Raw genomic sequence first — 57,671 nt, 5'->3', positions numbered from 1 at the left:
GGAATGCCACAGCAGGAATATCTGCAAATGAACCGTTGAAATTTGGTCTTCTGAAAACGGCACTATTTGGAGAGGGGTGGCTTAAGAGACAAACCGTTCCAACCAGAGGAACTATCCTCTGCGCCGGCATAGCTGGGGACAAAAGTTGCATCACGGGGCGTCCGGGGCCAGAAACAGGTAAGGTTCGTCAGGAAAGAGGGAGACGCTTCGTGACCCAGACAGGTGTGAAACTGGACGAAAACTGGCGCGTGGCGTTGCAGAAGGAGTTCGATGCTTCCTACATGAAGGATCTGAAAGCCTTTCTTTTGAAAGAGAAAGAGGCAGGAAAGATGATCTTCCCGCGCGGACCTGAATGGTTTCGCGCCCTGAACCTGACACCGCTCGGTTCCGTACGCGTGGTTATTCTCGGACAGGACCCCTATCATGGCGCTGGTCAGGCGCATGGTCTGTGTTTCAGTGTCCGTCGCGGCGTGCGGATTCCGCCTTCACTGGTCAATATCTACAAGGAGATGCAAAGCGATCTCGGTATTCCCCCTGCGCGTCATGGAAATCTGACGCACTGGGCGAAACAGGGCGTTCTGCTTCTCAACAGCGTGCTGACCGTGGAGCAGGGACAGGCGGCCTCGCATCAGCGACAGGGCTGGGAGCGGTTCACTGATGCCGTGATTGCCTGCGTCAATGAACAGAAAACACCGGTCGTTTTCATATTGTGGGGCAGCTATGCTCAGAAAAAAGCGGCTTTTGTGGACGCTTCGCGTCATCTGGTCCTGAAAGGGCCGCACCCATCACCGCTTTCCGCCCATAACGGTTTTTTCGGTGGGCATTATTTTTCCAAGGCCAATGCGTTTCTGGAAGAACATGGCTTGAAGCCTATCGACTGGAGACTGCCGGAAGAACCGGAAGACGAATGAAAAAATTTCCTCTCGCAGACATCAGTTTCCGCGAGAGGAGATAATCTTTTTCGTCATGACTTCCGCATCAGAGCCGTCGGCATAATAGCGTTTCCGTATGCCCGCCGCGCTGAACCCTGTCGCGGCATACAGGCAGCGTGCCGGCTTGTTATCCACGGAAACTTCTAGAAAAATCCGGGAGATTCCTTTTTCGGAAAAATCGGAAAGCAGCGTTTCAATCAGAAGGCGCGCCACATTCTTCCGTCGCCAGTCGGGCGCTACGGACAGAGTAAGGATTTCAGCTTCATCCGCAACGGAGCGGGCCATGATGAACCCGGCGGGTTCATTATTCATGGAGGCAAGAAACGCCAGAACACCCGGCGTTGCAAAGAGATCTGCAAAAGCCTTGCTGCTCCAGCGGAATTCAGGGACGAAAGCACTTTCATGCAGCCGGGCGAGAACCTCGGAGAAAGCGGTCCCGACCTCTGTGACAACGGGAAAAGTTTTTTCTTCCGGCGTCATTCGGGGCGCGCGCGAAGACCAGCCGCCGGCAATTTCGCTTCCGGTGGATCGACATACAGCGGCAACGGCGGTCGCGCGGCCAGTCTTCCCTGATGACGCAGCAGACCGACATGGGCGATATCTTCCGGAGAGGCTTCACCAGTAACGGTCACGAGGAAGAGGCGGTCCGGCGCGCAGGCCACAGCCTGTTCAGCACCATCGCCCGCCACGATCCATGATCCGGTAGGCGGTTCCCATTCGGCGCTTTTCACCGCGATAACCGGCCCGAGGGTGGTCGGATCAGGCGCTGGGCTTTCCACAAACCAGCGTCCCCGTCGGGCTGTCGTCACGCAGAGCCAGCCGGTCCGCTCTTCCTGCCGGACAAGCGTGTCGAGAACAGGCGAAAGCGCTTCACCCCGTGTCACGCCCACCACAGGACAGCCGAACCCGAACGCCAGTCCGGCCGCCAGAGAGCATGAGGTGCGCAGCCCTGTGAAGGAACCGGGGCCGACGACGACGACGACCAGATCGGGGGCCTGCCACTCGGATTCCGCGAGGCACTCTTCCAGCATGGAAGGCATGATGCCGATGCCATCGTGACCCGGCGCATGGCGAAGCGACAGGCTCTTTCCGTCATGCTCATCAAGGAGAACTGCCGCGACACGGGCCTCCACTGCTGCCGGTGCGGCATCCAGAACCATCACGCGGCAGGGCACGCTGGTCCCGGTCACAGGATGCGACAGGCTTCGTCAAAAGCCAGTCGGGCAGCGCGTGGCGTTTCAACCGGTTCTCCGTAGCCAAGACCGATGAGGAAGTTGGCCCGCCAGCCTTCGCCCGTCAGGAATGTGTCCTCGACGATGGCCGCATCGAAGCCTGACATCGGCAAGGCATCCAGTCCCAGCGCCCGCGCGGCCATGATCAGGTAAGCGCCTTCCAGCGTCCCATTGCGGAAAGCGGTCTCTTCCGCCAGCCCGACATCGGCCGCGAACCATGAGCGCAGATCGGGATCGGCGCCCAGACGCGAGAAATATTCGAAGAACAGGGGATCGTGACCCACGATGACCACGACTGGAGCCGTCATGACCTTTTCCACATTGCCCGCCGAGAGCGCGTCCCGAAGGCGCTCCTTTGCGTCCTGAGAGGAGAGAAACACGAACCGCGCCGGAGAGCCGTTGCCCGATGTCGGTCCGAGTTTCACCAGATCGTACAGCGCCCGCACCGTTTCTTCCGGCACGGGACGATCGGTCCATTTCTCCGGCGTCCGCGCCTTTTGAAACAGGCAATCCAGCGCATTCTCATCCAGCGACATGACAGCAATCCTCACCACTTCCGGTTTGTGAATACCGCCGCCGCCGCCCGCTTGCCAGTGCGGATGTTCCTGCCGAGGGGAGAGGCCCCCATCCCGCGCCGGAAAGACCGCCGGATTCAGGGGACATGCGCGGACGCATACAGGGTGTCGATCCCCTCATCGGTCAGCACGCTTCCCACGGCTCCGCAGTCCACAAGCCTGCCTTGACGCATCAGCAGGGCGACGTCGAAAATCTCGCGGGCGCGCAGGGGATCATGGGTCGTGCAGAGGATCGTGTAGCCCTGCTCCGCAAGGTCTCGCAACTGCGCCCACAGGCGTTTCTGCTGACCGAAATCCAGCGCCGAGGCTGGCTCATCGAGCAGTAGCGTCCTGCCCCCCTGAGCTAGTGCGCGGGCGATCAGCACGGCCTGCTGCTCCCCGCCCGAAAGCTGTGTGTAGGCGCGGTCTGCAAGGTGGGAAATATTGAGCCGGGCCAGTGCCCCGGTGACCGCGTCCTTGTCGTCCGCGGGCGTTATCAGCCCGAAACGGGCGTGCGACAGACGTCCCATCGCGACCATGTCCGCCACCGTATAGGCGAAGGCGACAGTGTTTGTCTGGGGAACATAGGCGATCCTACGGGCGACCTCGCGGCGGGTGAGCGTGGACAGATCCGCTCCGTTCAGCAGGATGCGGCCGTCTGCTTTTTCAAGCCCCAGAATGACCCGCAAGAGGGTCGTTTTCCCCGCGCCGTTCGGGCCGAGAAGGGCTGTCATCGTGCCGTCGGGCAGGCTGAAGGAGATGTCGTCCAGCACCAGCCGCCCGTCCCGCCGACAGGAGATATCCTCGGCGACGAGAGTCATCGCCAGCTTCCTTTCAGGCTGGACCGGACACGCGGCAGCAGGATCAGGAACAGGATGACGCCGGAGAGTTCGGTCATGATACCGATGGGGATTTCCGCAGAGGAGAGGCAGCGTGCGAGATCGTCGGCGAACAGGAGGAAGATGGCCCCGATCAGGGCGCTCATGGGCAGCACGAGCCTGTTTCCCGGCCCTACGATCAGCCGTGCGATGTGCGGAACCACCAGCCCCACCCAGCCGATGATGCCCGCCATCGCCACCGTCAACGCCGAAAGCAGCGTGGCGAGGATCACGACGACACTGCGCACCGCCACGACCGGCACGCCAAGGCTGCGGGCTTCGTCATCGCCGAGCGTGAGCGCATCGAGAAGTCGTCCGGTGAGGCAGAGCAGCACGATACTCACCAGCATCGGCAGGGAGACGAGCGAGAGCGTTTCGGGCGTCACGCGGGCCAGCGTGCCGAGCAGCCAGAAGACGATATCGGGAAGCTGGTCGTCGGGGTCGGCGAGATATTTGAGGATCGATAGCAGCGAGGTGAAGAGGGCGTTGCTGACCAGTCCGCCGAAGATCAGCATCAGGATCGAGCGGTCGCCGGACAGGCGCGCTATCCCCACGCCTGCCAGAACGGCAACGACAGATCCGGTGAAGGCCGAGACGCTTACCATCCATGCGGGATAGTTCAGGACGATGGCGACGGCTGCCCCGAACCCGGCTCCGCTCAGTGCTCCGAGGATGCCGGGAGAGACTAGTGGATTGCGGAAAACGGCCTGATAGGACGCGCCCGAAACAGACAGTGCCGCTCCCGCCAGCATCGCGGCTTCCAGTCGGGGAAGTCGGAGCTGGAGCAGGATGGAACGGGTGACGGAGGGTGTCGGGGAGGCGTGAAAAAACGAGAAAAGAAACTGGAGGCAGTCGTGAAGGGGAATGGGGTAGCGCCCCACGCAGAGCGAGGCGACCGCCACGATCACGAGAACGATGAAGGCGCAGGCAAGAGACGCAATGCCTTTCATGCAGGAGGCTGCGCCGCCAGAATGCGCCGGGCGTCCTCATCGGTCAGGTCATAGGCAAAGAAGCGGCGATAAAAGGCTTGTGTGACTTCGGCCATGCTGACGTCACGGAACAGGTCCGGATGCAGGATGGTCGCGGCCCAGCGAAGCTGAAGCGCGAATTCCGTTCCATAACGATCCCACGGAAACACACCGACGGGGTTGCGATAGACTCTCCCCGTCCTGACGGCGGCGAGCGAGGACCACACCGCGCCTGCGGTGGACGCCTCCGGCGTTCCGCTCATGCCTCCCAGAATGATGATGTCGGGATTCCATGCGGCAATCTGCTCGAATGAGACCGGCCGTTTCGATCCCTGGATTTCTCCGGCGGCGTTGCGGCCACCTGCGAGCCTGATCCACTCGTCGATCATCGTGCCCGCGCCATCGACTTTCAGGGGCGAGAGCGAAAGGATGTGCAGCACGCGGGGGCGGGATGCGTCCGGAAAATCGCCCAGACGGGAGGACAGCAGGTTCAGCGTCTCGTCGAGATAGGCGCGATAGTCTTTCACGACGTCCTGCGCATGGGCGGTTCCCAGCACGTCCGCCGTCAGGTCGAGGCAGCGGAGCAGCCCCGCCGCGTCATGGAAATCGACCGCGACCGCAGGAATACCGGCGCGACGGTAGGAATCGAGTCCCGACAGTGCGGGTGTTGCAAAGACGAGGTCGATCTGGCTGGCCAGAAGCGTTTCGGCGGTAGGGGTCGTACCCGGAAGCTGGACGGCCTTGTTCAGGGCGGGCGCGAGCCGGTACATCCAGGGCGACATGGTCTGTCGTTCGACCGTCATGGCGATGGCAGGTGCTCCGCCGAGCATGACGACCAGTTCGTTATGGGCGAACCACAGATCCGCAATACGGGCAGGGGGTGAGGGCACCTCGCTCCGAATGCCTGTCATGTCGGTGACGGTTTTTGTTCCGGCTGCGTTCAGCGGTGTGGCAAAAGCTGTAGAGGCCAGAATGGCCAGAGAGGCCGCCCCCTTCAGAAATCGTCCCATTATCCCCCCGTTCTTTCGGGAAATTCGCCTTTTTCACCAAGGACTGGTTCCCACTGACTATAGACTAACAGGATGCGGCGGAACGTCGAGGGGCGAGCGGAACAGCGGCTTTATCCATTATGTAAAAGCAACTCTGTCCTGCCTTCTCGCGTAATAAAGGCTTTGGTCCTTTAAACGTCACATTCCGATGATACCGCTGACTGGAATAGGCGGGAACGATCTGTTCCCGTTAAGGATGAATTGTCGGAATTGAGGAGGCGTTGGCATGTGTAATAGTCGGTCCGTACTGGTCCACGGCATGGATCGCCTGATCTCATGCGTCTGACCCTTCACACGGATTATGCTCTGAGAGCGCTTATCTTTCTCGCCTGCACGCCGGACCGGCTTGTTTCAATTCGGGAAATTGCCAGGACCTACGGCATTTCCGAAAACCATCTGGTCAAGATCATCCACAAGATGGGGCGCGCCGGCTTTATCGAAACCAGCCGGGGCAGGAACGGTGGCCTGCGGCTGGCCCGTGCGCCGGAAAAAATATGCATCGGCGCTGTCGTGCGTCTCACGGAAGGGGAACCGGGCGTCATTGCCTGCATGAAACATGGCATGGACGGGTGTAGCGATGAGGAGAGCGTGTGTCTCCTTATGCCCGAATGTCAGATGCGGCTGGTTTTTGTCCGCGCTTTCGCGGCGTTCTTCGATGTTTTCGACGCGATATCGCTTGCCGACGTGGTGACGAACCGGGAGCGGTATGCGCTGGGGTTTTTTGCGCCGGATGAGCAGAAAAACCGTGTGTTACCCGATCAGGCGGCCGACGCCTGATCGGGTAACAGGCATTCAGCCCCGACGGATGTCCGGGGCCTTCGCTTCTTCAGACAGCCGGATCACTGCCTCGTCGAGGGTCAGCATTTCCTGATCCGCCCCGCCGAGACGCCGCATGGCGACGGTTCCTGCTTCCGCTTCCTTGCGGCCGACCACAAGGATCACCGGCACCCGGGCCACGCTGTGCTCACGGATCTTGGCGTTGATCTTGTCCGCACGCGTGTCCGCCTCGACCGTGAGACCGGCCTTGCGCAGACGGGCGACAACCTCCCCGGCGTAAGGCGCGGCATCACTGACGATGCTGGCGACAACGACCTGCACGGGCGCGAGCCACAGCGGGAACTTGCCCGCATGCTGCTCGATCAGAATGCCGATGAAGCGCTCGAACGAGCCGAGGATCGCACGGTGCAGCATGACCGGACGGTGACGGGCGCTGTCCTCGCCGATGTAGCTGGCGTCCAGACGCTCCGGCAGCACGAGATCGACCTGCAAGGTGCCGCACTGCCAGTCACGACCGATGGCGTCACGCAGCACGAACTCCAGCTTCGGACCGTAGAACGCGCCCTCACCCGGATTATATTCATACTCCACGCCCGCGATCTCACAGGCCTGCTTGAGCGCGGCCTCGGCCTTATCCCAGACCTCGTCCGAACCGGAACGCTGCTCAGGACGGTCCGAGAACTTGATGCGGAAATGCTCGAAGCCGAGATCCTTGTAGACCTCTGAAAGCATCGCCACGAACAGGACAGTCTCCTGAGCGATCTGGTCCTCGGTGCAGAAGATATGGGCATCGTCCTGCGTGAAGCCACGCACGCGCATGATGCCGTGCAGCGAACCGGACGGCTCATAGCGGTGGCACGCGCCGAATTCGGCCATGCGCAAGGGCAGTTCACGATAGGACCGCAGGCCGTGGCGGAAGATCTGCACATGACACGGGCAGTTCATCGGCTTGAGAGCGAGGGTCTTGTCCTCGTCCTCGACGGTCGCGACGAACATGTGGTGGCGATATTTGTCCCAGTGGCCGGAGGCTTCCCACAGCGCACGGTCCACAAGCTGCGGCGTGCGGACTTCTTCATAGTCGGCGCGGGTCTGGGCGCGGCGCATATAGTCCTGCAACGCCGTGTAGAGCCGCCAGCCCTTGGCGTGCCAGAACACCTGACCGACGGCCTCTTCCTGAATGTGGAAGAGATCCATTTCCTTGCCGATGCGGCGGTGGTCGCGGCGCTCCGCTTCCTCAAGCTGGTGCAGATGCGCTTCCAACTCCTTCTTGTCCCGCCATGCAGTGCCGTAGATGCGGGTCAGCATCGGGTTGCGATGATCGCCGCGCCAGTAAGCGCCCGCGACCTTCATCAGCTTGAAGGCGTTGCCGACATCGCCGGTGGTGCGCAGATGCGGGCCTCGGCAGAGATCCAGCCACTCACCCTGACGGTAGATCGAGATTTCCTCATCGCCGGGGAGGTCGCGGATCAGTTCGGCCTTGAAGCGCTCGCCACGGTCTTCGAAGAACCGGATCGCCTCATCGCGCGGCCATGCCTCGCGGGTGAAGGGCGCGTTCGCTTTGACGATCTCGTGCATCCGCTGCTCAATGGCCGTGAAATCTTCCGGCTTGAACGGCTCGTTGCGGTAGAAATCGTAATAGAAGCCGTTTTCGATCGACGGGCCGATGGTGACCTGCGTGCCGGGAAACAGCGACTGCACCGCCTCCGCCAGCACATGGGCGGCATCGTGGCGGATCATCTCCAGCGCTTCCCCGTCCTTGCGGGTGACGAAGCGGATTGAGGCATCCTGCTCGACCGGAAGGCTGATGTCGCGAAGCTTGCCGTCCACTTCGATGGCCAGCGCCGCCTTGGCTAGCCCCGGACCGATGGAGGCCGCGATATCCGTGCCCGTCACCGGCCCGTCAAACTGGCGAACGGAACCGTCTGGCAGGGTGATGGCAGGCATGGACAGGTGCTCCAGGCATTGAATATGACGGACGACCGGGATGGACGTCCTGTTGCAGCAAGCCGACTTTAATGGCGTCAGCCGAGGGCAGAAACAACCCTGTCCACGGAAAGAGTTGCAATATCGTTGACCCGCAGCACGCTGACCTGCTCCGGCCGTCGTCCCAGTGGAGCCGTCAGGGCCGGATCGCTTTCCGAAGAGAACAGCACGAGGCAGCGACATCCCACGGCGGCTGCGAGATGCATCGGGCCGGTATCGTTGCCCACCGCCAGCCGGGCGCGGGCGCACAGACCGCCAAGGTCGATGAGAGAAGTCTTCCCGGTGAGATCCAGCGCGTCCGGACAGGCAGCGCGGATGGTGGTGGCCAGTTCACCGTCCGTTGGGCCGCCGATGAGGACCGGTAACAACCCCTTGCCGAGAAGATGCTGCGCGAGAGCCCCGTAACGCTGGGCAGGCCAGCGTTTGCCCGGGCGGTGTGGTGCTGCGCCCGGTACCAGCACCGCATAGGGAACGGGGAGTATCGGCCCCCCTGCTGTCAGCCACCCGAGGTCCGGCTCCGGAACGTCCGGGATGCCCGCCATGCGCAACTGGTCCCGCTGCCGCGTCCGCGTGTGCATCTCATCCCGCCAGGGGTTGGCGTGCGGCAGCGAGGCCCCTCGCGCGATGCCTGACCACGCGGCGGCTCCGGCGAAACGGTGATACCAGCTTGAGCGGCTGGAGGTTTGAAGGTCATAGATCCGGTCGAAGCCGCTCAACTGGGTTTTTAGCCGTTTTATGCCCGCACGGTCGGTGATTTTGGGCCGTGTGTCGGTCTCGATACTGTCGAACCACGGGCTGGCGGTGGCGAGGTCACGGAACGGCGTGGTCGTCAGGAGGGTGATGGCGGCATCCGGATGATGGGCGCGGATGGCGGCAAAGGCCGGAAAGCTTTGTACGAAATCGCCGAGCGCCCCAAGGCGGATGACAAGGATGCGTGTCATGGGCGGGAGACTGCCCTGTCACGTCGTTTCATGCCAGAGGCAGGAGGATTTTGGCGTTCTGTCTGTTCACACGGCATGAGAGGGAAAGGCGTCGGATCAACGGATGCCGGGCTGATCCGATGACGTTTTTTGAGGCAAACTGTGTGCTCAGTGCGACGAGGATGTCTGGATGGTCACGTCGCTGGGAGGCAGGGCGTCCGGGTCGGAGGCGAGCAGGTCGAGATCCTGTCGTGCGAGGTCTGCCTCGTGAGAGTCCGGTGCGAGCGCGATCACCTGCTCCCAGTCCGAGCGTGCGCCCGCTGGATTGTTCAGGCGCTGGCGAACGATGCCGCGTTCCAGAAGAGCTCCCGGATCGTCAGGCGTTCTGGACAATGTGAAGGCGATATCCTGTTCCGCCGCAGTGAACTTGCCCGTCTGGATTTCGGCCTTGGCTTTCAGGCGATGGATGTCCGTTTCGAGAACCGGATTGGAGTCCAGTTCGGTCAGGTCGCGCAGAGCATCGTCGGGGTGATCCGTCTGCAGCAGGGCGCGATCCCGCAGGAGCCGGAGCGCAATGGAATCCGGTGTCAGGGTAAGGCCATATCCGGCAGAGTTTTCCGCCCGGGTGGGCGCTCCGGCGGCGAACCATGCGCGTGCCGCGTCGGCAGCGACATCGGCCCGCTCTTCAGGGGAATCATCGTCCGTTTCCGGCATGTGGGCGGCGGCTGTGTGGGCCAGCCCGTCAAGCTCCTCGGCGCTCGTTGCGGCGTTTCCCATCAGTGCATCGGCAATGGCGCGGCAGTGCCGGACGGCGCGCGTGCTGCCGATCACATCATGCGCCGAGACATAATCATCCACGTCACCCGGATCGTCATCGAGGGTGGCCAGACAGTCGGAGAGAACAAAAGGGGGCTGCGAGGACGGTGCTACCGCCCGGGCGTGATGCACAGGTAGGGTCAGTGCGGCAAGAAGAGCGACTGTCAGAGCGGCGGGTGTGGATACGATGATCCGGCTGTGCCCCGGTCCTTTGAAGCGGGGAGACGGGCGGATGGAGGCTGGACAGTCGGGATGAGCCGTGACGATCATGGTTGCATTGACGGTCCTGAAAGCCGCCGGGTCAAGTACGAACGAAAAATGAGACAGGTGGTGCGGGACAGGGCCGTCCATGCTATCGGCGAAAGTTATGAATACGTTAACCAATCGGCCCGTTATTCTTCAGGTCCTCCCCGCTCTTGATGCAGGCGGGGTCGAGCGCGGGACGATCGAGATGGTGCAGGCCATCGCAGAGGCGGGCGGCATGCCGCTCGTGGCCAGTGCGGACGGGCGTCTGGTCCCGAAAGTGGCCTATTACGGCGGAAAGCACATTTCCCTCGAACTCGGACGGAAATCCCCCGCCGCCATCCTTCGGAACGCCATGCGCCTGCGGTCGGTCATCGCTTCGGAGGGCGTCAGTCTGGTTCATGCGCGCTCTCGCGCCCCTGCATGGGCAGCAAGGCTGGCCTGCCGTCGGACGCAAACCCCGTTCGTCACCACATGGCACGGTGTCCACAAGGAAAGCTTTCCGGGCAAGAAAACCTATAATGCCGTTCTTGCCGCCGGTGACCGCGTCATCGCCATCAGCCATTTCATCGCAGACCGTTTGAAACGCGATTACGGTGTGGGGGACAACCGGCTGCGCACCATTCCGCGCGGCGCTGATACGGTGCAGTTCGATCCGCAGGCCGTGCGCGGCGACCGCGTGAGCGCAGTGCTGGAGACATGGAACATCGAGGACGATGGTGCGGCCATCATTCTCATGCCGGGTCGTCTTACGGAATGGAAAGGGCAGGGGCTGCTGCTCGATGCACTGGCCATCATGGTGCGTGAACGCTGGGCTACCCGTCCATGGGTCTGTGTCTTCATCGGTTCGGCGCCGGAAAAGTCCGGCTTCCCGGCGACCCTTGAATCCCAGACGGTGGAACTCGGGCTGACGTCCCATATTCGCTTCGGCGGTCACTGCGCAGATATGCCGGCGGCCCTTGCCCTCTCCGAAATGGTCGTTGTGCCGTCCCTTCGTCCCGAGCCGTTCGGCCGGGTGGTTGTCGAGGCTCAGGCCATGACGCGTCCCGTCATTGTCGCGGCGCATGGGGCGGCCATGGAAACGGTGAGATACGGGGAGACTGGTCTGCTTTTCCCTCCCGGCGATGCGCGTGTGCTGGCGGAAATGATCGCGGCCACGCTCAATGCGACAGCCGGGGAGCGTATGACCATGGGGCTTGCCGCCCGGGAAAATGTGCTGGCCCATTACACGACCCGCGCCATGCAGCAGGCAACGCTGGCAGTTTATGATGAGCTGTTGGGAACGGCTCTGGCCGAGGCACTCGATCAGCATTTGCCATAACAGGTGGCGATTATAGCGTTCCCGGCACGAAACGCTCGGTTCGCTTTCAGTAAAACGGGTCACCGCGAACAAAGGCCGCAGGTGGTGGTAACCAATCCCTTCTTGGAATGTTTCTGACTGGTGTGGTCTCGTAGGTGTTGTCTGGTTCTTCTTGCTGATCCCGAGGTTGAAAGGCTTTTGGAAAATTTAAAGTATCAGACAGGAATGATGAAGCTGCCCGCTGGCACGTCAGTCAATGGACGGCTGCGGTTGGCTCTTCTGAACACCGGTGCATTCTGGAGCAGAGCGGCGTCAGGGACAGTGCCCCAATGTCGAAAAGGTTCTAAGAGTCCTTTTGAAAATTGCTTTTCATCTTCAACAGTTAGCTTTTCGCGAGGCCGTTAAGCGCCTGATTGGCTGATTTCGGCAATCTCATATTTCATCTGTGCCAAAACAGGAATATTCCAGTATAGAAAAGGAATTTTCAAAAGAGGTCAAAGATCACACGAGGCGGGTGATCGTGCGTGTCCTTGCTGCCCACCTGTTCCGGAGGGTCTGGTGGAGAGGGTGTGCCGTGCGTCGGGCTGCCGCAATCTCCGTGCTCTGACATCTGCTTTTGATGGGATGGACTGGAAGTTGCGCTAAGACAATCTTTCGGACCACACGAGATCCGGGTATGGCGGTCGCTCTCATAACCTGACCGGACACATGTTTTTCTGTGCAAATGTTTTTTTGCAAATAGATAGGGAAAATCATCCTGCCCGTTATGCTGCTTTTCTAGCAATAATTTGTTATTGATAATCATTATCACTTACGATAATAATTTCTCCCCTTACCCGGAGAACATGTAACAATGCGGGGTCGTTCCAGTCTTTTCCCCTGCGCAATAGCGCTGCTGGCTTTTCCTTGCGCACCCGGTCTGGCGGAGGAAACGGCTGAAAAGCCCTTACACCGTCTGCACGCAGCGCCTTCTGCTCATCCGACAAAGGCGAAAGCTCCGGTCGTTCAGACTGGACCGGTGGAACACATCGAAGTGCGACGAAGCCGGGGCAGTCTTCTGGGGAACGGGGGGCGGTCGGCGACCAAGACATCCACCCCCATTGAAGATGTACCCCAGAACCTGACCGTTATCACGCAGGCGCGCATGACCATGCTCAATTCGCGCAGCATTTCCGAAGCTGTTCGATATTCAGCCGGTGTATCGGATTATGGGTCCAAGGATGACCCGCGGGGTTATTTCGGCACGATCCGGGGATTTTCTCCGGATATCTATCTCGACGGAACTCGTACGCCGGATGCGGCCAGTTCCCAATCTTTCAGCATTGAGCCGTGGGGGCTGGAGGAAATGGATGTACTGCGTGGCGCGTCCTCTGCTTTGTACGGTTCGGGGCAGCTTGGGGGCATCATCAATGCAGTCAGTAAACGCCCGCGAGAAGACCAGCAGAATCAGGTCGCTTTCCAGACCGGGTCCTACAGCCGGGTTCAGGGAGCGGTCGATGTAGGAGGCGCCATTGATTCCGGCAAGACCTTCCTGTGGCGTTTCAATGGTCTCATCAGAAAATCTGATACTTATGCGAAAAACATCAAGAATAACGAAATTTATGTCGCGCCCTCCCTGCGATGGCATCCGGACAGCAAAACCGATTTTACCATTCTGGCCAGCTACGAGCAGCTCGATGCCGGTTCGACAGCGCAGTTCCTGCCAGCAGTGGGAACGGTGTTTGGCAGCCCCTATGGCTACATCGCCCGTAATTTTCTGAGCAGCGATGCGAAGTATGATGTCTATTCCAAGCGTCAGGTCGCTATCGGCTATAATTTTACGCGCTATCTGACGCCGAACTGGACGATCAGCCAAAACATGCGGTACGCCCATCTGGATCTGGACTATCGCTTCGTGACCGCCGTTGCCCTCTCGTCTGACGAAAGGACACTGACACGACAGGCACTGCTCCAGTCGGCTAACTACAACAATGTCACGCTCGATACGCGCTCTGATCTGAAACTGAAAACAGGTCCGGTGCGCCATGAAATTTTGTTCGGCATCGATTTCAGAAGCGATTTTCTTGCCAATCGCCGGGGTCAGAGAACCGCTCCGTCACTGGATCTCTATAATCCCGTTTACCAGACCATCACATGGCCGACCTACGCGACCACTACCAACACCAATGAGACGGAAACCCAGACGGGCATTTATGCCCAGGAACAGCTCGACTGGAACCGTTTCTATCTTACGCTGTCAGGGCGCGGAGATTTGACGCAGAGCCTGACGATGAACAACCGGACCAATGTCGGAACACCTCAGAAAAACAACGCATTTACCGGACGTGTCGGCCTTCTCTACAAGTCGGTCATCGGAGTGTCGCCCTATGTGTCCTACGCCACGTCGTTCCAGCCGCAGGTCGGCACGACACGCCAGAACACGCCGTTTCTGCCCACGAAAGGACGACAGATCGAAGCCGGCCTGAAATACAAACCGCCCACGGGAACGCCGTGGGGCGAAGATTTCATGCTGACAGCGGACTTTTTCGATCTTGTCGAAACGAACGTGCTGACGACCGATCCTGCAGATTCCACCTATGACATCCAGACAGGCGAGCAGAAAACCCGTGGTTTTGAAGCGGAAGGAGTGGGACGGCTGCCCTATAAAATCGATTTTCTGGCGTCGTTCACCTATCAGGACCCGCGCATCACGAAGACGACCGTCGCGGCGCAGCTCAATCAGCGGCCCGTGGCGATTCCTTCCCACATGGCCTCATTGTTTCTCAAACGTGATTTCCGGCTGAGCGAGGCATGGACGACAGGGATCGGAGGCGGGCTGCGTTATACCGGCAACACGGCGGGTTCCCTCCCTGAAACGTTCGCCGTACCAAGCCAGCTTGTATGGGATCTTCAGGCGCATGTGGATTATCGTCGGTTCGATGTCCAGTTCAATGGCAGCAATATAACCAACCGTCGTTATGTCGCGATATGCACGCGGTCGGTCGCCTGTGCGTGGGCGCCCGGCCGCAGCGCGTTTGTGACGCTCTCCTATCGCTGGTGAGGGGGGCGCTGGGGAGGAGGGAAACCAACAGCATAGCGCAACACGCTGGAATGGCTGGCAAACAGAGAGCGACCTTTCGCGAGCCCCCTGAAAAGGGCGACTGCCTCTGGACTCTGTTTTATTGAAACTCACGCAGAAATCGTCAGCGGTTAAAACTCAGCGCTGCTCCCGGACCACACTATCCCGGTATCCTTCGAACAGAGCCGCACTCAAAGAAACTGCGTATCTTTTCGGCTGTCAGGGGAGTTTGCTGTATCGGTGGCCGCCACACTCTCGAACACCAGCATGTTGTTGCCGCTTCGCATGAACTGCTCGCACACTCGCATGCCGATGCCGCCGAGCACCTTGCGGGAGGCGATGTTGGTGTCGCGCGCCACTGCCACCACACGTCGGAACCCCGCCGCGTGAGCATGGCGCAAGGCCGCCGCCGCTGCCTCCCGGGCGAGCCCCCGGCCCGATGCCCACGGATAAATGGCGAACCGCAGCGCCACGCCGCGTCCGTCCGGGCGTTCATGCACGCCCGTGACGCCGATCAGCCGACCATTCTCACGGATGGCGAACATGCCGGTGCCGTGTTTTGCCCAGAAGGTGATGTCGGACACCATCTCCGCTTCCGCCTGCTGGCGGTTGCGCACACCGCCCAGCATCATGGCGAACGCACCACCATCAGCCTTGAGGTGGGCGATGTCGTTCATGTCACGCCATGAAACGGGTGTCAGCGTGAGACGGGCTGTACGGAGGATGTGGAGACTCATGAGCGGGCTATTTAGGGTCCGAAACCGGACAGCCCGTCAACAAGCCTGTTCCGGGTAAGCGAGGCGCGCACCCGGAACGGCAGGAATCAGCGCGCCAGTGGGCGATATTTGATGCGGCTCGGCTCGACGGAAGCGTCGCCCAGACGGCGCTTCTTGTCTTCTTCGTAAGCCTGGAAGTTCCCCTCGAACCATTCGACATGGCTGTCCCCTTCGAAGGCGAGGATATGCGTGGCAAGACGGTCGAGGAACCAGCGATCATGGGAGATGATCACGGCGCAACCGGGATACTCGGCGAGCGCATCTTCCAGCGCGCGCAGCGTATCGACGTCGAGATCGTTGGTCGGCTCATCGAGCAGGATGACGTTGCTTTCCTTGCGAAGCATCTTCGCAAGATGGACGCGGTTACGCTCACCACCGGAAAGGATGCCGACCTTCTTCTGCTGGTCAGCGCCCTTGAAGTTGAACGCACCGACATAGGCCCGGGACGGAACGGCACGCTTGCCGAGATAGATGACGTCCGTGCCGCCGGAAATTTCTTCCCAGACGTTCTTGTTGTCATCAAGGCTGTCGCGGGACTGATCGACATAGCCAAGCTTCACGGTGTCGCCGACGATCAGCTTGCCGCTATCCGGCTGCTCCTGCCCGGTGATCATCTTGAACAGCGTGGACTTACCCGCGCCGTTCGGCCCGATCACACCGACGATCCCGCCCGGGGGCAGCTTGAGATTCAGCTTGTCGATCAGCAGATGGTCGCCGAAGCCTTTGGTCAGATCCTCGGCATCGATCACCACGTTGCCCAGACGCGGGCCGGGGGTGATGACGATATCCGCCGTGCCATTCGCCTTCTCGTTGCTCTTGGCCAGCAGCTCTTCGTACTTGGTGATACGGGCCTTGCTCTTGGCCTGACGGGCCTTCGGGCTGGAACTGATCCATTCCTGCTCGGCCGCAAGAGCACGCTGGCGACCGCTTTCTTCCTTTTCTTCCTGTGCCAGACGCTTGCGCTTCTGCGTCAGCCAGGAGGAATAGTTGCCTTCGAACGGATAGCCGCGACCGCGCTCGATTTCGAGAATCCAGTTGGTCACGTTGTCGAGGAAGTAACGGTCATGGGTGATGACCATGACGGTGCCTTCATAGTCGCGCAGCGTCTTTTCGAGCCATGCCACGCTCTCGGCATCGAGATGGTTGGTCGGTTCGTCAAGCAGCAGCAGGCCGGGCTTTTCAAGCAGCAGGCGGCACAGGGCCACACGGCGACGCTCACCACCGGAAAGCTTGTCCACGGGGCTGTCGGCGGGCGGGCAGCGCAGCGCGTCGAGCGCGATCTCGAGCTTGCGGTCCAGTTCCCAGCCATCACCGGCGTCGATCTTTTCCTGAAGATCGGCCTGCTCGGCGAGGAGGGTGGTCATCTCGTCCTCGTCCATCGGCTCGGCGAACCGGGCGGAGATGTCGTTGAAACGGTCCACGGCCTTCTTCAGGTCGCCAAAACCGAGGGCGGCATTCTCACCGACCGTCAGTTTCGGGTCGAGTTTCGGCTCCTGCTCAAGGTAGCCGACCTTTACGCCTTCGGCTCCCCAGGCCTCGCCACCATATTCCTTGTCGATCCCCGCCATGATCTTGAGCAGGGTCGATTTACCGGCGCCGTTGACGCCGAGAACACCGATCTTGGCGCCCGGCATGAAGGACAGGGTAATACCCTTGAACACCTCGCGACCGCCCGGATAGGACTTGGTCAGGTCCTTCATCACATAGACATATTGATATGGCGCCATGAGACGAAACTCCGTGACAGTAATGGAAGGACCGGACCGGAGACGGTCTGCGGGGTAGGGACACCGGGCGGGCCTGTAACCCCGCCGATGGAGATACCTGCGCCCGGCAGGACTTGAACCCGCAACCAAGCCGTTATGAGCGGCCCGCTCTAACCAATTGAGCTACGGGCGCGCAGGCGGCCCATCAATTCGCGCAACCCAAGCCTTTTTGCAAGGGTCGAGTTGCATTACTCTCTCTATACCTTGGCAAGGGGCCGTCTCACGGATAGGCTCCCGGCGCGATTTATCAAGATGGAGCAGGACGCATGGACGTCTCCAAACTTTCCCCCGGCAAGGACGTGCCGAACGACATCAACGTCGTGATCGAGATCCCGCAGGGGTCTTCCGTCAAGTATGAGATCGACAAGGAGAGCGGCGCGCTGTTCGTCGATCGCTTCCTTTTCACGCCGATGGCCTATCCGGCAGCCTATGGCTTCATCCCCAACACGCTGGCCGCCGATGGCGACCCGGCCGACGCCATGGTTCTGACGCCGCGCAATGTCGTGCCGGGTTGCGTGATCCGCGCCCGTCCGATCGGCGTGCTGCTGATGGAAGATGAAGCCGGACAGGACGAGAAGATCCTGTGCGTGCCACACGACAAGATCCATCCGCAGTTCTCCAAGGTCGAGAAGATCGAGGATCTGCCCGAAATCCTGCTCCAGGAAATCGAGCACTTCTTCACGCGCTACAAAGACCTTGAAAAGGGCAAGTGGGTGAAGGTCACCGGCTGGGGCGACAAGGCCCGCGCCGGTGAGATCATCAAGGCTTCCCTTGAGGCCGCGAAGAAGTAATTTTCTTCACGTTACAGGTTGTCTGAACGCCCTGCTTCCCGATGGGAGGCAGGGCGTTTCCTGTTTGGGACAGTTAGATCAACGTTCTTCTTTCCGACAGATCACCGATTTCAGGGGAATCTGCGGGTTGCCAGACATCCCCTTGCGGTCAGGGCTCGGGGGGATAGGGTGTGCCCGTGACAGCGAAGGGGCGGTGTTTTTCATGGGGAAGACCAGACGGACAGTCCGGCGAGGATTGGGTCAGGGCCTTGTTGTCGCGACGGTTCTGACAGTGCTTTCCGCCTGCTCCCCGGTCTCGATCCAGCGTCTCAGTCTGATCGACGCCTACCATGAGCGGAACGTCACGGCGCTGGGCTATGATCGTCTCAGCACCTCGACACGCACGGTTCTGCAACGCCAGAATCTTCTGGCGGAGTGGAAAAGCCATCCCGAAAAAGCGATCGCCTCGCTCCGCATAGCCACCCAGACCGGCTTTTATGCGCCGGATTTCTTCTCCCAGCTCTTTGCTCTGGCGGAACTGGATTATCTGGTCGCCCGCCAGCAGCATGACCGCGCCCGCTTCATGATGGCGGCGCTCTACGCCTATGCCTATCTCGCCCCCGATGCCTCGCCGGACGAACGGCCCAGCCCCTATGACGAACGCTTCCGTCAGGCCTGCGACATGTACATGCTGTCGCTCACGGAAGCTTTCGGCACGCCGGCGCATGTGGAGTCCCAGAACTGGACGCTGCCCATAGGCACGCTGGAACTGACCGCCCGGCCTGCCGACCTCAACTGGCACGGTCACACGCTGACGGATTTCCGCCCGACTGCCCGGCTGGATGTCAAAGGCCTGAACAATATCTACACGCAGGCGGGTCTGGGCGAGCCGCTGGCAGCGGTGCCGAAAATGAATGCGGGGGAGGTCCAGTCCTTTCAGGTGACCGACAAGGTGCGCGTGCCGGTCGATCTGTTCATGGAAATTCCCCATTCCCGCGAGCAGGTTCTGTCCGACCATATTTCCGGGCACCTCGTGCTGACGGCCAACGACAACGCTGCCTCGCTCACCGAAGATGGCGACCGGGTGCCTCTGCAATATGATCCGACCGTCGCCCGTTCGATCAGCCTCAGTGACTCCATAGACTGGGCCGCCGAATATACGGACTTCCTGAACGGCAGCTATTTTGACAATCACAGGCGGCTTCAGCTTGCCGCCATCGAGCCCCATAAGCCGGGTCGGATGCCTGTCGTGCTGGTGCATGGCACCGCCTCCAGCCCGGCCCGCTGGGCCAACATGATCAATGACCTGCTGTCGGACTCCGAAATCCGTCGCCATTTCGAGTTCTGGGTCTTTTCCTACGGAACGGGGAATCCCATCCCCTATTCCGCCATGCAGCTCCGTGAGTCTCTGACGGAGGCCATCAGCAATCTGGGCGGCGTAGCGGCCGACCCGGCCCTCGGGCACATCACGGTGGTGGGGCACAGTCAGGGCGGTCTTCTGGCCAAGATGCTGGTGATCAATGCCGGAGACCGTCTGTGGAATGGCATCATTTCCACGCCTCTGGACCAGCTTTCCTTGTCCGCTCCAACCCGCGATCTGCTCAGGGAAGCGCTTTTTCCAGCTCCCATGCCGGAAATCAGGAACGTGGTGTTCATTTCCACACCCCAGCACGGCAGTTTTCTCGCCACGCTTTCCATCTCCCGCTTTCTCGGGCGCATGATGACGTTTCCGCTGACCGTCACGCATGTGACAAACCAGCTGGTCGCCGACAATGCGGCTCTGCGTCTGGACATGAGTCCCTGGCGGGTCGGGAGCGTATACGGCATGTCGCCGCAGAGCCGTTTCATCAAATCACTGGCGGCGATCGAGGTCGCGCCCGATGTGGAGGCGCACTCCATCATTCCCGTTCTGGGCGATGGTCCGCTGGCGGATCAGACGGATGGCATTGTCCGGTATGAGAGCGCGCATGTGCCGTATGTAAACTCTGAGCTGGTCGTCCATCATTCGGATCATTCTACCCAGTCCAATGCCGTGACCATTTCCGAAGTGCGCCGGATTCTTTTTGCGCAGATCACGCCGGTGCCCGGTGACAGCCCGCCGCCGGACGGCATCGAGAAGCGCAATATCATCCGCATCGGCGGTCAGTATGTGCCCACCCAAAGGCCTTGGAAATGACTGGCACAGGGAGGCAGTGGTTCCTGCGTGCCGTGTCTCTTTTCATGGCGCTGTTTGGTGGCGCGGCCTTCTTTTATTCAACCCTCCAGCCCGACTGGGTCCGTCTTGGGCTGACTGTTCTGTTTCCGCTGACATTTTGCGGCTGCATGCTGTGGAGAGGGAAGACGATCCGCCGTGTGGGGTGTTCCGGGCTACTGCTGGCTTTCTGGGGGTGGTATCTCACAGATCCACCGCGCAATGACCGGGAGTGGGCCGGGGAATATGCTGTTCCTGCCGATGCGGTGATCGCGGGGTCTGTCGCGCACCTCCGGCATGTCCGGAACTTCACTTACAGGACGGAGAACGATTACACCCCGGCCTATTACGACGCCGATTACGATCTGGACGCTCTCTCCGGCGTCGATCTCGTCACCTCCTACTGGGCAGGCGAGGCCATTGCCCATGTGTTTCTTTCGTTTGCTTTCAATGATGGTCGTCATCTGGCGATTTCAATCGAAACACGGCGACAGAAGCGGTTTTCCTATTCCACGATTGCCGGATTCTTCCATCATTACGAACTGTTCTACGTCACTGCGGACGAGCGGGACCTGATCGGCGTGCGGACCGATGTGCGGAAGGAGCGCGTCTATCTCTATCGTCTCACACTTTCGCCTGAGACGGCCCGGCGCCTGTTCCTCAGTTATCTTTCCGAAATTCACGGTCTGAACACGACGCCCCAATGGTACAACACGCTGACGGACAACTGCACCACCGGCATCCTGCAACGGGCTCAGGCGCGCTGGCGCTACCGTCTCGACTGGCGGGTACTGTTGAGCGGCTACACTGCTTCTCTTGCCTATGACCTCGGCTTTCTGGACCGGAAATATGATTTCCCCCGGTTGAAAGAGATGAGCCGTATCCACAGACCGGCAGGCGCGCAGCCGGATGCGGCTTATTCGTGGGAAATCCGTCAGGGGATTCCGCAGGAATAGGGGCGTTGCCCGGCTTTGGCTGCCGTGGGTGCCTGTGACATCCGACGCTGTTTTCGGGGAGGGAAGGAGGCATTCCCGCGGCTTCGGTGCGGCCTCTGGATGCCTGCTCGCGTAAACGTTAGAAGATAATGGTAGCATTTCATTGCCGGGGCGCGGGGCTTCTGATCTCAGACCGAAGAAATGACGGCGCAATGCGGATTAATTCTCAATCTTAATTAGGCCATCACGGAAATGGCCAATATAGTTTTTCGTATATTCGCCAATTCACGCGCATATTTCGTATGTTGCCAAAGATTATGTAGTCATAATCAAAAATCAATTTGCAACAAACATGAAACTTAATTGTAACATTCATCGGTCAAACGGTGAAATCTGTTTTCGTGAGTGCCGTTCGCCCTGATGATGGATGGCAGCGGCATAGCGCCTGACTTGTATTCAAGGTGTCGTCTTGCAGCGTCCTGTCGACGAAAAATATACGGAACGCGTCGCATTGCCCGGTCGGATGGAACGGGCCATGTTTCGTCAGGTTCCGCTATGGCTCCTGATACTGACCATCATGGTCGGGCTGGTAGTGACGATCATTTTTGGTGCGCTTGTTTTGCAGCCTCCCCGGCAGAAGCTGTTGCAGGAGACCGTGCTTGGTCTGGCCAATGTTCCTTTCGTTCTGAAGAGGACGGTCAAAAGCATCACGAAGATTCCCCGTGGTTATGCGCCCGCTCACTATCGGCCGCGCCCGGAGGGATTGTGGCTGAACCCGGATCAGCCTTTTATCGATGACGGCTATGTGCTGGTCCGGGCTTTCGATGAAAATCTGAAGCGTTCAGTGGTGCGGCTGATCCATCTTCGGGATGGCAAGGTCATCCATCAGTATGCCCCCGATATCCATGCGATGAATGTGCGGTCCACCTTTGTGTCACCCCTGATAGATCTCAAGCGCGACCGGAACGCCCAGACCAATCTCATGATGCATCCCCTGCTCATGCCCGACGGGGGACTCGTCATCCATGACAGCTCGCCGCTGGCCCGTTATGATGCCTGTGGACATCTCAAGTGGATGGTCGACGGGATCTTCCATCATTCGCTTGAGCTGGATGCGGATGGAAATCTCTGGGCGGCCTTCCGGGAGCCTCGGGCGAAAGTCCCCGATGTGGGGCCGCTGTTCAACGACGAGAGCATCATGAAGGTGAGCCCGGAGGGCAAGGTGCTCTACAAGATGCGCATCGCGGATATTCTCGATGGCAACCAGCTCGGCTGGCTCTGGCGTGGTCGCCCCTACACGGACGATCCGTTCCATCTCAACGATGTGCAGCCCGTTCTGAAATCGGGGCCTTACTGGCAGGCCGGCGACCTCTTTATCAGCCTGCGCAACATGTCGCTCATCCTGCTCTATCGTCCGTCCACCGGCAAGGTGGTGTGGTGGCGGACGGGTTTCTGGGCCCTGCAGCATGATGTCAGCATTGTCGACGATCACCGGATCGCCGTCTTCGATAACAACTGGCGCGTCGCTTACCCCGAAGGCGAGGTGGACGGTTTCAATCGCGTTGCGATCTATGATTTCGCCACCGACACCGCCAGCTATCCTCTCGACGCTGCGATGAAGAAGCTGCGGGTCCGCACGCGGGCGCAGGGGCGCGCCACTCCGCTCCCTAACGGGGATTTCATGATCGAGGAAACGGAACGGGGGCGGCTGATGCGGGTCGCGCCCGACGGTACGGTGCGCTGGCGTTACACAGCGGCCACCCCATCCATGCGCCGACTGCAACTGCGGTGGAGCCGCTATGTGGATCCGGCCAGTGACCTCGGTGCGATCACTCTAGCGAAAGATGTAAAATGCAACTGAACACGCCTGCTCTGTGTCGTCTGGGGGCCTTTGCCCTGCTCATCGCCGGACCGACGCCCGCTCTGGCCTATATGGGGCCCGGTCTGGGGCTCGGCGCGATTGGCAGCGCGCTCGGTATCGTGGGCGCCGTGCTGCTCGCGATCGTTTCGGTCGTCTGGTATCCGTTCAAGCGGATGGTGCGGCGGATGCGCGGTGGCGCTGTGGCTCCGGCGAATGGCCAGCGCTCCACGCCGCAATCGTGACGCACGGACCCGCCGCCCTTCATCCGCACGGAACTGAGGCACACAGGGGGCTGCGGGGTTGATCGGCATCGTCGTGCTGGTGCTGGCCACGCTCGCCTCGATTGAACTGGTCTGGGCCACGGGTGTCCTGCATTGCCTCGCCCGCGTGAGCCGGGAGGGCCAGCGCGCCACGCGGCTGCTCATGCGTCGCCATGTGTCCGAATGGGCCAAGGAGCGTGCGATGCGGCTGATGTCAGGCCGCCTCATGGTGCACTCCCTGCGCGGACTGGGACTGATCGCGGTGGTCGCCAGCCCGTTCGTGGTGGCCATGGCGGTGGATGCATGGTGGCCCTACGGGTTCGCGCACGCCTATACGAACTGGACGGTGCGACTGGCGCTTCTGGCGATTTCGCTCATCTATCTCTTCACGCGTCGTCGGTTCCGCAAAGCGGCAGTCAGGAGTGGGGGCGCCGAGGGCGACAAAGGGGGTGCGTTCGAACGCACCCTGCAGCGTGTAGCGCTGGGCAACCGTGCGATGCTGGAGATCACTTTCGACATCGAGCGCGCACGCTACAAGCCGTGGAAAGACGAGAAGCTTCAGCCCGGCCCCCTCTTTGTCACCGGCCTCGCGCGGGCGGGTACGACCATCCTGACGCGCCTGTTGCATGAACAGTATGGCATGGCGTCCCTGACCTACCGTGACCTGCCGTTTCCTCTGGCTCCCAATAGCTGGGCCAAACTTTCCGCCGGTTTCAAACGGCAGGTGGAACGGTCCGAGCGCGGGCATGGAGACGGTATCTTCCATGATCTCGACAGTGCCGAGGCCATTGAAGAAGTCTTCTGGCGTCATTTCGAGGGTGCGCGCTATGTCGGACCTCAAGGGCTCTCGCCGGTGCCCCCCACCGACGAAACAGTCGGGGCTTTTCGCGATTATGTCGGACTGATCCGGCGTCGTTACGGCGGGGCGCGTTACCTCTCCAAGAACAACGCCAATGTGCTGCGCCTGCCCGCGCTGATCGAAGCGTTTCCGCAGGCTGTGCTGGCTCATCCCTTTCGTGCGCCCCTGCAACAGGCTGAGTCGTTGCGCCGCCAGCACGCGCTGGCCCTGAAACTCGCCGAAGACGATCCCTTCCGTCGTGATTTCATGCGCTGGCTGGGGCATTATGAATTCGGGGGAGACCAGCGCCCCTTCCTTTTCCCCGGTCATCCTCCGCCGGGCGGCGACCGTAGCGGTATCGATTACTGGCTTCAGTTGTGGGTCAGCGTGTATGCGGCGCTGCTCAATCAGCCCGAGACCGTTCATGCGCGTCAGATATTCGTCGATTTCGACGCCATCTGCGCGAATGCTCCGGCCTTTGCCGCACCGCTGACCGAACTGCTGGCCCTCCCTGCTCTCTGGGACCTGAGTAGCCTTCATGCGGCCCCTTCGCGCCCCGTGAATGGAGCCAGTCCGCATGTGCTGGAAGCAGCGGAGGCCATCCACGCCGCCCTGCGTGCCCGTACGCTGTGCGTCCACAGTCTGCTTTCCGTCGGCTAGACGACATCATGGGGCCTGTGGCGACAGATCCCGTGCATGACGGGCGAATCTCCCGCTATGTGGCCATTGATGGGGCGCGAGGGCTGGGGGTTCTGGGCATAGGATTGTGCAATGCCCCCGGCTTCGCGGCCCCGATGAGCCAGGCCGAAACGCTTCCCCATTTTCAGTCCCTCGCCAGCCGTCTTGTGTGGGTGATGGAACAGACTGTCATGCAGGGGCGGTTTGTTGCGCTGTTCTCCCTGCTGTTCGGCCTTTCCATGCTGTGGGTTGGCGGCGATGGCCGTGATCCGGTGGCTAATACCCGCCTGAACCGACGGCTCTGCTGGCTGGCGCTGTTCGGCGTGCTCCACGGCGCCTTGCTATGGTGGGGCGATATCCTGCTGCCCTACGCCCTTACCGGGCTGGTATTGCGACCGTGCCGGGGCTGGTCGGCGCGTCGCCTGCTGAGTGTCGGAGGGGCGAGTTATCTCGCGGGTGTGCTGTTGTTGCGCATGGATGGGCTGATCGCGCTGTGCCGTGGTGGCCATGTGGCGGCCAGTGCACGCCCTTCGCAAGAACTGAGCGGATCGCTGTTGCCGGAGCATGTTTTCTCGGCTCTCACAGCACTTCTGAAGGAAAACGCGGGAGACTGGCTCACCGCACTCCCTCTTTCGCTACCATCGGTGATGCTGACAAGCGGACCTCTGATGCTGATCGGCATGGGGCTTTATCGGGCGGATTACATGCTGTCCTGCTCGTCCCGTCGCAAGGCAGGATGGTTTTTCTTCGGAGGAGCCGGAGCGGCGTGTGCGTCCCTGCCCTTCGCGCTTATGCAGGCGGGATTTCTGCCCTCATGGAGCCACCTGCCCGCCCCTGATCTGAACTTCTTCGCCGTTACCGTGAGATTGCTTGTCGCACCTCTGGGCGCTCTGGGCTGGTTATGGCTGGTGGATCGCATGCGGTTGCCGCAACGTGCGCTGGCACCCGTGGGACGGCTGGCGCTGAGCGCCTATCTCGGTCAGTCATTGCTGGCGCGTTTCAGCCTTGTTCTGCTGCCACGATTTTATGGGGCGGCGAGCTATGGTCCCCTCATGATGCTGGCGCTGGTTCTTGTGCTGGCACAGGCCATGGGCGCGGCGTTGTGGTGCCGTCACGGCTGGCCGGGACCCGCCGAAAAACTGTGGCGGACCCTTTATCGAAGACCTGTGGATGTTTCTGTGTGAGGGTGGTGGTCAGGCTGTTCACTTCTGACAGAAACGGAAAAGCCCCGGATTAACCGGGGCTTTTTGTCAGGCAAAGCGGTAAAGGGAGAGCTCCCCCACTCCCACTCGATTATTGATGAGATAAAAATAACAATTTAAATCAATATGATATAAAAAGTATAATCACCGAGGCCCAAGAAAATACCATTTCCATTCGCCGTTAGTTTTTGCACCATCCAATTCCGGGATTAAACACCTATACGCCTGTTGCCCGGACACCGTCGTCGACGATCCCGCTCAAGGTCTCTTGAAGCTGCGCCGTTGGTCGAAGCTTGCATTCCCACAGCACCCGCACCGTCCATCCGTCCGCCTCGAGGGCTGCGGTATGTCTGCGGTCCCGCTCTACATTGGCAGCGAACTTAGCTTCCCAGAATTCCCGCCGTGTCCGGGGGGTGGTGCAGCGCGGGCAGTCTGCGTGACGGTGCCAGAAACAGCCATGGACGAACAACACCAGGCGGTACCGAGGGAGTACTATATCGGGAGTGCCGGGAAGGTCACGGCGATGTAGGCGAAATCGATAGCCCATTGCGTGCAGAGCCCGCCGAACCGCCAGCTCTGGTTGGGTGTCCTTACCTCGCACGCGGCCCATGTTGGCGCTACGCTGGTCAGGCGTAAGGTAATCCATTCAACGCTGAACCTTTACCCATGTCGTCCCATTCCAAGCGAGGCGACCGGCATGCACGTGGTCGTGATGGACGTTGCAGATGGTGACAAGGTTCTCCAAAGTGTTCTGGCCTTTGTTCTTATGCTCGATCAGGTGGTGCAACTCCAAGGACTTGCGCGGATCGTGCGGCTGCAACATGCTGCGATCCCACCCGCAGACCACGCACTTAAAATCGTCTCTTTCTAGAACGGCGATGCGGACGTCATCGGGGATTTTGCGATCATGCTCGGGGGCCTGCTTGTCCTCGTCCAGAACATAGGTGCCCACCGGCAAATCGTCTCGCCCCTGCATCCTGGTTAGGATAGGCCATCCGCTTTCGGTTCTCAGCTCGCGCACCCGGCGCGGCCATTCGTTTGCTTTTCCGGCGAGATATTTTAACTCTTCGATCGAGATAGGCTTCCCGACATTTTCCCTGAAATATTCAAGAATTTTTTCCTTAACCCCGACCTTCTTTTTACGGATGGTGTTTAGTATGTTCCAACGGTGCGCCGCGTCGCGATCTTGGTCGACGCTTACCAGAACATACTGGTCGGGTTTGATCTTCGATATGTCGGTGTCAAGTTGCTGCCCCATGTCGGCGGCGTTTTCCGGGTCCTGCTGCACCATGTCCTTGAAGGTGACACCGCTGCAAATCGTCCATCCGAACTGAACGCGCAACTCCCGAACGCGCCTTGCCCACTCTCCGATGCCTGACACGATCAACAGTTCGTCGCCGTCGATAAGCGTCATGGGATATTGTCTCAGATAAACAATGATTCGATCTCGAGCGGATTGTGCCAGATGCGAAGGAATGAGACTGCATCCGAGCATCCTGATTCTCTGGATAACAGGGATCAGGCTTCGAACTTTGGTTCGGAGTTCAGGGGTATCCTGTAAGTCCAGAAATCCGTCGAGAAGCTCCTTCAGCTTATCGACTTCAGTCTGGGGAACCGCCGCTAATTTAACCAGCTTTGCCATTACCGACTTATGCCGACTTCTTCATCGGCATAAGTGCGTCGATGGCCATGCGAGCGAGCGCGCCCGCGAAGGGAGGGGGCACCGCGTTGCCGATCTGACGCGCAACCTCGACCTTCGTTCCGCAGAAACGAAAGTCGTCGGGGAAGCCCATTAGACGAGCCGCCTCCCGGTGTGTGATCGGCCGATCCTGTTCGGGGTGGAGATATCGGCCTTTTTCCGGCTTGTAGAACTCGGTACGGATGGTGACGGAGGGACGATCCCACCACAGGCGCCCGAACAGATCGGTGCCACCGGACGTTTTTCTGATCCAGCAATCCGGCGTCAACTCGGGCGCGTTCCTCTGTAGGTCGAACCGATTGCCACCGGGAGGCACAGCGCGATAGCGCGCAAGACTCTTATCAGTCGGGGAGCGCCGAATATGGATATCGAGCGGGGCTGGTCCATCGATTTCCAGCCTAGTCGGCTCGGGAAGATCGCTGATGACCTCGCGCACCGTCACCCACGGCTGCCGATTGGAGTTGGACCTAGGCTCCGCATGGGTAGGCAGCGGCGGAAATTGTGATCCGGCCGTGCCTCTCTTCCAACCGAACACTATGGTGCGCCTGCGGGTCTGCGGGGTGCCGTAGTCGGCTGTGTTGAGAATCGCGGCCTCGGTCTTGAACCCGAGCTTCGCCGCCTGCTTGCGGATTGCGACCAACTCGGGCGAGCGAAATAGCTCGGCCACATTCTCCATAACGAAGAGACGTGCGCCAGAACGGCAGACGATATCCAGATAGGGCTCCCAAAGCGACCGCCGGGAATCGTTGGTCCGCTTCTTGTTAAGTAAGCTGAAACCTTGGCATGGCGGCCCACCGATGACGATATCGGCCTGAGGGACGTCGGCCTGACTCAACCACTCTTCGATATTCGCACACACGGCTTCCCCGGTGAAATTCGCCTTATGGGTCGCAATGGCCGCTCGATCGTTATCGAGCGCAAGGATCGGATCAAATCTTCCACCGAATCGGTCGTCGGTAAAGCCCAGCGACATGCCGCCTGCGCCTGAAAATAGGTCGATCAACTTCCATTTCATAAACTTAATCCTATCTCCGGCGCGCGACTTCTTCCACTGTAATCAGTGGGGCCGCTAGCAAGGCCTTAGCCCGGCGGATATCGGCCGGGCTAAGTGCCGGACGTCGGCCGCCGACACGGCCGCGCGCCCTCGCGGCGGCAAGACGCGCCCGGGTGCGTTCCAACGTCAAAGCGCGCTCAAACTCCGCAAAAGCCGCGAAAATCTGATAGACGAGCCAGCCTCTCGGCGTCGTCGTGTCGATGGCGACACCACCAGCGTGTCGGGCGCCCTCACGTAATCCAGCGCCGACCGCAAAGCGGGATCACTCCCACTCGATCGTTCCCGGCGGCTTGGACGTGATGTCATACGTCACGCGGTTGACGCCGCGCACTTCGTTGACGATGCGGCTTGCCACGCGGTTCAGGAATCCCATGTCGAACGGATAGACATCGGCCGTCATGCCGTCCGTGCTGGTGACAGCGCGGAGCGCCACGGCCTGATCGTAGGTGCGGCCATCGCCCATCACGCCGACGGTGCGCACCGGCAGCAACACGGCGAACGCCTGCCAGATGGCGTCATACAGACCGGCATTGCGGATTTCTTCCAGATAGATCGCATCCGCTTTGCGCAGCAGGTCCAGCTTCTCGCGGGTGATGCAGCTGCTTGGGATGCGGATCGCCAGACCCGGACCGGGGAACGGGTGACGCCCGACGATGTTTTCCGGGATATCCAGTTCACGACCGAGATCGCGGACTTCATCCTTGAACAGTTCGCGCAGCGGCTCGACGAGCTTCATGTTCATGCGATCGGGCAGACCGCCGACATTATGATGCGACTTGATGGTGACGGACGGACCACCCGTGAAGCTGACACTCTCGATCACGTCCGGATAGAGCGTGCCCTGGGCAAGGAAATCCGCTCCCCCGATCTTCGCGGCTTCCTCCTCGAACACCTCGATAAAGAGACGTCCGATCGTCTTGCGCTTGATTTCCGGGTCCGTGATGCCTTCCAGCGCTGAAAGGAACAGATCGGAAGCGTCACGATGGATCAGCTTGATGTTGAACTGACCACGGAACGTCTTGACCACGTCCTCGGCCTCGCCCGCACGGAGCATTCCGTGATCGACGAAGATGCAGGTAAGCTGGTCGCCGATGGCCTGATGGATCAGCACGGCGGCAACGGAAGAATCCACACCGCCCGACAGGCCGCAGATCACGCGCTTGGCGCCAACCTGTGTGCGGATCTTCTCGATCTCGACATCACGGAAGCGGGCCATCGTCCAGGTGCCGGTGCAGCCCGCGACATTGTGCGTGAAGTTTTTCAGCAGGGCTGCACCATGCGGCGTGTGAACCACTTCCGGGTGGAACTGCACGCCATACATGCGGCGTCCCTCATCGGCGATGACGGCGAACGGCGCACCCTCGGAGGTCGCCACGGCGCGGAAGCCCGGCGGAAGCTGCGTCACGCGGTCACCGTGGCTCATCCAGACCTGTTCGCGCCCCCCACGCGCCCATGCGCCACGGAACAGGGCGCAGTCCTCGGTGATGTCGACGAAGGCGCGACCGAACTCGCGGTGATCGGAGCCCTCGACCTTGCCGCCAAGCTGGTTGCACATGGCCTGCTGACCATAGCAGATGCCCAGAACAGGCACGTTCAGCGCGAACACCACTGCCGGAATGACCGGCGCGCCTTCGTCATGCACGCTGGCGGGACCGCCCGACAGGATGATGCCGCGCGGCGCGAAGGTGCGGATGCGCTCTTCGTTCGCCGTGAACGGCCAGATCTCACAGTAAACACCGCTCTCGCGCACGCGGCGGGCAATGAGCTGCGTGACCTGTGAGCCGAAATCGAGGATCAGGATCCGGTCGGCGTGCAGGGAGGCATCGAGGGCGGGGGTGGCGGCGTCCTGATCGGTACCGGACATGGCGGGCTCCTTGAAGCGGGGCATTGATGTGCAGTGTGCTACATTGCGGCATTCTTTGCGCGCGGTATAGGACGAGCAGGCGACGACGTCACCCGTTTCCCTCGCGTTCGGGTGACTGGCGCGCGAATGCCGCATCTGCCGGAGGTCTGTTTCATGTGTCTGCCCCTGTTGCGCCGTCTCCTGCCGCGTCATCTCTGTGTGTGCATCCTCGTGGGTGGCACTCTCGGAGCCGCCGCCTGCCCTGCCCTTGCCGCCAGTGATGCGCAGGATGATCCGACAGGTGACTGGAGCGGCATGCTGGTGACGGACAAGGGCACCTGCCCCACCCAGCGGGAGTCCGTGCTTCAGGTGCAGGCTAACCGCCTCTTCTTCGCGCCCGCCACGGGAACGCTGGTCCTGCGTGGCAAGCCGGACAAGACCAGCCAGCGTTTTCACGCGCAACTCGTGCTGAAGGACATGAAAGGTCAGCCTCTGCCTATGGTGTTCGATGGACACCCGGAAGGCGATACGATCGTCGGCGTGTTCGGCACACCGAACTGTCGGGCTCACATCGTGCTGACAAGGCCCAAGGGTAACGCATGGAAGAATTTCATGGGCAACTGATAGCGGCAGGGGACCAGTCTGGCCCTTCGCCGGGGTGAAAACGGTTTTCAAAAGTATCTTCCGGGCGGGATGCCGGACGGAAGACCCAATTCTCTCCTTCACCGGAAAAGAGTGACTCATGAAACTGACCGGGCAGATCGTCCTTCCGGACCGCATCGTCTCTGGCACGGTGGAATTCGATGAAACCGGCATCCACTCTATCACGCCCGAACCCGAAGCCGGATCACGCATCATCCTGCCGGGATTCATCGACGGGCATGTTCATGGTGGCGATGGCGCGGACACGATGGACGGGGTCGCGGCCATTCACCGGCTTTCCCGCTTTCACCTGACTCATGGCACCACGACCATCCTGCCCACCACCATCACCAGTCCCTGGCCGGATGTGATGGATGCGCTGCGGGCGGTTACGGAGGCCCGGAACGCACGGCCCGAAAACGGCCCGGTCATCCACGGCGCGCATCTGGAAGGGCCGTTCGTGAGCCCCCACAAGCTGGGGGCGCAACCGCCTTTCGCCATTCCGCCAACGCCCGACCGTGTGGGCGAAGCGCTGGAGACCGGCATCGTCCGTGTCGTCACGCTCGCACCGGAGCTTGACCACGCCGATACGGCCATACGCAGCTTTGCGGCTGCCGGTGTCCGGGTTAGTCTCGGCCATACCGTCGCGGGCTACGAAGAAGCGGAACTGGCGATCTGCCGTGTGTGTGCGGCCGGAGGCACCGTGGGCGCCACGCATCTGTTCAACGCCATGGCCCCCATCGAAAGCCGACGTCCGGGCCCGGTCACCGCGCTGATGTGCGGCGATACCGGTTACGCCGAGATGATTTTCGACACCCACCATGTCCATCCGGCCACCTTCAGGCTGGCGTCCCGTGTCATGGGTGAGCGGTTGCTGTTCGTGACCGACGCCATGCGCGGGGCAGGGCAGGCGGAAGGGCCGAGCCAGCTTGGCGGACAGGATGTGGTCATTCGCGACGGGGCGGTGCGGCTGCCGGATGGCACCCTTGCGGGCAGCGTGCTGACGCTCGATGTCGCTTTGCGCAATGCCGTGACGGTGGGCGGCGTGTCCCTTCCCGCCGCAAGCCGCCTCACATCGACCAGTCCCGCCGCCTATCTCGGCCTGCACGATCGTGGCCGTATCGCACCGGGACTGCGGGCCGATCTGGTGTTGATGGAGGAGGGGTTTGATGTGGCGGAGGTGTTTGTGGGGGGGGAAAGGGTGGTGTGAGGGACGACTGTTAAGGGGGGGGGGGATAGAGGTCGGTCCGGTTTCAGGCAGCAACCTTCAGAAGCGGACATCTTCGCCAATCCCAGAGCGGTTCGTTTCGACTCGAGATCTAAAGCGCAGCGACGATTCAAAATGGGTTGTCGCGCCGATCTGCGGCCATATGCTCTATTATGACTTGCTCCCGCTCGACGCTTATAAATGCAAATTCTCCCCCCAGAGATTCTCCATTATTTAAGAAACCATCAAGTATTTTCTGTTCAACCCGATAAGCAATGTCTCCATTTTCAAATAATTCTGAATTAATATGTTGCCAACCTAAAGCGCACCCACGAGGAAAAGAGCAGGACATCTCGACAAGCCTTCTTGGAATACAATTAGATATTCCTATCTTTACGATTGAAGAAGCTTGCGGAACTTCTGGGAACACATGATGCGTTGGACCGATCATTTTAAAAAGGTACACACTCGTTGGCCCGTCTTCTCTCAAAACACGGTTTATCCCGTAAGCGGGAGGAGGACCTCTTCTGAATGCAGCCGCAGGAGGGAGATTAATATTTTCCGCAATCGGAGGAGCAACAAATTCGTTTACATTCGGGTAGAACCCCCACACAACCTCGATAGGAGGTCCAGCAGATACCTCTAAGGCAATTGCAGATCCCGCATAAGTAAATTTTTCGCGATCTCTAATTCTCCAGAAAATATTTACTGCAAAATTACCACTTATAAGATTTATTAGTCTATTTTGTTCTAAATTCCAATCTTGAGCAGGATGCCAAATTAGACTGTTTCCCTGCCAGATATTTTGATAGTTGCGCCCAAATCGCCCCGCCGCTCCAATATTTACAAACACATAATAGACTTGCCGGTAAAAACTCACACCTGTTAACCAGTTTCCTGCCCTCTCAAGATCCATTAATTCTATTTCATCAGCAATATCGTTTCTGCTGTATGTATTCCCAACGATAAGTGGCATTATCCAAAATCCCATTTCCTAAAACGAACTAAATTTATTTAAGAAAATAATTAATAAACCTGCAAGGATATCAAAAAATGTTTTCTTTCAAAAACACAAAAACAACGAAGAATCGAGTGTTGAGTCCTACCGGGGTATGCACTGACTGAACCGCCCGGGAGGGGGGAGACCAGTCTTTGTGCGCTATGCTACCAAGTCCGCTTTGAGAAAATGAAAGCTGTCTCAAATGAGGCGAAAGCGGACAATAACCAATACAAGAACCACAAAAAAGCGATCAAAGGGGCTGCCTCCCTTTGTGGGGTAGGGGGCAAAGCCCCCGACATCACCGTGCAGGCAACGCCACCTTCACCCCTTTTTCCCGAATGATCTTGCGGATTTCGACCACTTTCTGATCGAGAGCTGCGGTGTCCAGATCCCGCCAGGCATCGAAGGCGGGCAGTTCCAGCGCCGAGGTGAAGTCGTCAGACTTTGCGAGCGTCCACTGGGCGTCCCTGAACGTGGGTTCGTTGGGCGTGTAGTGGTCGCCCTTCTCGTTCACGCCGCGCAGCATTTCGAGATAGGCCGCCATGCCGAACGCGATGCGGGCAATGTCGCGCTTGCCTTCGAGAGTCTTCCTGACCGTATCCGTCCAGAAGACCTGGATCTTCGAGCAGCCGTCGCCTGCAATGCGGAGCGTCTGATCGCCCATCGCCGCATTGGAAAAGCGATGCAGCACACTGTCACGATACTCTTCAAGGCTGAGACCCGCAGGTGCCGTGAGGGTGGGGATGACATCTTCGTTCAGGAACGCTTCGACATTCCCGCGCAGATCGCCATCCTTCACGGCCTGTGCGACATATTCATAACCGACGAGAACGCCGGGGAAGCACAGCATGATATGCGAGGCGTTGAGCATGCGGATCTTCACCTGCTCATAGGGTGTCACATCCTCGACGAACTGCACTCCGGCCTTTTCCAGCGGCGGCCGCCCGTTCGCGAAGTGATCCTCCATGACCCACTGGTGAAAATCTTCTGCTATGACAGGAAGATCGTCATCGAGACCATTCTCGCTGTTCAGTTTGGCGCGGATGTCCGGCGTGACGGATGGCGTGATACGATCCACCATGCTGTTGGGGAACGTGGCGTTTTCCTCGATCCATTTTTCTAGTTCCGCATCGCGCGCTCTGGCGTAACCGAGAAACGCCTTGCGGGCGACGTTGCCGTTGTGACGGAGATTATCGCAGGACATGACCGTAAATGCCGGAAGTCCGGCCTCGCGGCGGCGGCGCAGCCCTTCCACGACGTAACCGAAAACGGTGGAAGGCTTTTCCGGCGTCTTCAGGTCGCTCTGGACATCCGCATCCGACAGATCGAATTCACCGGTTTTTTCATCGATATTGTAACCACCTTCGGTGATCGTCATCGAAACGATACGGATCGCGGGATCGGCCAGATGCGCCAGCACGGCTTCCGGATCGGCGGGAGCCAGAAGGTAATCGCGCAGGCAGCCGATGACACGGACGGACCGATCGCCGGAGGGCGCCGTTTCAGTCAGGGAGTAAAGGCAATCCTGACTGATGAATTCATCGGCTTTCTTTTTTGAACGGTCGCCGTGCGTGAGACCGACTCCGATGATGCCCCATTCCGGTGAATCCCGGAGGATCTGGTCGACATAGAAGGCCTCATGCGCACGAAAGAAATTTCCCACACCGAAATGCAGGATGCCGTTCTTTATGGTGTCGCGGTCATAAGAAGGCCCCTGAACCGTCTTGGGGAGGTCATTCAGAATCTTGTTTGTAATCACGCTGGTTTCCTGTCCTCATGGCAATGAAATAATGTTCTCTCCTGTATTCTTACAGGAAAAGAAGAGAAATTTCAAAACAGTCATGGTGTGTTTTTGTTATGGAACGGTAAAGAATCAATTCTTTCCATCATGTTTCTTAATCCATTCCGTCGCGAAAGAGCAGCGGGATGCAACCGTCAGCCCCGCAGCGCGGGCCATATCGCAGGCATGTCGGACAAGCGCCGAGCCGATGCCCCGCCCACCCAGCGCATCGGGCACGTCGGTGTGCAGGATGACCAGCGTATGCCCTTCCAGAACGTAGTCGAGCGATGCGATATGGCCGTCCATTCCCGTTTCAAGGCGATAGGCGGTCTGGTTGTCACGGATCTGCATGAGTGCCTCCTGCTGTGAGGATATGAACTCCTGAAAAAACCCTGAGTTCGGCCGTGCGGGTCCATCCCGCGCCGTTATTCTCTTCGGCTCAGGGGCACACCCACCAGCATGCCTGTCGCCACGCCGAGCGGCACAAGCCACGGAAAGGCGATGGGGTGCCCTCCGGGATGAACGAAACCGATCAGCAGCGCCATGACGAGGATCGTGACGAAAAAGGCTATTATCGCCACCTTTTCCGTCACCCGGGGAAACAGCAGGCCGAGCAGAAAGGCTCCGAGCACCGCGCCGTAGGAATAGCCGGCGATCTGGAATCCGAACACAAGAACGGACTGCGCCGAGGCGGAGAATGCACATGCGGTCACGATCAGCGCCCCTGCCCACAGCGCGGTGACGCCCCATGTCGCCGCGCGGCTGGCTGGCTGGGTCGTCCCGAGCAGATCGGCAAAAGTTGAGCCTGTCATCGCGTTCAGAGCCGAGGACAGCGACCCCATCGTGGCGCTGATGATCCCCGCCACGAGCAGGCCGGACACGCCGGGCGGCAGTTCATTGACGATGAAGTGGGGAAACAGTTCGTCCGGTGAACTGAGGCCCAGCGCGGCAAGCGATGCGCCACCGGAGCGTGCCCACAGAAACACGCCGACAAGCGAAAGCAGGGCGAACAGCACCGTTACGACGATGGCGCTGCCAATCATGGCGCGTTGCGCATCGCCCAGGGAGCGGGCGGCGAGGACGCGCTGCACCATGAGCTGGTCCGTGCCGTGCGAAGCCATCGCCAGCACCGCTCCGCCGACGAGGGCGGTCAGCGGAGCGTAGGGGCTGGTCAGTATGGGGGCGTGGAACGCGAACGGCAGCAGGTGGCCGGAGTGGGGGAGGGTGGCGATCTGTTCCGGTGTGAGATGCTGCCACAGAAGCGCTGCACAGAGCGCGGCTCCGCAGGCGTAAAGCAGGAACTGGGCGGTGTCCGACCACACAACGGCGCGAAGTCCGCCGATGGCCGTGTAGAGCGCGGTCAGCGCGGTCAGGCCGAGCAGCACGGTGAAGGGAGGCAGCGGAATGCCGCGTGCGGCGAGGAGGGCGCAGATCGGCAGGGTGGAGGCGAACAGACGCACGGCCTCCGCCAGCAGGCGGGTGACGAGAAACGTCGCGGCGGCGAGGCGCTGCATCCGTCGCCCGAAGCGCAGGGCGAGATACTGGTAGGCGCTGGTGAGGTCGCCGCGCATGTAAAGCGGCAGGAGATAACGGGCGACGGCGATACGGCCCAGCAGGTAGCCGCCGCCAAGCCCCACGAAGACCATCCCCTGTGCATAGGCGATGCCGGGGACGCTGATGACCGTCAGTGTCGATGTCTCCGTGGCGACGATCGACAGGCAGATGGCCCACGCGGGCAGGCTGCGGTGTGCGTCTAGAAGATCTTCCGGAGAGTGCGGCTTTCTGCGGCTCCAGGGGGCCGCGCCGGAAAGATGCAGCGAACCGAGGGTGAGGGCGGTGAGCCAGAGAAGAATGACGGCGGGATCGAGCAGGCTGGTCATGGGCGGAGAAAACGGGGCACGGGCGTCTCGGGGCTGACGGTGGTTCTCACTGTGCCGGATCGGGAGACAAAGGGAAACCGCGCCGACGAGTGATTGTTTCAAATGAGATTGCGTTGCGCGGGCCGATGCGTTAGCGCCGGGAGTAATGATGAGACCCTCCCAGCTCCGCGAAAAGCCACCAAACTTCCCCACCCGTCCCAGCCGGTGGAAATGGAAGCTGTATGTTCTGGCGGGCCTGCTGGTGGTTTACGCGCTGGGATGGTGGTGGTCCGGGATGGGGCGCCCCTATATGGAGCGGGTGCGTATTCCGGTGAAAGTCGTTCCCTGGTCGATGCGGATTCATGCGCCGCCCCTGCCGCTCCCGCATCTCGACCAGCCTGCGCCCGTCGTCCTTCCGCCACTACCGGGTGTCATCCACAAGTCCTGAATGCGGCGTATGGAGCCTGCTCTCCGTGTGTCGTAAGGTGTTTGGAACTGACAAAGCAGGCACACAAGGTCGCGTTCTGACAATGCATACGTCTCCCCTGACCATCGTTCACGTTGGCGCGTTCATGACCGGACTGCGCGTGGGGCCGAAGCACTCCGTCCAGATCAAGCTTTCGAACGGTCTCATCCGGCGCGGCCATCTGGTACTCAATTTCGCCGACCGCGATGTGGCGCGCGCCACCGCACTCTTCGGAAGCCGCAAGTTCGGACGACGCGGCGTGAACCGGGCCCTGATCGCCTTCTGCCGTCAGCACAGGCCGGACATCCTGCTCATGGGACACGCGGACATGATCGACGCCGCGACGGTGGCGGAAGTGCGGGCCGTCGTGCCCGGTGTCCGTGTTGCCCAGTGGAACGTCGATCCTCTCTTCGAGGAGGACAATGTCCGGCGTATCCGCAGCAAGCTGGATGTGGTGGACAGGACGTTCATCTCCACCGCCGGCAAGCCGCTGGAAGAGATGCGGTCCGGCGGCCACGCCATGAGCTTCCTGCCCAACCCGGTCGATCTGTCCTGCGAGACCGGTCGGGCCGACCTGATCCGCGACCTGCCCAACGACCTGTTTTATGCCTGCGGCAATCCGGCTCGGCCTTTGCGGGAGATCTGCGGGCGTGCATGGAACATGGACGAGTTCATCGGCCTGATCGGGTCCCGGCTGCCCTCCCTGCGGATGGCGCTCGCCGGGATCGGCGGCAGGCCGCATCTGCACGGCGCGCGTTATCAGGACGTACTGGAATCCTGCGCTATCGGGCTGAACATGTCCCGACGCGCCGACTATTATCTCTACACATCGGATCGCATCGCCCATCTGGCGGGGAATGGCTGTGTCGTCGCGATCGAACGAGCGACCGGCTATACGGATTATTTTTCCGAAGACGAGATGCTGTTCTTCTCCAGTCTCGACGAACTGATCGAAAAACTCGGCCGGTTCTCCGCCGAGCCGGCCACCCGGATGCGCGTGGCGACCGCCGGTCGCGCCCGTTATATCGCGCGGTTCAATGAACAGGCCGTGGCGCAGTTCATGGTGGATGTGATCATGGGCGAGCGCGCGCCGGAGGATATGCCCTGGTGAGCATCGTGATCCCGTATCCGCCCGCACGGGGTGTGTTGCCCCGGCCGCGCGATCTGGCGCGTCTGTGGCGTGAAGACCGTCGCACGCTTCTGCATGAACTGCTGCTGCTGTTCATCGGGCTGGGCTTCCTGCTTCCGAACGAACCCATCTGGTCCGATGTGTTTTACGTCGGCATCCTGCCGCTTTTCGTGTGTGAGTGGTGGAAGGGTAGATTTCGCGCCGGTATTGAAGAATGGCCGAAGCCATTGCTCGCTGGCGGCCTGCTGATCGGATCGTTCCTGTTCGGAACCGTCCTCCATATGACGTCCACCCCGCTCCTGAAGGCCAGCCTCTTCTGGATGTGGAACATGGCCTGCACGGGGACCTTCGTCTTTCTGCTGGCCGATGCGTTCTGCGCCACACGCGTTTTCCGCGAGCGCTTGATGCAGGTGATGATCGGGTTCGGCGCCGTGAACGTGCTGATCGCGCTTGGTCGCCTCGCCTTTCGCCCGCTCGAATGGCAGGGGCATATCCTGCGCATGCAGGGATGGGGACTGACCCGTCACCCCATCCTCGGGGCCATCATCATGGGAAGCGTGCTGCTGATGGCGGTGCATCGGGGGCTCGCTACCTCCCGGTGGCGCTACTGGCTGGCTGCTGTCGCCGCGCTGATTTTCATCCTGCTTACGGGAAGCCGGGGACCACTGCTTGGCGTCCTGTGTGCCCTGCCGGTCATGCTTGGCCTGAAGCGGCCCAAAGTCGCGCTGGGCCTTGCTGTTGCCGCGATGGTGGCGGTCGCGGCCTTCTGGGTGCTCGACGGGAGTGTCGTTTCGCGTCTCGTGAAGGAGCAGTTGGGACGCGGAGATTCTCATCGTCTCACGATATGGAGCCTGTCCTGGCAGCAGATCAGGCAGGCGTTCTGGTTTGGTCATGGTCCGGCATGGAAGCTGGCGCGACCCGGCGAAACCTTCCCCCACAACCTGTTTCTCTCGACCTGGCTGTATGCGGGACTGGCCGGGGTGGGCGCGCTGCTGGCCTATCTTGTCATGGTCGGAAAAAGCCTGTTCGAGGCGCGGCATAAGGTTGAAATGCCGCTCTGCCTCGCCGTGCTCATTCACACCCTTGTCAGTGCGATGACCGATTTTGGGCAGGTCATCAAAGGCCCTGCGCCGATGTGGTACATATTCTGGCTGGCGACCCTGTTTTCGGCGTATATGGCTCCCCGAGGCCGGAGGAAGCCGTGATATTTTGGCAGGCGGACTGCCGGGGGGCTTGTGTTTCGGCTCCGGCTGGCTCATCTCCACAGATAATACAGGACCGCATGTGTCCTCTTTCTGGTCGGGCCGCTGCATTCCGCCTGCGCCCGGATCGCAGCATTTGAAGGAGACCGCCCATGTTCATCGAAACTGAAGGCACCCCCAATCCGAATACGCTGAAGTTCCTGCCCGGCCGGGACGTGACCGGGGACGCGGGCACGATCGATTTCATCGATGCTGACGCCGTGGCGGGTCGTTCGCCGCTGGCGGAAGTGCTGTTTGAGCTTCCGGGCGTTTCCCGCGTGTTCATGGGATCTGATTTCGTCTCGGTGACCAAGGCGGAAGAGGCCGACTGGGCGGAACTCAAGCCGCTGGTGCTGTCTACCCTCATGGATCATTTCGTCTCGGGTCGCCCGACGGTGGAAGCGGGTGCCGCTTCTCATGAAGATCCCGTGCAGCCGGGAGACGAGGAAATCGTGAAGCAGATCAAGGATCTGCTGGAGACGAGAGTGCGTCCCGCAGTGGCAAGTGACGGCGGAGACATCGTGTTCCGGGGTTATCGTGACGGGATTGTGCGTCTCAGCATGCAGGGCGCGTGTTCCGGCTGCCCCTCTTCAGGCGCGACGCTGAAGCATGGTGTTGAAAACATGCTGCGTCACTATGTGCCGGAGATCGTCACTGTCGAACAGGTTGTCGACTGAGAGAGTTGATTTTCGGGCGAGTTACTGCGCCCGAACAGACCGGCCCTACGGCTCCCCTTTTTTAAGTAAGGGGAGCCGTACTTCTTTCGGGGTGCGGGCATAAGGCTGCGAGACTCCGGCATGGAATGCCGCTGGCCACTCTTTTTCAGCGTTTTGCCCCCGGTCTTCTGACAGGCCGGGAGGCAGATACAAGACGAGGGGTAGCGTTCTGTGCGCCCTCAGAACTCCTCGTAAACCGCCGGGTCCTGTCCCTTGAGGCGTCCGTCAGGGCGCGCAAGCGTGGCGATGGCTTTCATGTCCGCGTCCGTCAGCGAGAAATCGAAGATCGCCTTGTTCTCCAGTTGCCGTTTGTGGCTTGTGGCTTTCGGAATGGGGACGCAATCCAGCTGGTGATGCCAGCGCAGAATGACCTGTGCCGGTGATTTATCGAGACGCTGGCCAATCTTTTCCAGAATGGGATTGGTCAGCAGATCGTTGGCGCGCCCCAGGGGACTCCATGACTGCGTGACGATGCCATGCTCTTTGTTCCACGCCCGCATCTCGTCCTGCGGGAAATAGGGGTGGAGTTCGATCTGGTTGATGGTGGGCAGCACGCCCGTTTCTTCCTTCAGGCGCGTGAGATGCTCGGGAAGGAAGTTGCAGACGGCAATCGACTTGATATAGCCGCGCTTCTTCGCCTCGATCAGCGCCTTCCATGCTTCCACATAGAGGCCCTGCTTCGGGTTCGGCCAGTGGATGTAATAGAGATCGTAGTAATCGAGCTGGGCACGATAAAGGGATTCCTCGATCGTCACGATGGCTTCGTCAAACTTGTGGTGGCGACCGGGTAGTTTCGAGGCGATGCGCAGATGCTCGCGCTTGTGACCGCTCTCGCGGACGGCCTGTCCGACGGCCCCTTCATTCTCATAGTTGAAGGCACTGTCCAGCGCATGATACCCGGTGTCGACCGCACTCTTCATGGCGGCAACACCCTCTTTCCCATTCAGCTTGTAGGTGCCGAACGTGATGGCGGGAAAAGTCAGTCCGTCGCTGAGGGTAATTTCGGGAATGATCATTGTTCGGCAGCTCCTTTGCAGAGAAGGATGGGTAATTCCTGATACGACATTCAGTTGGATCGCAGGCGCACCGTCAACACACCATCTCGTGCCAGCACTACGCCATCGCCAGTTGCGCGTTCTCTGATCATGAAAACCCTGAGGGCGGAGGATGGTTCCCTGCACAGGGGGCAGGGCAGCGTCCGTCAGCGCGTGCAGCCGGGGCGATGCCGGAGATTACGCGGCTTCGTCCACGATATGGCGCACCAGTTCCAGATCCGTCGGTTTATCCACGTCCACGGCGGCGCGACCATCAGGCATCAGCACGAACTTGCCTTGTGCGCCGGTCAGTTTCCTGATGCGGGCGAGAAGACTTGTCGTGTCGAGACGTCTGGTGACGAAGCGCAGGAGCACGGACGGGCCAAGAAGCCATCCCATGCGCAGCGGACGCTTTCGTTCTTTCTCGATCCGCTGCCAGAACTCCGCGACCCTGATCGAAACAGGGGTTCGGAAAAGGAAAAGATTGCAGCCGGAGAAGGAGAGATCGGAAAGCCGGATGAAAGTCCGGGCTGTATTGGGAACATCGCGCCGGATGGCCTCTTCCGTGGCGACACCGACAGCAACATCCGCAGTTCCGGCTCCGTCCAGAAATGCATCCACCCATGCGGGTCGCAGGAGCGGGTTGTCCGCCGTAGTGACCAGCAGAGGCGTGCCGTGAGCCCGCAGCGCTGCCAGCACGCTGGCGCTCGGTCCCTGCGCGGCGGGCATTGTCTCCACGTCCGCGGGAAGGATGCCGCTCAGCACGGCGGGATTTTCGATGCAGACGATGATTCGTCCCACGGCAGGCGTGGCGCGCAGCGTATCCAGCACATGGCTGATCATCGGCTTGCCGGCGATGGGGATCAGGGCCTTGTGCGTGAGGCCGGCGGCAACGGCCATCGGATCGGCGGCTCCCTGACGGGAACCGGCGAGGACAAGGGCCGTCAGCGGTGAATCGTTCACGCTGCGGTTTTCGTCGTGGAGCGGGTTGCGGAGGCGGGACGCGCACCAGCGGGCCGGTCACGTGGCGGCGAGCCTGTCAGCTTCATCACCCACGGATAACGCTTCGCCTGTTCCACCGTGTAGCCGAGATTGAACACGCTCGGGCTACGCGGACGAACACGGGCTTCCCCGTAGAAAGAGCCGAATGCCCGGTCCACCAGATAGCTGGTGATGCCGAAATTGCCGTCCTCGTCATGGAAATGATGCAGGACGTGCCAGGCTTTCATGCGCTGGATCCAGCGTGCCCTGGGCTTGTAGTTCAGGTGCTGGATGCAGTGAAAGAATTCGTAAATACAAGTGATCGTCACGCCCGCGCCAAACGCCGTCGCCGCAGTGCCCCATCCGCCGATCAGCCAGCCGACCGGAATGGTCACTGCGCCGATGGTCGGCAGCGTGGTCGCGGGGGCGCCGAACAGCACGTCCAGAAGATGCGGGTCCTGATGATGGTCGAAATGGATGCGCTTCCATAGGGAGGCGGTCCACTTGGACTTGTAGAGCCACTGTCCGTGCAGGATCCAGCGATGCAGGGAATACCAGACGACCGGATAGACCAGAGCCACGGCGACGATGGCGGTGGCAGTCGCCCCCCACCCGGCAAAGAGATACACGCTGAGGATGACGCTGACGACGATGAGCAGGAAATACAGCAGGATCGTGGGGTAGGTGAGGTAGGCGATCCAGAGCTGTCGCAGGTTCATCTTGCCAAGATCGAAGCTCCGTCCGGACCGGATGGTCGGATTCCGCAGGGTGCCACTCATTTGTCTTCGTTCCTTAAAAGCGCGGTGCCGGCGGCCAGTGCGAAAATGATAAGGCCGGGGACGGTCGCGACTGGAGCCGGCAGGAGGCCTGCATTCCCCATCGCGCGGAACATGCCCTGCACGATGATGAACAGCAGTCCGGCACCAAGGCACCAGACCGGCAACCAGCTCTTCAGACCAGTTCTGGGTGGTATATAGATCACCGGCATCGCCAATAAAAGCATGACGATAAGTGCGAGGGGTCGCAGGAACCGCTCGAACAGGGAGGCGCGGAGGAAGCCGGGCGTCTGGTTTGTGGCGAGCTGGCCGTGCAGCGCCTTCAGGATCATGCCCGAGGAGAGGGGACTCGAATCGAGGGAAAGACGCAGCATGTCCTGCGGTCCGAAGGGGTTGGTCCATGGTGTGTCGGGCGTGTCCTTCTCGTTTGCCGTCGTGTCGAGGTCGGCAAAAGAAATAGTCACGCAGTGGATGCCGGACAGGGTCCAGCCATGAGGGCCATGTTCGGCATGGGCGGCATGCAGCGTGCGCAGGAGATGGCCGTCCATCGTGCGATCATAGAGATCAATGTTGAACGCTTCCTTCCCTGCCCGCGCGATGTAGCCGACATGCGCCAGTTCACTGCCGGTCTTTGGCGTGCGGGCCGCGAGATCGACACAGGCGGAGGCCTGTCCGGCCGGGACATGAAACCAGAATGACCTGCCGTTGGACGGGACGGGGTTTGTGCGGTTCCACCAGGCGGCCAGCGCCAGTTCGGAGCGGGGGGTGATCTGATCTTCCAGCAGCACGCCGAAAAGCCCGAGGATGCAAGCCGCCGGCATCAGCTTCTTCAGAAACCCGAAAGGCGAAAGACCGGACGCCCGCAGAATGGCCACTTCGCTGGAAACGGTCATCTGGGTGAACAGCACCAGTCCGCCGATCAGCACGCTGAGGGGGAGGGCGGTCTGCAACATCGCGGGCAGATGCAGCACCATATAGGTCAGCACGCCTTTGATCCCCAGATGTCTCTTGAGGATTGGCGTCATCTGCTCAAGGAGCGCGAGGATTTCCATCAGCGCGATGAGGATGCCGCAGCACATCGCCGTCCGCGAAAACAGGGATTTGGAAAAATAGCAGAGCAGGACTCTGCGGGGGCCATGAGAAATGGCAGGGGCGGTCATGCTGCATTTCCCGGAAGGGGTGCGCTGCGCGGTGCGAGCGGGCGCACCCGCCGGATCGGCAGGATCTGGGCGCGAAACAGCAGCAGAAGGGTGCAGGTGATGCAGAACACCAGAGACGGCAGCCAGATGACCAGCAGGGGTGTGGCCTTGCCGTTGGCCACCAGACTCTCGCCGAGTTGCAGGATATGGTCATAGGTGACCAGCACGAGCACCGCGAGTGCAAGCCCGGCGCTTCCGCGCTTGCGTTTCCCTATGACGGCCAGCGCTACGGCCAGAATGGGGATGAAGGGGATGGACAGGCTGCGGGCCAGACGGAAGTGAAATTCCGCACGCAGGCTGGGCAGTGAGATATCGCCGTCTGAATCGCTCCCGAAGGCCGGGGAGGCATCCGTGTCAGGTTCCGCTGTCGGTTCGATGAGGTGGTTTTTCCTGACAGCCTTGATCTTGCGGGCCAGCTCCCGGGACGTCAGTTCCCGTTCGTCGTCTCCGCGCCGCCGGAACGAGGTCGTCTGGGTGCGGCTGATAAGCCGTATCGCATGGTCGAATGTCGTGACGGTGGCCTGTACGTTGGGCCTCGTTGTCAGGATCGAACCATTGAACAGCTCGATCTGCACCTCTCCATTGGCCGCATCGGTCCGCAGCGTGCCATGTTCCGCCGTGATGTCGCGCTCCCTGTCATCACTCAGGTCGCGGATGAAGACGCCCCGGAGATGCGAGCCGGCCTGATCGACGTGATCGGCTGTCAGCATCAGTTTCGAGGACGGCACGGCGAACATGCCCGACTGCAGGACAGGCGCCCATCCGGCGTGGCTGGCGAAATAGAAACCTTCGCGGAACTGGTAGCGCGCATGGGGCTGGATGAAGCCGTAAAGCAGCACGGACAGCAGGCCGATCACCGCACCCGTGAGGGCGAACGGTCTGCTGATGCGGGCGAGGGAAATGCCGCTGCTCATCAGAGCGTCGATCTCGTCGCCTTCGCTCATGCGTCGGATGACGGTGAAAACCGACACGCACAGAGCCGCCGGCATGGCCAGCCCCAGATAGTGCGGCATCAGGTCAGCCAGCAGCTTGATCAGCGTGAAAAAAGGACTCGCTTCGGAGGCGAGGATGTTCAGCAGAACGAGCAGCCGCTCAAGGAGGAGCGCAATCAGGACGACGGAGATGGCGATGAGAAACGGCGGAATGGTCTGGGCAAGCAGATAAATGTCCAGCGTGCTCGGACGCAGCCACGAAGGCAGGCGGGCCAGTGGGGGCCTGTAATGGTCGGTCGGCGGCGTGGTCGTCACGGAGCTGGCTCTCCGAAAGCGTTGGCGGCACCGGTTACGGGGCGGTCGAAGCGCCAGGTGCGGAATGTATGCAGCCGTCCGTCGGGGGAAAGGCGACGCGCTTCCACCGTCAGGGTCCATGCGGTGGCGGCATCGGCCTTCTCGACGGTGATGCGGTTCCATCCGGCTGCCCGGTCGAGCCGATGACCGGGGCGATGGGAGGCCGAAGTCACGCCGATGACCGGAATGTCGCAGCCGGGCAACGTGCTGACCGTGCCCTGATGGGAGTGACCATGCAGGACCATTTCCGCTCCGGCCCGGCGGACAGTCTGCGCGAAATGGTCAGCATGCCGCAGCGCCTTGTGCCACAGGACCATATCCTTGCGGGGCGGATGGTGGATCATCACGATCCGGCACAGACCCTCTCGCCCGGTGGCGCGCAGGATCGTGGCCAGCTTGTCCTGCTGGGCTTCACTGACGCAGCCGGACGCAAAGAAAGGCAGTGTGGGGATGCCGGAGTTGATGCCGATCAGCGCTACATCGCCGACTCTCAGCACCCTCGGGGTGTCCGGATCCGTCAGGCCGCCTTCGATGCCCCAGAGGCCTGGCCCGTCTTCCCATGGAGCTGCCACAAGCATGTCGTGGTTGCCGGGAATGACCAGACGCGGAAAACCGGTGTGGCGCAGCCAGCGGGCGGCCGTCAGGCATTCGGCCCGCGTGCCGAGATTGGTCAGGTCCCCGGCGATGGCGAGCGCATCGGGCTGGTGCGCCACGATGTCGCGCATGACAGCGGCGAGGGGACGCGACTGATGGATACGGCGACGGTTGCCGAGCCATGACAGGAGACTGATGGCGCGTTTGTTCATCAGTTCACTGGGCGTCGGCAGGCCTTCGAGCGGCAGATGCGGATCGGACAGATGTGCCAGAACGGCTGACAATGGCGCTGTTTCCTGACCTGCCTGAGCAGACGCGTTGATAAAGATCAGAGCATCCGATTGTCGGAATGCTCCCATTCAGTGCATCGATCCATCAAACCGCGCGGCCGATCAAGGGGAGGTCCCTTCAATTATTTAGGCACGGTTGTTACGAACGCGTGGGAGCGCCCCGGAAATGTGACAACTCCGCGGTGGCCGTCTATAGGACGCCGCTTGTCGGGAATGGGCCGTTTCAAGCGGTCGCGTCGAGAGAGCGGATCACGCATTGCCTGCACGAGTTGCCCTGATTCATAATCCGCGAAGTCGTCGCAATGTGCGGGACGATGGCCGGTTTGTCGCCGAGGCGCGCAAGGCGCTGGGTTCGCTCTTTGTCTGTCCGGCGAGTCATGATGCTCTCCGCCCGGCCGTTGCCGAACTGGCCCGTCAGGATGTGCGCGTGATCGCCGTGAATGGCGGGGACGGCACGGTCAGCGACGTGATCAGCGCCGTGCTTGAATTCTATCCCGCTGATCATCTGCCGGCCCTGTCCGTATTTCCTTCGGGAAATACCAACCTGATTGCAAACGATGTCGGCTGCACCCTGCGCGGCATGCCGGCCCTGTCGGCGCTGAGTCATCGCGCACGGACAGGGACCCTGCTGGATGACGTGTCCTGGCGTCAGCCGGTGGTCGCCTCATGGCCCGACCCGGACCGGCTGCCCGTGGCGGGCATGTTCTGCGGGCTGGCGGCCTTCACCCGCGCCATCGAACTGGCCCACAACCCAGCTATTCTGGAGCGGTATTCCCATGATGCCGCGATCTTCGCCACCCTGCTGTGGGGCTTGCGTCTGTTTCTACGGAAAGAAACACGCCATAGCTGGATGGGGGGCTCCCGCATGACCGTGACGGTGGATAACGATCCGCCGGATTCCCATGCACGCTTCCTGTTTCTCTGCACCGGCCTGCATCAGCTTTCCCGTGGGGTATGGCCTTTCTGGCTGGATGACGCGCCGCGCGGAGGGCTGATCTATCTCGACATCACCGGCAACCCGCCGGGGCTCGCGCGCGGCCTGCTGTCGGTGCTCCGGGGACGCATTTCCGGCCGGTTGCGGGTATCGAAGGCCTATCGCAGCGGGATGGCGGCTTCGATCCGGATTGAAACGCAAGACCAGCTTGTGATGGATGGCGAAGAGCTGGACCCCGGGCCGGAGGGTGTCCTGTATCTGAAAGAGGGGCCGCGCATGGCCTTCATCCGGTGCTGAAGAAAGCTAGAAAGGCCCGGGATCTGGCCGCCAGCCGTGCGGCCGGGGTGGTCGCGCACACGGTCGTCGAGGAACTGACGGGCCCGGTTCCCCCCCTCATCACGCAGTTCGTCGAACGGATGGTGGGCGAGACCCGTCCGGTCGGGGTACTTTTCTATGGCTCTCTGGTGCGGGCCGTCACGAAGGGCGATGCCAGCGCGGACACGCTGTCAGAAGGTGTTCTCGATTTCTATGTGATCGTGGAGCGGCAGGCAGACTGGCCGCGCGGCTGGCTGGCGCGGATGGCCAACGCCCTGTTGCCGCCCAATGTCGAATATCACGAGCAGCATGTGGACGGACGGACGCTGCGGGCCAAGGTCGCAATCCTCAGCCTCGCGCAGTTCCGTCGCCTGACACGGCCGGAAAGCCGGGATACGACCATCTGGTCGCGGTTTTCCCAGCCGGTGCGGCTGGTCTGGGTGCGGGACGCCGATGCAGCGGACGACATTCTGCGCTGCGTCATCCGAGCCGTAGGCACTGCGGCACGCTGGGCGGCGGAACTGGGACCGAAGCAGGCAGCGCCGGAACAATACTGGGAGGCGCTGTTCCGCAAGACCTATGCCGTGGAACTGCGGGTGGAGAAAAGTGGCCGTTCGCGTAATCTTCTGGAGGGTGAGGAAGGTCGTTTCGCCCGTCTCCTGACCGCATCCTGGGTAGCAGGCGGGGTCGAGGCGTCGGTGTTGCCGGATGGTAAAATCGCTCCCGAGATTCCTGCCGCAGAACGGGCGGTTGCCCTGCGACGCTGGGCGATGCTGGGCCGCCTTGGTCGCCCCCTGAATGTGGCGCGTCTCGTCAAGGCGGCGTTCACGTTTGCGGGAGGAGCGCGGTATCTGGTCTGGAAGATCCAGAGGCACAGCGGTGTCATTGTGCCGCTTACACCGTTTGCCGAGCGGCATCCGATCCTGTGCGCGCCCGCCGTACTCTGGCGGCTGGCCCGCGCGGGCGTGTTTTCGCGTACGAGCTGAGCGGCGACTGTTTCTCCTGCCATGCCGAATGATGACGGGTGAGCCGATGGAGACCGTCGGACGCTTCCATGCAACGCTCTGGCGGCCGCATTCTATGGGACGGCCATCACAATGATACGATATCGATCTGATCTACGGTCGATTTCGAACGTGACGGCCCCTGAAGCCACGGGTGAATCACTCGTGGCGGTCGGCGAGATAATTGCAGTCATGGCGAAACGTTTTCGGGCATATCGATAGAAAATCGACGGCGGATTCATCATGCGGAGAAGACACGGTCATGACGAAGCAGCCTAACATCCTTATACTGATGGCGGACCAGTTGACGGCCCGGGCGCTCCCCGCTTACGGCAACAGGGTGGCGAAAACCCCCCACCTGAATGCGCTGGCCGAACGCTCCGTCATCTTCGAAAATGCCTACTGCAACATGCCGCTCTGTGCTCCGTCCCGTTCGGTCTTCATGTCGGGACGGCTGGCATCCCATACAGGCGCGTTCGACAACGCAGCCGAGTTCCCTTCGCGGACCCCGACTTTCGCGCATTATCTGCGTCTGGCCGGCTATGAGACCATCCTGACCGGAAAGATGCATTTCTGCGGCCCCGACCAACTGCATGGTTTTGAAACGCGCCTGACGACCGACATTTACCCGGCGGACTACAACTGGACGCCGGACTGGTCCAATTTCGGGGAGCGACTCGAATGGTACCACACCATGAATTCGGTGACGGAGGCCGGGTGGTGCATTCGCACCAACCAGATCGATTTCGATGAGGAAGTCGTGTTCTCGGCCCGGCAGAAGCTTTTCGACATGGCGCGCGACCCCGGTCATCGTCCGTTCGCCATGGTCGTCTCGCTGACGCATCCGCATGACCCGTTCACCATCCCTGACCCGTGGTGGAGCCGGTATACGGACGAAGACATCGACATGCCGCGCGTGCCATCGCTCCCCGAGTCCGAACGCGATCCGCATTCCCAGCGCCTGCGCCACGTCAACGGCATGGATCTGCAACCTGTAACGGAAGAGCAGGTTCGCGCCGCGCGGCGGGCCTATTACGGCGCCTGCTCATTTGTGGACGACAATGTCGGTGTCCTGATGGAGACGCTGAAACAGACCGGTTTCGATGACAATACAGTGGTCATCCTGCTCGCCGATCATGGAGAAATGCTCGGCGAGCGGGGCATGTGGTACAAGATGTCGTTCTTCGAAGGCTCAAGCCATATTCCACTGATGGTAAGCTGGCCCAAGGCTTTCTCTCCTCACCGTGTGAGTGAATGCGTGTCTCTGGTGGACATCCTTCCGACGCTGGCGGATCTGGCGGGAGCATCCGCGCCAGAGCTTCTCGCTGTGGATGGTCATTCCCTTGTCCCATTCTGTTCGGGACAGCAGGGTCATGACGAAGTGCTTGGCGAATACACAGCCGAAGGCGCGCTGGCTCCTGTCCTGATGATCCGGCGCGGCGATGAGAAATTCATTTATTGCCCGATAGATCCGGATCAGTATTACAATCTGAAGGATGATCCGGACGAACTCCACAACCTTGCGGCGGAACCGGCCTGCGCGGATCGGGTCAGGGCGTTTCGTGAGGAGATCCACGCGCGCTGGGATGTTGCGAAACTGACCGACGCCATCAGGCTGAGTCAGGCCGAACGTCATCTCGTCAACGGGGCGCTTGAGACAGGGGTCAGGACATCATGGGACCATCAGCCTGTCCGCGATGCCGCTTCCATGTATATCCGGAGCCACATGGATCTTGAAGATTTGGAGAAACGGGCACGCTTCCCGACAGTCTCACCTTAAAAAATATCCCCCGACGGTCTATGATGGTTGCGTTCGAGGCTTCGTAGGAAGGGGGCGGCATGGAAGTCTGTTCAAATCTGTTGCTCCTTTGTCGGGACTCTGGCCCAAAGGATGACCGGCGCACCGGTTTCATCCCGGCATCTGGTGCGTTCCGGCCCCGCAGGTCAGCATGACGTTCCGTGCCGCACGGAGTGTCCAGAGACAGAGATGACAGGTAACCGGGTCAAAAGACGTCACACGATATCGCTGGTGGGAAGATACCTGCGTCTCAAGCCATCTTTCATCATCATTATTGCCATGCTGATTGGTGTTTTTTCGGGTCTTTCTGTCGTTTTGATCAAGACGTGCGTGTATTACATGCATGAGGGACTGTTCTTCGGCGGGGCGGGTTTCGGGCATCTGTCCGGGGTCCCGAAAATAACGGTGGTACAGGCATCGGTCCCGCTTGTCGGAGGGCTTCTTCTTGCCCTCTTCGGGATGATATTCGCCCGGTATGTTCACACGAAAATCGTCGATCCCGTGGAGGCGAATGCGCTTCACGGAGGCCGCATGTCGGTCCGGGATTCGTTCTATATCGGCGGCCAGACGCTGATTTCCAATGGAGCAGGCGCTTCTCTCGGACTGGAGGCGGGGTTTGTCCAGATCTGTTCCGCGCTGGCCAGCCGGCTCGGTCAGATGCTGCGTGTGAATCGGTCATATTTGCGGATGCTCGTGGGGTGTGGAGCCGCCGGAGCGATAGCGGCCGCTTTCGATGCGCCCTTGACCGGAATATTCTACGCTCTGGAACTGGTGATGGGAGCGTACACCTTATCCATGGCCGTGCCGCTGACCGTGGCCGCGCTTTCCTCCGCCTGCATCGCCAGACTGGTGCTGGGCAGCGATGTCCTGATCGATGATTTTCCGAAAATCCATCTCTCGTTCACGGATTATGTTGCAATCATCTGTCTCGGTTTTTTCGCGTCGTTGACCGCCATCTGCGTCATGAAGGGGGTCGCGTTCACCGAATCCCTTTTCCGAAAATGGGCGTTCCCCTCTTTTGCGAGGCTGGCGGTCGGAGGGGGAATGGTCGGTGCGCTGGCGCTGGCTTCCCCGGTCGTTCTTTCTTCTGGTCACAGCGCGACATATCATATCCTGCAACATGGCCTTCCCCTGCGGGAGGCCGCCCTGCTTATCCTGCTGAAGGCATGTGCCTCCTCCATCTCCATCGGTGCGGGATTCAGGGGCGGTCTCTTTTTCGCATCCCTTCTGCTCGGGGTTCTGTGTGGCAATCTGTGGTACGACCTGCTGCTTCAGGTGCATATCCCCGTGTCCGACGGTGTGCTTTATGGCGTCGCAGGCATGTGCGCCTTTGCGGTGGCCGTGGTCGGTGGCCCGTTCACCATGATCTTTCTGACGATAGAGACGACGGGAAGTCTGCCTGTTCTGGTGGCCATCCTTACGAGTGGCATTGTTTCTGCCCAGACCACACGGTGGCTTTTCGGATATTCGTTTACAACATGGCGCTTCCATCTCAGAGGCGAGCGTATTCGCTCTCCGCTGGATGTGGGGCGTGTGCGGTCCCTGACGACCGAACGGCTTATGCAGCGCGATCCTGCATTCCTTCCCGCCGATGCGACAGTCGGAGAAGCACGCAAGCGCTATCCGGATTTTTCACCACGCCATATCGTTCTGACTGATCGAAAAGGCGCGTACGCGGGGATCATCGATTCCGGAACTTTGCATGAATCAGGTCTGGATGAAGGAAGTCCCGTTGCGAACCTCGCACGCGGGCGCTTCGATACACTGACTCCCTGCATCCCATGCCGGGAGGCGCTCAAACGATTTCAGGCGGCCAAACTTCCGGCCCTTGCCGTCCTTGATGACGAACGCAGCGGCCATGTGGTCGGACTTCTGAGTGAAAGATATGTCCTGAGACGGTACGCGGAACAGGTGGACCGAAGCTGGCAGGAACTCACCGGCGTGACGCGGGTGGACTGATCGCAGGCACAGAACGAGGGCGGGGCGACAGTCAGCGAGGACTGGATTTGAATCCATCCGGCTCTGTGCGGTCATGTGTGGGAGGGCGACTGAATTCCACGCCATAGGCCCTCGAGAAATTGGTGCGGCTCTCAAAACCGCAGGCAATGGCAATATCGGCAATGGCCATGTCCGTTTCCCGCAACATGGTGCGTGCCCGTGCAAGCCTGATCTTCCGGTGATGCTGGCTGACACCCCATCCGAAATGAGCATGGAACAGACGTTCCAGATGACGGGCGGAACACAGCGCGGTGCGCGTCAGTTCTTCAATTGTAATCCGGCGATCGGTAATGCTTTCCATCATGGTGATGGCGCGGACCAGTATGCGGTTATGCGAAGCGTGTCCGCTTTTTAAAGGAAGTTTCTGTGCGGCGGCGGCATGTCTGATCGTTGTGTGGATGAACTGCTCTGAAACGCGTCGCGCAAAAGCCGTTCCTTTCAGGCGGCTGATGCGATTGAGCATCAGATCGATCGACGCCGTGCCACCAGCACAGGTAAAAATGGTTCCGAAATCTTCAAACAACTCGGAGGATGCCTGCATACAGGGAAACGCCTCTGCAAAGGCTGGCAGGGCTTCCCAGTGCATTGTCATCCGGATGTCCTGCCCCAGACCGGCTCGGGCAAGAAGGAAGGCGCCTGTATCAAGTCCGCCCATCTGGACACCCGCACCGGCCAACCGCCGGATGATCGGGTCGGAAGAGCGAGGGAAGCCGTTCAGTGGTGAAAACCCGGAACACACGATCAGCCAGTCCAGCGGAAAGGTCTGGTCAGACACAATATCCGACAGAGATCCGTCCGCCGCCATCAGCATGCCGTTCGAAGCGGGAACGGCCGTTCCGTCCTGTGAAATGACTTTCCATTCATACAGAGACTGTCCGGCAAGACGATTGGCAACACGCAAGGGTTCCGCCGCGCACAGGAAGCCCAGCGCGGAAAAACGGGGAACGAGCAGAAAACCGATACGACACGTCATGAGGGCATAATAGAGGACCAGATTCGATACGGAAACGGCACGAATTAATACTTCGCGATTCGATTCAGGGCGCACAGTCAGAAACGGAACCTGAGCCTCTCCCTGAGGGATCAGGGAAGCGCACTGCCTTTCACACCGGATGATTTGCTCCATGAAATCAAGCCTGTTCATTACCTGCGCAGTAACGGGAGCCGGCGACACGGTTTCCGGTCACCCGAATGTTCCGGTCACTCCAAAGGATATTGCCGAATCCGCCATTGCTGCCGCCAAAGCCGGTGCCGCGATCGCGCATATTCACGTCCGCAACCCGGAAACCGGACAAGCCGCGCGCGATGTAGCCTATTACCGGGAAGTCGTTGAGCGGATCCGTGACGCCGATACGGATGTCATCATCAACCTGACGGCAGGCATGGGCGGCGATCTTGTGCTCAGTTCGGGCGAGTCTCCTCTCCCCCCCGTGGCGGAATACACGGACATGGTGGGGCCGACAGAGCGTCTCATGCATGTCGCTGAACTGCTGCCGGAAATCTGCACACTTGATTGTGGCACAATGAACTTTTCGCTCGGCGATTACGTCATGGTGAACACACCCTCTATGCTCAGGGAAATGGCGCGCCAGGTGCAGGCCCTTGGTGTGCGTCCCGAACTGGAAGTCTTCGACACGGGCCATCTGGTCTTTGTGAAACAGTTGCTGAAAGAAGGCCTTTTGGATCATCCGCTGATGATCCAGCTGTGCATGGGGGTTCCATACGGGGCTCCGAACGATCTGCTGACCTTGCAGGCGATGGTGGCCCAGATGCCGCCGGACTCGGTCTACAGTATGTTTTCCCTCGGTCGTTTCCAGTTACCCTATGTTGGTGTGGCGCCGATGATCGGCAGTAATGTGCGTGTCGGGCTGGAAGACAATCTCTATCTGTCGCGAGGAAAGCTGGCGACAAATGCCGAACTTGTCGGACGTGCGGCAACCATTCTCACGGCCATGAATGTCGAGATCATGGGGCCGCCGACGGTTCGTGATCTTCTCAAACTCCGCAAGCAGGGCTGAGCCATGAGCATTGAAAAACCTGCCGTGAAACGGGCGGCGCTGATCGGAAGCGGTGTGATCGGTGCCGGATGGGCAGCGCGCTTCGTGCTCAACGGGATTGACGCCGTAATTTACGATCCTTCGGGGGATTCGAAAGCCCGCGCCAAAAACATTCTGGACATGGCGCGGACCGCATGGGCAGCCCTCATGCCGGGAGTGCTTCCCAAAGAAGGAACGCTGAGTTTCGTCGATTCCATAGAGGCTGCGGTGCAGGATGTGGACTTCGTGCAGGAGAGCCTGCCGGAGACTGAGGATCTCAAACGCAACGTTCTCGCCGCAGTGGATGCTGTTCTCCCGCCGCATGTCATCATAGGCTCATCCACTTCGGGGTTGCTTCCTTCCCGGCTACAGTCCGGGCTGAAACATCCGGAACGCTTCGTCGTGGGGCATCCTTTCAATCCCGTTTATCTTCTGCCTCTTGTTGAAGTCTGTGGTGGTGACCTCACATCTGCGGCGACGAAGGAAACTGCCGCGGCATTTTACAGTTCCATAGGCATGCAGGTGCTGCATGTTCGCAAGGAAGTCGATGGTTTCATCGCTGATCGTCTTCTGGAAGCGCTTTGGCGTGAAGGATTGTGGCTGATCGAAGAGGGAGTTGCCACGACTTCCGAGTTGGATGACGCGATCCGATACGGGGCCGGTCTCCGCTGGTCGTTCATGGGCACTTTCCTGACATACAGGCTTGCCGGTGGCGATGCCGGCATGCGTCATTTTCTGGGTCAGTTCGGTCCCGCCCTCAAGCTGCCGTGGACAAAGCTGATAGCGCCGGAACTGACGGACGAACTGGCAGATCGCATCGCGACCCAGTCGGATGAGCAAGCTGCTGGTGTCGCGGTGAGAGATCTTGAGATTCTTCGCGACGAGGCGCTGGTCAAGGTGATCCGCGCCCTGTCATCCGTGGGGACAAAAGGATATGCCTCGGGAGCGACCCTGAACGCATTTTCATCCCGCTTGCACAAAGAAGAAACAGCGAATGCAGTTGAAGCTGAGTCTTCTTTTGTCAGCTGGAAGGGAGGTGTTTCTCCTGAATGGATAGACTATAACGGCCATATGACCGAACACCGTTACCTTCAGGTGTTTGGGGAAGCGACTGACGGCGTTCTGTCTCTGATCGGCGCGGATGAAGATTACGTAAGATCTGGCTACAGCTTTTACACAGTCGAGACGCACATACGGCATCTTGGTCAAGCCTACGCCGGTATGACGCTGGAAGTGCGAAGCCGCATTCTGGATAGCGACGCCAAGAGACTTCATCTCTTTCATACCATGACGGTGCAGGGATCAGATGATCCGATCGCCACAGCCGAGCATATGTTGCTGCATGTTGATTCCGTGAAAGGAAAAAGCTCTCAGATTCCGAATGCAATCCAAATCAGGATCGAACAGACCAAAGCACTTCAGGCTGAACAACCTACTCCGGAAGCCGCAGGCCGCAGCATAGGAATCCGTCGTTCTGTTTGATCAAACAGATACGATTGTTTCATGAAAACTCATTTCTTTGTAAAAATGATATGAGTTGCAAACCGGTCTGGAATGCCGACTTATAGAGATCAAGGGACGACCCGGCTATCACCTGTATCCATCGGAATGGAATATGATCAGAGAATTGCATAAGAGAAACGTTGAAAATATCAATCTATGCATAAGAGGAGTCATTTCTTTTGTTATGGCTGCTTTTATTCTCTGCGCAACAACCTTTCCGGGAAGAGCAGATGAGCCGAGATCCTGTTCCACCGTGCGTATTGCAGAAGCAGGGTGGTCAGATAACGCTGCAGCCAATGGTATTTCTGCGACAATTCTCGAAGGAATGGGGTATAAAACTGAAATTCCACTCCTCAGTATCGCCATGGCCTATGTATCAATGCGCAATAACAAGATTGACGTCTTTCTGGGCAACTGGGATCCTGCTGGCATGGGAACCATTCAGCCTTTTCTTGCAGATGGTTCGGTAAAGCAGATTGCAGTCAATCTTTCCGGTGGTCATTTCACGTTTGCTGTTCCGGAGTACACTTGGAAAGAGGGCTTGCAGAGTTTTGAGGATCTGAAAAAATGGGGACCAAGACTTGATAACAAGATCTACGGACTTGAATCGGGTAATGCCGGAAATCTGCTCACGCTGAATGCGATCAAGCATGATCTTTTCGGACTTTCTCAGTTCCACCTTGTAGAAAGCAGCGAACAGGGAATGCTGGGTACGGTTGATCGTATGATCAGGCAACACAAGCCGGTTGTCTTCCTTGGTTGGGAGCCGCATCCGATGAATGAGCGATTTGCAATGCATTATCTGAGCGGTGGTTCCTCAATATTCGGTGCAGATAATGGATCTGTTGTGCATACGGTTGTTCGTAAAGGATATGAGAGCGAATGTCCGAATGTAGTGCGACTTTTCGAGCAGCTGCATTTCTCTATTTCTGCCGAAAACACTCTTATGGGAGAAATCCGGGATAAGCATGAAGCACCAAAAGCTGCGGCTCTTGTCTGGCTCAAGGCTCATCCGGAAAATCTGGAGCCCTGGCTCGATCAGGTAACCACTCTCGACGGCAAGCCTGCTCTTCCGGCTGTAAGAGCTTTTCTTGGACTTTCTCATTAAACAAGACGAGTCGATATGTTTTCTTAATGCCGTCTGTTTTCTATCGGATTTAGCGGATCGTCTTCTTCTGTTTTGCTGTCATTGGGCATTATTATTTTTGGAGTGAGTGATGTCTGATTATACCGGTGGACTTCAGGATGAGCGGTCTCTGCGTGAGGATCTGGCGGCGGCGTATCGTCTTATTGCCCATTT

51 protein-coding genes and 1 tRNA gene are annotated in these 57,671 nt (G+C 60.0%); 24 read left to right on the top strand and 28 right to left on the bottom strand.

What is annotated here, in order from left to right:
* Positions 1-209: 209 nt before the first annotated feature.
* Positions 210-911: a uracil-DNA glycosylase gene (ung, locus tag GOB81_RS10565; protein WP_173570389.1), complete on the top strand. Its 702-nt coding sequence runs from the start codon at positions 210-212 to the stop codon at positions 909-911.
* A 21-nt stretch (positions 912-932) separates the two neighbouring features.
* Here the strand turns inward: ung and rimI are convergent, their stop codons facing one another.
* From rimI to GOB81_RS10535, 6 genes are all read right to left on the bottom strand, one after another.
* Positions 933-1,412: a ribosomal protein S18-alanine N-acetyltransferase gene (gene rimI / locus GOB81_RS10560; protein WP_173570388.1), complete on the bottom strand. Its 480-nt coding sequence runs from the start codon at positions 1,410-1,412 to the stop codon at positions 933-935.
* Positions 1,409-2,122, bottom strand: a complete 714-nt coding sequence (tsaB, locus tag GOB81_RS10555) for a tRNA (adenosine(37)-N6)-threonylcarbamoyltransferase complex dimerization subunit type 1 TsaB (protein ID WP_338421352.1) — start codon at positions 2,120-2,122, stop codon at positions 1,409-1,411. Before tsaB ends, rimI begins: the two co-directional genes overlap by 4 nt.
* On the bottom strand, positions 2,119-2,700 hold the full coding sequence (locus GOB81_RS10550; protein ID WP_173570387.1) for a malonic semialdehyde reductase: 582 nt from the start codon (positions 2,698-2,700) through the stop codon (positions 2,119-2,121). The genes tsaB and GOB81_RS10550 overlap by 4 nt, the downstream gene beginning before the upstream one ends.
* Before the next feature lie 116 nt (positions 2,701-2,816).
* Positions 2,817-3,539, bottom strand: coding sequence for an ABC transporter ATP-binding protein (locus GOB81_RS10545; RefSeq protein ID WP_173570386.1), 723 nt, complete (start codon positions 3,537-3,539; stop codon positions 2,817-2,819).
* Positions 3,536-4,546 carry a FecCD family ABC transporter permease gene (locus tag GOB81_RS10540; protein WP_173570385.1) on the bottom strand — a complete coding sequence of 337 codons (1,011 nt, stop codon included), beginning with the start codon at positions 4,544-4,546 and terminating at the stop codon, positions 3,536-3,538. Before GOB81_RS10540 ends, GOB81_RS10545 begins: the two co-directional genes overlap by 4 nt.
* The gene (locus GOB81_RS10535; protein WP_242010195.1) at positions 4,543-5,574 is read right to left on the bottom strand and encodes an ABC transporter substrate-binding protein; all 1,032 of its coding nucleotides are present in this window, start codon (positions 5,572-5,574) and stop codon (positions 4,543-4,545) included. The genes GOB81_RS10540 and GOB81_RS10535 overlap by 4 nt, the downstream gene beginning before the upstream one ends.
* A gap of 315 nt (positions 5,575-5,889) precedes the next feature.
* Between GOB81_RS10535 and GOB81_RS10530 the strand changes: the two genes are divergently transcribed.
* A complete protein-coding gene (locus tag GOB81_RS10530; protein WP_173570384.1) occupies positions 5,890-6,390 on the top strand; it encodes an RrF2 family transcriptional regulator in 501 nt (166 codons plus the stop codon).
* 15 nt (positions 6,391-6,405) lie between these two features.
* Here the strand turns inward: GOB81_RS10530 and thrS are convergent, their stop codons facing one another.
* From thrS to GOB81_RS10515, 3 genes are all read right to left on the bottom strand, one after another.
* On the bottom strand, positions 6,406-8,334 hold the full coding sequence (gene thrS / locus GOB81_RS10525; protein ID WP_173570383.1) for a threonine--tRNA ligase: 1,929 nt from the start codon (positions 8,332-8,334) through the stop codon (positions 6,406-6,408).
* Between the two features lie 77 nt (positions 8,335-8,411).
* Positions 8,412-9,314 (bottom strand): glycosyltransferase family 9 protein, encoded by a 903-nt coding sequence (locus GOB81_RS10520; protein ID WP_173570382.1) that lies wholly within the window; start codon positions 9,312-9,314, stop codon positions 8,412-8,414.
* A 147-nt stretch (positions 9,315-9,461) separates the two neighbouring features.
* Positions 9,462-10,460, bottom strand: coding sequence for a tetratricopeptide repeat protein (locus GOB81_RS10515; protein WP_242010194.1), 999 nt, complete (start codon positions 10,458-10,460; stop codon positions 9,462-9,464).
* 16 nt (positions 10,461-10,476) lie between these two features.
* Between GOB81_RS10515 and GOB81_RS10510 the strand changes: the two genes are divergently transcribed.
* Entirely contained in the window at positions 10,477-11,673 is a 1,197-nt protein-coding gene (locus GOB81_RS10510; RefSeq protein ID WP_173570381.1) for a glycosyltransferase family 4 protein, read from the top strand.
* Between the two features lie 832 nt (positions 11,674-12,505).
* On the top strand, positions 12,506-14,692 hold the full coding sequence (locus GOB81_RS10505) for a TonB-dependent siderophore receptor (protein ID WP_173570380.1): 2,187 nt from the start codon (positions 12,506-12,508) through the stop codon (positions 14,690-14,692).
* 209 nt (positions 14,693-14,901) lie between these two features.
* Here GOB81_RS10505 and GOB81_RS10500 read toward each other — a convergent pair whose 3' ends face one another.
* From GOB81_RS10500 to GOB81_RS10490, 3 genes are all read right to left on the bottom strand, one after another.
* Entirely contained in the window at positions 14,902-15,447 is a 546-nt protein-coding gene (locus GOB81_RS10500; RefSeq protein ID WP_173570379.1) for a GNAT family N-acetyltransferase, read from the bottom strand.
* Positions 15,448-15,533: 86 nt separating this feature from the next.
* On the bottom strand, positions 15,534-17,213 hold the full coding sequence (gene ettA / locus GOB81_RS10495) for an energy-dependent translational throttle protein EttA (RefSeq protein WP_173570378.1): 1,680 nt from the start codon (positions 17,211-17,213) through the stop codon (positions 15,534-15,536).
* A 98-nt stretch (positions 17,214-17,311) separates the two neighbouring features.
* Positions 17,312-17,385: transfer RNA gene (locus GOB81_RS10490), tRNA-Ile, on the bottom strand.
* Between the two features lie 133 nt (positions 17,386-17,518).
* Here GOB81_RS10490 and ppa point away from each other — a divergent pair.
* From ppa to GOB81_RS10455, 7 genes are all read left to right on the top strand, one after another.
* Positions 17,519-18,043, top strand: a complete 525-nt coding sequence (gene ppa, locus GOB81_RS10485) for an inorganic diphosphatase (RefSeq protein WP_173570377.1) — start codon at positions 17,519-17,521, stop codon at positions 18,041-18,043.
* Between the two features lie 202 nt (positions 18,044-18,245).
* A complete protein-coding gene (locus GOB81_RS10480) occupies positions 18,246-20,198 on the top strand; it encodes an esterase/lipase family protein (RefSeq protein WP_173570376.1) in 1,953 nt (650 codons plus the stop codon).
* Positions 20,195-21,169, top strand: coding sequence for an Lnb N-terminal periplasmic domain-containing protein (locus GOB81_RS10475; protein WP_173570375.1), 975 nt, complete (start codon positions 20,195-20,197; stop codon positions 21,167-21,169). Before GOB81_RS10480 ends, GOB81_RS10475 begins: the two co-directional genes overlap by 4 nt.
* A gap of 448 nt (positions 21,170-21,617) precedes the next feature.
* On the top strand, positions 21,618-23,009 hold the full coding sequence (locus tag GOB81_RS10470) for an arylsulfotransferase family protein (protein WP_173570374.1): 1,392 nt from the start codon (positions 21,618-21,620) through the stop codon (positions 23,007-23,009).
* Positions 23,000-23,251: a hypothetical protein gene (locus GOB81_RS10465; protein ID WP_173570373.1), complete on the top strand. Its 252-nt coding sequence runs from the start codon at positions 23,000-23,002 to the stop codon at positions 23,249-23,251. The genes GOB81_RS10470 and GOB81_RS10465 overlap by 10 nt, the downstream gene beginning before the upstream one ends.
* A 58-nt stretch (positions 23,252-23,309) precedes the next feature.
* Positions 23,310-24,767, top strand: a complete 1,458-nt coding sequence (locus GOB81_RS10460) for a sulfotransferase (RefSeq protein WP_173570372.1) — start codon at positions 23,310-23,312, stop codon at positions 24,765-24,767.
* Positions 24,768-24,784: 17 nt separating this feature from the next.
* On the top strand, positions 24,785-25,969 hold the full coding sequence (locus GOB81_RS10455) for a DUF418 domain-containing protein (protein ID WP_338421351.1): 1,185 nt from the start codon (positions 24,785-24,787) through the stop codon (positions 25,967-25,969).
* A gap of 235 nt (positions 25,970-26,204) precedes the next feature.
* On the opposite strand, the gene GOB81_RS10450 is transcribed toward GOB81_RS10455, so the two are convergent.
* Genes GOB81_RS10450 through guaA form a run of 5 tightly spaced genes read right to left on the bottom strand, consistent with a single transcriptional unit; the run spans position 26,205 to position 30,604 of the window.
* Positions 26,205-26,633: a very short patch repair endonuclease gene (locus tag GOB81_RS10450; RefSeq protein ID WP_173570371.1), complete on the bottom strand. Its 429-nt coding sequence runs from the start codon at positions 26,631-26,633 to the stop codon at positions 26,205-26,207.
* Positions 26,634-27,629, bottom strand: coding sequence for an HNH endonuclease (locus tag GOB81_RS10445; protein ID WP_173570370.1), 996 nt, complete (start codon positions 27,627-27,629; stop codon positions 26,634-26,636).
* Positions 27,630-27,636: 7 nt separating this feature from the next.
* Positions 27,637-28,701, bottom strand: coding sequence for a DNA cytosine methyltransferase (locus tag GOB81_RS10440; RefSeq protein ID WP_173570369.1), 1,065 nt, complete (start codon positions 28,699-28,701; stop codon positions 27,637-27,639).
* 10 nt (positions 28,702-28,711) lie between these two features.
* Positions 28,712-28,942: a recombinase family protein gene (locus GOB81_RS10435; RefSeq protein WP_173570477.1), complete on the bottom strand. Its 231-nt coding sequence runs from the start codon at positions 28,940-28,942 to the stop codon at positions 28,712-28,714.
* Between the two features lie 60 nt (positions 28,943-29,002).
* Positions 29,003-30,604, bottom strand: coding sequence for a glutamine-hydrolyzing GMP synthase (gene guaA / locus GOB81_RS10430; RefSeq protein WP_173570368.1), 1,602 nt, complete (start codon positions 30,602-30,604; stop codon positions 29,003-29,005).
* A gap of 153 nt (positions 30,605-30,757) precedes the next feature.
* Between guaA and GOB81_RS10425 the strand changes: the two genes are divergently transcribed.
* The gene (locus GOB81_RS10425) at positions 30,758-31,207 is read left to right on the top strand and encodes a hypothetical protein (RefSeq protein ID WP_173570367.1); all 450 of its coding nucleotides are present in this window, start codon (positions 30,758-30,760) and stop codon (positions 31,205-31,207) included.
* Between the two features lie 118 nt (positions 31,208-31,325).
* Positions 31,326-32,435, top strand: a complete 1,110-nt coding sequence (nagA, locus tag GOB81_RS10420; protein ID WP_173570366.1) for an N-acetylglucosamine-6-phosphate deacetylase — start codon at positions 31,326-31,328, stop codon at positions 32,433-32,435.
* A 127-nt stretch (positions 32,436-32,562) separates the two neighbouring features.
* On the opposite strand, the gene GOB81_RS10415 is transcribed toward nagA, so the two are convergent.
* The 4 genes from GOB81_RS10415 to GOB81_RS10400 form a co-directional block, all read right to left on the bottom strand.
* The gene (locus tag GOB81_RS10415) at positions 32,563-33,408 is read right to left on the bottom strand and encodes a hypothetical protein (RefSeq protein WP_173570365.1); all 846 of its coding nucleotides are present in this window, start codon (positions 33,406-33,408) and stop codon (positions 32,563-32,565) included.
* Between the two features lie 322 nt (positions 33,409-33,730).
* Positions 33,731-35,191 (bottom strand): mannitol dehydrogenase family protein, encoded by a 1,461-nt coding sequence (locus GOB81_RS10410; RefSeq protein ID WP_173570364.1) that lies wholly within the window; start codon positions 35,189-35,191, stop codon positions 33,731-33,733.
* A 114-nt stretch (positions 35,192-35,305) separates the two neighbouring features.
* Positions 35,306-35,563 carry a GNAT family N-acetyltransferase gene (locus tag GOB81_RS10405; RefSeq protein ID WP_173570363.1) on the bottom strand — a complete coding sequence of 86 codons (258 nt, stop codon included), beginning with the start codon at positions 35,561-35,563 and terminating at the stop codon, positions 35,306-35,308.
* Between the two features lie 74 nt (positions 35,564-35,637).
* Entirely contained in the window at positions 35,638-37,092 is a 1,455-nt protein-coding gene (locus GOB81_RS10400; RefSeq protein WP_173570362.1) for a sodium:solute symporter, read from the bottom strand.
* A 145-nt stretch (positions 37,093-37,237) separates the two neighbouring features.
* Here GOB81_RS10400 and GOB81_RS10395 point away from each other — a divergent pair, with 145 nt between their 5' ends.
* The 4 genes from GOB81_RS10395 to GOB81_RS10380 all read left to right on the top strand — a co-directional run bounded on the left by GOB81_RS10395 (position 37,238) and on the right by GOB81_RS10380 (position 40,584).
* Entirely contained in the window at positions 37,238-37,519 is a 282-nt protein-coding gene (locus tag GOB81_RS10395) for a hypothetical protein (protein ID WP_173570361.1), read from the top strand.
* 82 nt (positions 37,520-37,601) lie between these two features.
* Entirely contained in the window at positions 37,602-38,648 is a 1,047-nt protein-coding gene (locus GOB81_RS10390) for a glycosyltransferase family protein (RefSeq protein WP_173570360.1), read from the top strand.
* Positions 38,645-39,871, top strand: a complete 1,227-nt coding sequence (locus GOB81_RS10385) for an O-antigen ligase family protein (protein ID WP_338421350.1) — start codon at positions 38,645-38,647, stop codon at positions 39,869-39,871. Before GOB81_RS10390 ends, GOB81_RS10385 begins: the two co-directional genes overlap by 4 nt.
* Positions 39,872-40,020: 149 nt before the next feature.
* Positions 40,021-40,584, top strand: coding sequence for a NifU family protein (locus tag GOB81_RS10380; protein WP_173570359.1), 564 nt, complete (start codon positions 40,021-40,023; stop codon positions 40,582-40,584).
* Positions 40,585-40,802: 218 nt separating this feature from the next.
* Here the strand turns inward: GOB81_RS10380 and GOB81_RS10375 are convergent, their stop codons facing one another.
* From GOB81_RS10375 to GOB81_RS10350, 6 genes are all read right to left on the bottom strand, one after another.
* Positions 40,803-41,639 carry an aldo/keto reductase gene (locus GOB81_RS10375; RefSeq protein WP_173570358.1) on the bottom strand — a complete coding sequence of 279 codons (837 nt, stop codon included), beginning with the start codon at positions 41,637-41,639 and terminating at the stop codon, positions 40,803-40,805.
* A gap of 216 nt (positions 41,640-41,855) precedes the next feature.
* A complete protein-coding gene (locus GOB81_RS10370; protein WP_194299880.1) occupies positions 41,856-42,557 on the bottom strand; it encodes a nucleotidyltransferase family protein in 702 nt (233 codons plus the stop codon).
* A gap of 59 nt (positions 42,558-42,616) precedes the next feature.
* The gene (locus GOB81_RS10365; protein WP_173570356.1) at positions 42,617-43,417 is read right to left on the bottom strand and encodes a sterol desaturase family protein; all 801 of its coding nucleotides are present in this window, start codon (positions 43,415-43,417) and stop codon (positions 42,617-42,619) included.
* Entirely contained in the window at positions 43,414-44,574 is a 1,161-nt protein-coding gene (locus GOB81_RS10360) for an LptF/LptG family permease (RefSeq protein WP_173570355.1), read from the bottom strand. The genes GOB81_RS10365 and GOB81_RS10360 overlap by 4 nt, the downstream gene beginning before the upstream one ends.
* Complete coding sequence (locus tag GOB81_RS10355; RefSeq protein ID WP_173570346.1) at positions 44,571-45,860, bottom strand: LptF/LptG family permease; 1,290 nt, start codon at positions 45,858-45,860, stop codon at positions 44,571-44,573. Before GOB81_RS10355 ends, GOB81_RS10360 begins: the two co-directional genes overlap by 4 nt.
* Positions 45,857-46,777 (bottom strand): metallophosphoesterase family protein, encoded by a 921-nt coding sequence (locus GOB81_RS10350; protein WP_173570354.1) that lies wholly within the window; start codon positions 46,775-46,777, stop codon positions 45,857-45,859. The genes GOB81_RS10355 and GOB81_RS10350 overlap by 4 nt, the downstream gene beginning before the upstream one ends.
* Before the next feature lie 262 nt (positions 46,778-47,039).
* Between GOB81_RS10350 and GOB81_RS10345 the strand changes: the two genes are divergently transcribed.
* The 4 genes from GOB81_RS10345 (at position 47,040) to GOB81_RS10330 (ending at position 52,793) form a co-directional block, all read left to right on the top strand.
* Positions 47,040-48,014 carry a diacylglycerol/lipid kinase family protein gene (locus tag GOB81_RS10345; RefSeq protein WP_173570353.1) on the top strand — a complete coding sequence of 325 codons (975 nt, stop codon included), beginning with the start codon at positions 47,040-47,042 and terminating at the stop codon, positions 48,012-48,014.
* Positions 48,008-49,018 carry a hypothetical protein gene (locus GOB81_RS10340; RefSeq protein WP_408736924.1) on the top strand — a complete coding sequence of 337 codons (1,011 nt, stop codon included), beginning with the start codon at positions 48,008-48,010 and terminating at the stop codon, positions 49,016-49,018. The genes GOB81_RS10345 and GOB81_RS10340 overlap by 7 nt, the downstream gene beginning before the upstream one ends.
* 280 nt (positions 49,019-49,298) lie before the next feature.
* On the top strand, positions 49,299-50,816 hold the full coding sequence (gene betC, locus GOB81_RS10335; protein WP_173570352.1) for a choline-sulfatase: 1,518 nt from the start codon (positions 49,299-49,301) through the stop codon (positions 50,814-50,816).
* Positions 50,817-51,023: 207 nt separating this feature from the next.
* Entirely contained in the window at positions 51,024-52,793 is a 1,770-nt protein-coding gene (locus tag GOB81_RS10330) for a chloride channel protein (RefSeq protein WP_173570351.1), read from the top strand.
* 31 nt (positions 52,794-52,824) lie between these two features.
* On the opposite strand, the gene GOB81_RS10325 is transcribed toward GOB81_RS10330, so the two are convergent.
* Entirely contained in the window at positions 52,825-53,958 is a 1,134-nt protein-coding gene (locus GOB81_RS10325; RefSeq protein WP_173570350.1) for a GlxA family transcriptional regulator, read from the bottom strand.
* On the opposite strand from GOB81_RS10325, the gene GOB81_RS10320 reads away from it, so the two are divergent.
* The 3 genes from GOB81_RS10320 (at position 53,957) to GOB81_RS10310 (ending at position 57,479) form a co-directional block, all read left to right on the top strand.
* On the top strand, positions 53,957-54,850 hold the full coding sequence (locus tag GOB81_RS10320; RefSeq protein ID WP_173570349.1) for a BKACE family enzyme: 894 nt from the start codon (positions 53,957-53,959) through the stop codon (positions 54,848-54,850). The two genes, GOB81_RS10325 and GOB81_RS10320, sit on opposite strands and share 2 nt — an antisense overlap.
* 3 nt (positions 54,851-54,853) lie before the next feature.
* Complete coding sequence (locus tag GOB81_RS10315; RefSeq protein WP_173570348.1) at positions 54,854-56,350, top strand: carnitine 3-dehydrogenase; 1,497 nt, start codon at positions 54,854-54,856, stop codon at positions 56,348-56,350.
* A gap of 133 nt (positions 56,351-56,483) precedes the next feature.
* A complete protein-coding gene (locus GOB81_RS10310; RefSeq protein WP_173570347.1) occupies positions 56,484-57,479 on the top strand; it encodes a glycine betaine ABC transporter substrate-binding protein in 996 nt (331 codons plus the stop codon).
* Positions 57,480-57,671: the final 192 nt, after the last annotated feature.

The sequence above is a fragment of the Acetobacter conturbans genome, assembly GCF_011516755.1.
In the GTDB taxonomy this organism is placed as follows: Bacteria; Pseudomonadota; Alphaproteobacteria; order Acetobacterales; family Acetobacteraceae; genus Acetobacter; species Acetobacter conturbans.
Note: the sequence above shows the minus strand (reverse complement) of the source record. Positions and strands in the feature narration are given on the sequence as shown.

What these genes read in the sequence shown, in the direction of transcription:
- rimI (WP_173570388.1), bottom strand. Translation starts at nt 1,412, where the DNA reads ATGACGCCGGAAGAAAAAACTTTTCCCGTTGTCACAGAGGTCGGGACC.
- GOB81_RS10550 (WP_173570387.1), bottom strand. Translation starts at nt 2,700, where the DNA reads ATGTCGCTGGATGAGAATGCGCTGGATTGCCTGTTTCAAAAGGCGCGG.
- GOB81_RS10545 (WP_173570386.1), bottom strand. Translation starts at nt 3,539, where the DNA reads ATGACTCTCGTCGCCGAGGATATCTCCTGTCGGCGGGACGGGCGGCTG.
- GOB81_RS10540 (WP_173570385.1), bottom strand. Translation starts at nt 4,546, where the DNA reads ATGAAAGGCATTGCGTCTCTTGCCTGCGCCTTCATCGTTCTCGTGATC.
- GOB81_RS10535 (WP_242010195.1), bottom strand. Translation starts at nt 5,574, where the DNA reads ATGGGACGATTTCTGAAGGGGGCGGCCTCTCTGGCCATTCTGGCCTCT.
- GOB81_RS10530 (WP_173570384.1), top strand. Translation starts at nt 5,890, where the DNA reads ATGCGTCTGACCCTTCACACGGATTATGCTCTGAGAGCGCTTATCTTT.
- thrS (WP_173570383.1), bottom strand. Translation starts at nt 8,334, where the DNA reads ATGCCTGCCATCACCCTGCCAGACGGTTCCGTTCGCCAGTTTGACGGG.
- GOB81_RS10520 (WP_173570382.1), bottom strand. Translation starts at nt 9,314, where the DNA reads ATGACACGCATCCTTGTCATCCGCCTTGGGGCGCTCGGCGATTTCGTA.
- GOB81_RS10515 (WP_242010194.1), bottom strand. Translation starts at nt 10,460, where the DNA reads ATGGACGGCCCTGTCCCGCACCACCTGTCTCATTTTTCGTTCGTACTT.
- GOB81_RS10510 (WP_173570381.1), top strand. Translation starts at nt 10,477, where the DNA reads ATGAATACGTTAACCAATCGGCCCGTTATTCTTCAGGTCCTCCCCGCT.
- GOB81_RS10505 (WP_173570380.1), top strand. Translation starts at nt 12,506, where the DNA reads ATGCGGGGTCGTTCCAGTCTTTTCCCCTGCGCAATAGCGCTGCTGGCT.
- GOB81_RS10500 (WP_173570379.1), bottom strand. Translation starts at nt 15,447, where the DNA reads ATGAGTCTCCACATCCTCCGTACAGCCCGTCTCACGCTGACACCCGTT.
- ettA (WP_173570378.1), bottom strand. Translation starts at nt 17,213, where the DNA reads ATGGCGCCATATCAATATGTCTATGTGATGAAGGACCTGACCAAGTCC.
- ppa (WP_173570377.1), top strand. Translation starts at nt 17,519, where the DNA reads ATGGACGTCTCCAAACTTTCCCCCGGCAAGGACGTGCCGAACGACATC.
- GOB81_RS10480 (WP_173570376.1), top strand. Translation starts at nt 18,246, where the DNA reads ATGGGGAAGACCAGACGGACAGTCCGGCGAGGATTGGGTCAGGGCCTT.
- GOB81_RS10475 (WP_173570375.1), top strand. Translation starts at nt 20,195, where the DNA reads ATGACTGGCACAGGGAGGCAGTGGTTCCTGCGTGCCGTGTCTCTTTTC.
- GOB81_RS10465 (WP_173570373.1), top strand. Translation starts at nt 23,000, where the DNA reads ATGCAACTGAACACGCCTGCTCTGTGTCGTCTGGGGGCCTTTGCCCTG.
- GOB81_RS10450 (WP_173570371.1), bottom strand. Translation starts at nt 26,633, where the DNA reads ATGGATTACCTTACGCCTGACCAGCGTAGCGCCAACATGGGCCGCGTG.
- GOB81_RS10445 (WP_173570370.1), bottom strand. Translation starts at nt 27,629, where the DNA reads ATGGCAAAGCTGGTTAAATTAGCGGCGGTTCCCCAGACTGAAGTCGAT.
- GOB81_RS10440 (WP_173570369.1), bottom strand. Translation starts at nt 28,701, where the DNA reads ATGAAATGGAAGTTGATCGACCTATTTTCAGGCGCAGGCGGCATGTCG.
- guaA (WP_173570368.1), bottom strand. Translation starts at nt 30,604, where the DNA reads ATGTCCGGTACCGATCAGGACGCCGCCACCCCCGCCCTCGATGCCTCC.
- GOB81_RS10425 (WP_173570367.1), top strand. Translation starts at nt 30,758, where the DNA reads ATGTGTCTGCCCCTGTTGCGCCGTCTCCTGCCGCGTCATCTCTGTGTG.
- nagA (WP_173570366.1), top strand. Translation starts at nt 31,326, where the DNA reads ATGAAACTGACCGGGCAGATCGTCCTTCCGGACCGCATCGTCTCTGGC.
- GOB81_RS10415 (WP_173570365.1), bottom strand. Translation starts at nt 33,408, where the DNA reads ATGCCACTTATCGTTGGGAATACATACAGCAGAAACGATATTGCTGAT.
- GOB81_RS10405 (WP_173570363.1), bottom strand. Translation starts at nt 35,563, where the DNA reads ATGCAGATCCGTGACAACCAGACCGCCTATCGCCTTGAAACGGGAATG.
- GOB81_RS10400 (WP_173570362.1), bottom strand. Translation starts at nt 37,092, where the DNA reads ATGACCAGCCTGCTCGATCCCGCCGTCATTCTTCTCTGGCTCACCGCC.
- GOB81_RS10395 (WP_173570361.1), top strand. Translation starts at nt 37,238, where the DNA reads ATGATGAGACCCTCCCAGCTCCGCGAAAAGCCACCAAACTTCCCCACC.
- GOB81_RS10390 (WP_173570360.1), top strand. Translation starts at nt 37,602, where the DNA reads ATGCATACGTCTCCCCTGACCATCGTTCACGTTGGCGCGTTCATGACC.
- GOB81_RS10380 (WP_173570359.1), top strand. Translation starts at nt 40,021, where the DNA reads ATGTTCATCGAAACTGAAGGCACCCCCAATCCGAATACGCTGAAGTTC.
- GOB81_RS10375 (WP_173570358.1), bottom strand. Translation starts at nt 41,639, where the DNA reads ATGATCATTCCCGAAATTACCCTCAGCGACGGACTGACTTTTCCCGCC.
- GOB81_RS10370 (WP_194299880.1), bottom strand. Translation starts at nt 42,557, where the DNA reads ATGGCCGTTGCCGCCGGCCTCACGCACAAGGCCCTGATCCCCATCGCC.
- GOB81_RS10365 (WP_173570356.1), bottom strand. Translation starts at nt 43,417, where the DNA reads ATGAGTGGCACCCTGCGGAATCCGACCATCCGGTCCGGACGGAGCTTC.
- GOB81_RS10360 (WP_173570355.1), bottom strand. Translation starts at nt 44,574, where the DNA reads ATGACCGCCCCTGCCATTTCTCATGGCCCCCGCAGAGTCCTGCTCTGC.
- betC (WP_173570352.1), top strand. Translation starts at nt 49,299, where the DNA reads ATGACGAAGCAGCCTAACATCCTTATACTGATGGCGGACCAGTTGACG.
- GOB81_RS10330 (WP_173570351.1), top strand. Translation starts at nt 51,024, where the DNA reads ATGACAGGTAACCGGGTCAAAAGACGTCACACGATATCGCTGGTGGGA.
- GOB81_RS10320 (WP_173570349.1), top strand. Translation starts at nt 53,957, where the DNA reads ATGAAATCAAGCCTGTTCATTACCTGCGCAGTAACGGGAGCCGGCGAC.
- GOB81_RS10325 (WP_173570350.1), bottom strand. Translation starts at nt 53,958, where the DNA reads ATGGAGCAAATCATCCGGTGTGAAAGGCAGTGCGCTTCCCTGATCCCT.
- GOB81_RS10315 (WP_173570348.1), top strand. Translation starts at nt 54,854, where the DNA reads ATGAGCATTGAAAAACCTGCCGTGAAACGGGCGGCGCTGATCGGAAGC.
- GOB81_RS10310 (WP_173570347.1), top strand. Translation starts at nt 56,484, where the DNA reads ATGATCAGAGAATTGCATAAGAGAAACGTTGAAAATATCAATCTATGC.